General features: G+C 38.5%; 60 protein-coding genes and 2 pseudogenes (1 of these 62 running past the window's edge). 8 read left to right on the forward strand and 54 right to left on the reverse strand.

Going from position 1 to position 57671, the window contains the following annotated elements; all coding sequences use genetic code 11:
* Positions 1–22: 22 nt before the first annotated feature.
* Positions 23–406 carry a response regulator gene (locus P20652_RS09350; protein ID WP_008168737.1) on the reverse strand — a complete coding sequence of 128 codons (384 nt, stop codon included), beginning with the start codon at positions 404–406 and terminating at the stop codon, positions 23–25.
* 113 nt (positions 407–519) lie between these two features.
* Here P20652_RS09350 and P20652_RS09345 point away from each other — a divergent pair.
* A pseudogene (locus P20652_RS09345) lies at positions 520–962 on the forward strand (hypothetical protein).
* A 106-nt stretch (positions 963–1068) separates the two neighbouring features.
* Complete coding sequence (locus P20652_RS20935) at positions 1069–1314, forward strand: hypothetical protein (protein WP_006792771.1); 246 nt, start codon at positions 1069–1071, stop codon at positions 1312–1314.
* Positions 1315–1517: 203 nt separating this feature from the next.
* Here P20652_RS20935 and P20652_RS20480 read toward each other — a convergent pair whose 3' ends face one another.
* The gene (locus P20652_RS20480; RefSeq protein WP_008168741.1) at positions 1518–1664 is read right to left on the reverse strand and encodes a hypothetical protein; all 147 of its coding nucleotides are present in this window, start codon (positions 1662–1664) and stop codon (positions 1518–1520) included.
* A 95-nt stretch (positions 1665–1759) separates the two neighbouring features.
* Positions 1760–2680, reverse strand: a complete 921-nt coding sequence (locus P20652_RS09330; RefSeq protein WP_008168742.1) for a glyoxylate/hydroxypyruvate reductase A — start codon at positions 2678–2680, stop codon at positions 1760–1762.
* A gap of 168 nt (positions 2681–2848) precedes the next feature.
* Between P20652_RS09330 and P20652_RS09325 the strand changes: the two genes are divergently transcribed.
* Both P20652_RS09325 and P20652_RS09320 read left to right on the forward strand, forming a co-directional pair.
* Positions 2849–4570 carry a lysophospholipid acyltransferase family protein gene (locus P20652_RS09325; RefSeq protein ID WP_008168744.1) on the forward strand — a complete coding sequence of 574 codons (1722 nt, stop codon included), beginning with the start codon at positions 2849–2851 and terminating at the stop codon, positions 4568–4570.
* 172 nt (positions 4571–4742) lie between these two features.
* Positions 4743–5396: an OmpW family protein gene (locus P20652_RS09320; protein ID WP_008168745.1), complete on the forward strand. Its 654-nt coding sequence runs from the start codon at positions 4743–4745 to the stop codon at positions 5394–5396.
* A gap of 31 nt (positions 5397–5427) precedes the next feature.
* On the opposite strand, the gene P20652_RS09315 is transcribed toward P20652_RS09320, so the two are convergent.
* The 32 genes and pseudogenes from P20652_RS09315 to P20652_RS09170 all read right to left on the reverse strand — a co-directional run bounded on the left by P20652_RS09315 (position 5428) and on the right by P20652_RS09170 (position 35632).
* Positions 5428–5850 (reverse strand): DUF2802 domain-containing protein, encoded by a 423-nt coding sequence (locus P20652_RS09315; protein WP_008168747.1) that lies wholly within the window; start codon positions 5848–5850, stop codon positions 5428–5430.
* Between the two features lie 17 nt (positions 5851–5867).
* Positions 5868–6362, reverse strand: a complete 495-nt coding sequence (locus P20652_RS09310) for a chemotaxis protein CheW (protein ID WP_008168749.1) — start codon at positions 6360–6362, stop codon at positions 5868–5870.
* 24 nt (positions 6363–6386) lie between these two features.
* Positions 6387–7181 (reverse strand): chemotaxis protein CheW, encoded by a 795-nt coding sequence (locus P20652_RS09305; RefSeq protein WP_008168751.1) that lies wholly within the window; start codon positions 7179–7181, stop codon positions 6387–6389.
* A 3-nt stretch (positions 7182–7184) separates the two neighbouring features.
* Positions 7185–7955 carry a ParA family protein gene (locus tag P20652_RS09300; RefSeq protein ID WP_008168753.1) on the reverse strand — a complete coding sequence of 257 codons (771 nt, stop codon included), beginning with the start codon at positions 7953–7955 and terminating at the stop codon, positions 7185–7187.
* Positions 7956–7967: 12 nt separating this feature from the next.
* Positions 7968–8927 (reverse strand): flagellar motor protein MotB, encoded by a 960-nt coding sequence (locus P20652_RS09295; RefSeq protein WP_033017476.1) that lies wholly within the window; start codon positions 8925–8927, stop codon positions 7968–7970.
* A 1-nt stretch (position 8928) separates the two neighbouring features.
* Entirely contained in the window at positions 8929–9693 is a 765-nt protein-coding gene (locus P20652_RS09290) for a flagellar motor protein (protein ID WP_008168755.1), read from the reverse strand.
* Positions 9686–10852 carry a chemotaxis response regulator protein-glutamate methylesterase gene (locus tag P20652_RS09285; RefSeq protein WP_008168756.1) on the reverse strand — a complete coding sequence of 389 codons (1167 nt, stop codon included), beginning with the start codon at positions 10850–10852 and terminating at the stop codon, positions 9686–9688. Before P20652_RS09285 ends, P20652_RS09290 begins: the two co-directional genes overlap by 8 nt.
* 58 nt (positions 10853–10910) lie before the next feature.
* Complete coding sequence (locus P20652_RS09280; protein ID WP_008168757.1) at positions 10911–13121, reverse strand: chemotaxis protein CheA; 2211 nt, start codon at positions 13119–13121, stop codon at positions 10911–10913.
* A 15-nt stretch (positions 13122–13136) separates the two neighbouring features.
* The gene (locus tag P20652_RS09275; protein ID WP_008168758.1) at positions 13137–13904 is read right to left on the reverse strand and encodes a protein phosphatase CheZ; all 768 of its coding nucleotides are present in this window, start codon (positions 13902–13904) and stop codon (positions 13137–13139) included.
* Positions 13905–13921: 17 nt separating this feature from the next.
* Entirely contained in the window at positions 13922–14305 is a 384-nt protein-coding gene (gene cheY, locus P20652_RS09270; RefSeq protein ID WP_008132609.1) for a chemotaxis response regulator CheY, read from the reverse strand.
* Between the two features lie 40 nt (positions 14306–14345).
* Positions 14346–15056: an RNA polymerase sigma factor FliA gene (locus P20652_RS09265; protein WP_033017486.1), complete on the reverse strand. Its 711-nt coding sequence runs from the start codon at positions 15054–15056 to the stop codon at positions 14346–14348.
* A 26-nt stretch (positions 15057–15082) separates the two neighbouring features.
* Entirely contained in the window at positions 15083–15943 is an 861-nt protein-coding gene (locus P20652_RS09260) for a MinD/ParA family protein (protein WP_008168760.1), read from the reverse strand.
* Entirely contained in the window at positions 15936–17408 is a 1473-nt protein-coding gene (gene flhF, locus P20652_RS09255) for a flagellar biosynthesis protein FlhF (protein WP_008168761.1), read from the reverse strand. Before flhF ends, P20652_RS09260 begins: the two co-directional genes overlap by 8 nt.
* Positions 17409–17428: 20 nt before the next feature.
* Positions 17429–19537: a flagellar biosynthesis protein FlhA gene (flhA, locus tag P20652_RS09250; protein ID WP_008168763.1), complete on the reverse strand. Its 2109-nt coding sequence runs from the start codon at positions 19535–19537 to the stop codon at positions 17429–17431.
* A gap of 72 nt (positions 19538–19609) precedes the next feature.
* Positions 19610–20740: a flagellar biosynthesis protein FlhB gene (gene flhB, locus P20652_RS09245; protein ID WP_008168765.1), complete on the reverse strand. Its 1131-nt coding sequence runs from the start codon at positions 20738–20740 to the stop codon at positions 19610–19612.
* Positions 20741–20749: 9 nt separating this feature from the next.
* Positions 20750–21529, reverse strand: a complete 780-nt coding sequence (gene fliR / locus P20652_RS09240; RefSeq protein WP_008168766.1) for a flagellar biosynthetic protein FliR — start codon at positions 21527–21529, stop codon at positions 20750–20752.
* Positions 21530–21531: 2 nt separating this feature from the next.
* On the reverse strand, positions 21532–21801 hold the full coding sequence (gene fliQ / locus P20652_RS09235; protein WP_002959325.1) for a flagellar biosynthesis protein FliQ: 270 nt from the start codon (positions 21799–21801) through the stop codon (positions 21532–21534).
* Positions 21802–21841: 40 nt separating this feature from the next.
* Positions 21842–22582: a flagellar type III secretion system pore protein FliP gene (fliP, locus tag P20652_RS09230; protein WP_008168767.1), complete on the reverse strand. Its 741-nt coding sequence runs from the start codon at positions 22580–22582 to the stop codon at positions 21842–21844.
* Between the two features lie 4 nt (positions 22583–22586).
* Complete coding sequence (gene fliO / locus P20652_RS09225) at positions 22587–22970, reverse strand: flagellar biosynthetic protein FliO (RefSeq protein WP_008168768.1); 384 nt, start codon at positions 22968–22970, stop codon at positions 22587–22589.
* The gene (gene fliN / locus P20652_RS09220; protein ID WP_007585803.1) at positions 22967–23365 is read right to left on the reverse strand and encodes a flagellar motor switch protein FliN; all 399 of its coding nucleotides are present in this window, start codon (positions 23363–23365) and stop codon (positions 22967–22969) included. The genes fliO and fliN overlap by 4 nt, the downstream gene beginning before the upstream one ends.
* Positions 23366–23385: 20 nt before the next feature.
* Positions 23386–24477 carry a flagellar motor switch protein FliM gene (fliM, locus tag P20652_RS09215; RefSeq protein ID WP_008168769.1) on the reverse strand — a complete coding sequence of 364 codons (1092 nt, stop codon included), beginning with the start codon at positions 24475–24477 and terminating at the stop codon, positions 23386–23388.
* Positions 24478–24486: 9 nt separating this feature from the next.
* The gene (fliL, locus tag P20652_RS09210; RefSeq protein ID WP_008168770.1) at positions 24487–25020 is read right to left on the reverse strand and encodes a flagellar basal body-associated protein FliL; all 534 of its coding nucleotides are present in this window, start codon (positions 25018–25020) and stop codon (positions 24487–24489) included.
* 57 nt (positions 25021–25077) lie between these two features.
* Positions 25078–25641, reverse strand: a complete 564-nt coding sequence (locus P20652_RS21475) for a flagellar hook-length control protein FliK (RefSeq protein WP_008168771.1) — start codon at positions 25639–25641, stop codon at positions 25078–25080.
* 71 nt (positions 25642–25712) lie between these two features.
* A complete protein-coding gene (locus P20652_RS18090; protein WP_008168773.1) occupies positions 25713–27098 on the reverse strand; it encodes a hypothetical protein in 1386 nt (461 codons plus the stop codon).
* A gap of 89 nt (positions 27099–27187) precedes the next feature.
* Positions 27188–27636, reverse strand: a pseudogene (fliJ, locus tag P20652_RS09205) (flagellar export protein FliJ).
* Positions 27636–28970 (reverse strand): flagellar protein export ATPase FliI, encoded by a 1335-nt coding sequence (fliI, locus tag P20652_RS09200; protein WP_008168776.1) that lies wholly within the window; start codon positions 28968–28970, stop codon positions 27636–27638. Before fliI ends, fliJ begins: the two are co-directional and overlap by 1 nt.
* A gap of 18 nt (positions 28971–28988) precedes the next feature.
* Positions 28989–29795 carry a flagellar assembly protein FliH gene (fliH, locus tag P20652_RS09195; RefSeq protein WP_008168778.1) on the reverse strand — a complete coding sequence of 269 codons (807 nt, stop codon included), beginning with the start codon at positions 29793–29795 and terminating at the stop codon, positions 28989–28991.
* A 3-nt stretch (positions 29796–29798) separates the two neighbouring features.
* The gene (gene fliG / locus P20652_RS09190) at positions 29799–30839 is read right to left on the reverse strand and encodes a flagellar motor switch protein FliG (RefSeq protein ID WP_008168780.1); all 1041 of its coding nucleotides are present in this window, start codon (positions 30837–30839) and stop codon (positions 29799–29801) included.
* A complete protein-coding gene (gene fliF / locus P20652_RS09185; RefSeq protein ID WP_008168782.1) occupies positions 30832–32547 on the reverse strand; it encodes a flagellar basal-body MS-ring/collar protein FliF in 1716 nt (571 codons plus the stop codon). The genes fliG and fliF overlap by 8 nt, the downstream gene beginning before the upstream one ends.
* 20 nt (positions 32548–32567) lie before the next feature.
* A complete protein-coding gene (gene fliE / locus P20652_RS09180) occupies positions 32568–32900 on the reverse strand; it encodes a flagellar hook-basal body complex protein FliE (protein ID WP_008168784.1) in 333 nt (110 codons plus the stop codon).
* Between the two features lie 156 nt (positions 32901–33056).
* On the reverse strand, positions 33057–34523 hold the full coding sequence (locus P20652_RS09175; protein ID WP_008168786.1) for a sigma-54 dependent transcriptional regulator: 1467 nt from the start codon (positions 34521–34523) through the stop codon (positions 33057–33059).
* The gene (locus P20652_RS09170) at positions 34520–35632 is read right to left on the reverse strand and encodes a PAS domain-containing sensor histidine kinase (protein ID WP_008168789.1); all 1113 of its coding nucleotides are present in this window, start codon (positions 35630–35632) and stop codon (positions 34520–34522) included. Before P20652_RS09170 ends, P20652_RS09175 begins: the two co-directional genes overlap by 4 nt.
* Before the next feature lie 132 nt (positions 35633–35764).
* Here P20652_RS09170 and P20652_RS09165 point away from each other — a divergent pair, with 132 nt between their 5' ends.
* The gene (locus P20652_RS09165; RefSeq protein WP_008168796.1) at positions 35765–36358 is read left to right on the forward strand and encodes a DNA-3-methyladenine glycosylase I; all 594 of its coding nucleotides are present in this window, start codon (positions 35765–35767) and stop codon (positions 36356–36358) included.
* Positions 36359–36697: 339 nt separating this feature from the next.
* On the opposite strand, the gene P20652_RS09160 is transcribed toward P20652_RS09165, so the two are convergent.
* Both P20652_RS09160 and P20652_RS09155 read right to left on the reverse strand, forming a co-directional pair.
* Entirely contained in the window at positions 36698–38134 is a 1437-nt protein-coding gene (locus P20652_RS09160; protein WP_008168798.1) for a sigma-54-dependent Fis family transcriptional regulator, read from the reverse strand.
* Between the two features lie 153 nt (positions 38135–38287).
* Entirely contained in the window at positions 38288–39073 is a 786-nt protein-coding gene (locus P20652_RS09155; protein WP_008168800.1) for a flagellin, read from the reverse strand.
* 185 nt (positions 39074–39258) lie between these two features.
* Here P20652_RS09155 and pseB point away from each other — a divergent pair, with 185 nt between their 5' ends.
* The 3 genes from pseB to P20652_RS09140 are packed head-to-tail and all read left to right on the forward strand — an operon-like array spanning position 39259 to position 42281.
* A complete protein-coding gene (gene pseB / locus P20652_RS09150; RefSeq protein ID WP_008168801.1) occupies positions 39259–40260 on the forward strand; it encodes a UDP-N-acetylglucosamine 4,6-dehydratase (inverting) in 1002 nt (333 codons plus the stop codon).
* 15 nt (positions 40261–40275) lie between these two features.
* Entirely contained in the window at positions 40276–41427 is a 1152-nt protein-coding gene (gene pseC, locus P20652_RS09145; RefSeq protein ID WP_008168802.1) for a UDP-4-amino-4,6-dideoxy-N-acetyl-beta-L-altrosamine transaminase, read from the forward strand.
* Positions 41424–42281, forward strand: coding sequence for an aldo/keto reductase (locus tag P20652_RS09140; RefSeq protein ID WP_008168804.1), 858 nt, complete (start codon positions 41424–41426; stop codon positions 42279–42281). The genes pseC and P20652_RS09140 overlap by 4 nt, the downstream gene beginning before the upstream one ends.
* Here the strand turns inward: P20652_RS09140 and P20652_RS09135 are convergent.
* The 17 genes from P20652_RS09135 to P20652_RS09055 form a co-directional block, all read right to left on the reverse strand.
* Entirely contained in the window at positions 42273–43016 is a 744-nt protein-coding gene (locus tag P20652_RS09135; protein ID WP_008168806.1) for a WbqC family protein, read from the reverse strand. The two genes, P20652_RS09140 and P20652_RS09135, sit on opposite strands and share 9 nt — an antisense overlap.
* Positions 43007–43651 (reverse strand): bifunctional 2-polyprenyl-6-hydroxyphenol methylase/3-demethylubiquinol 3-O-methyltransferase UbiG, encoded by a 645-nt coding sequence (locus tag P20652_RS09130; protein ID WP_139048214.1) that lies wholly within the window; start codon positions 43649–43651, stop codon positions 43007–43009. Before P20652_RS09130 ends, P20652_RS09135 begins: the two co-directional genes overlap by 10 nt.
* Complete coding sequence (locus tag P20652_RS09125; RefSeq protein ID WP_008168809.1) at positions 43632–44567, reverse strand: DegT/DnrJ/EryC1/StrS family aminotransferase; 936 nt, start codon at positions 44565–44567, stop codon at positions 43632–43634. Before P20652_RS09125 ends, P20652_RS09130 begins: the two co-directional genes overlap by 20 nt.
* Complete coding sequence (locus tag P20652_RS09120; RefSeq protein WP_008168812.1) at positions 44558–45226, reverse strand: class I SAM-dependent methyltransferase; 669 nt, start codon at positions 45224–45226, stop codon at positions 44558–44560. Before P20652_RS09120 ends, P20652_RS09125 begins: the two co-directional genes overlap by 10 nt.
* The gene (locus P20652_RS09115) at positions 45219–46181 is read right to left on the reverse strand and encodes a hypothetical protein (protein ID WP_008168814.1); all 963 of its coding nucleotides are present in this window, start codon (positions 46179–46181) and stop codon (positions 45219–45221) included. Before P20652_RS09115 ends, P20652_RS09120 begins: the two co-directional genes overlap by 8 nt.
* Entirely contained in the window at positions 46174–47544 is a 1371-nt protein-coding gene (locus P20652_RS09110; protein WP_008168815.1) for an FAD-dependent oxidoreductase, read from the reverse strand. Before P20652_RS09110 ends, P20652_RS09115 begins: the two co-directional genes overlap by 8 nt.
* 2 nt (positions 47545–47546) lie before the next feature.
* Positions 47547–48602, reverse strand: a complete 1056-nt coding sequence (gene pseI / locus P20652_RS09105; protein ID WP_008168816.1) for a pseudaminic acid synthase — start codon at positions 48600–48602, stop codon at positions 47547–47549.
* A 17-nt stretch (positions 48603–48619) separates the two neighbouring features.
* A complete protein-coding gene (locus P20652_RS09100) occupies positions 48620–49372 on the reverse strand; it encodes a cytidylyltransferase domain-containing protein (protein WP_008168817.1) in 753 nt (250 codons plus the stop codon).
* The gene (locus P20652_RS09095; RefSeq protein ID WP_008168818.1) at positions 49372–50697 is read right to left on the reverse strand and encodes an aminotransferase class III-fold pyridoxal phosphate-dependent enzyme; all 1326 of its coding nucleotides are present in this window, start codon (positions 50695–50697) and stop codon (positions 49372–49374) included. Before P20652_RS09095 ends, P20652_RS09100 begins: the two co-directional genes overlap by 1 nt.
* Positions 50698–50979: 282 nt before the next feature.
* A complete protein-coding gene (locus tag P20652_RS09090; protein ID WP_008168819.1) occupies positions 50980–51459 on the reverse strand; it encodes a GNAT family N-acetyltransferase in 480 nt (159 codons plus the stop codon).
* 5 nt (positions 51460–51464) lie between these two features.
* On the reverse strand, positions 51465–53585 hold the full coding sequence (locus P20652_RS09085) for a 6-hydroxymethylpterin diphosphokinase MptE-like protein (protein WP_008168820.1): 2121 nt from the start codon (positions 53583–53585) through the stop codon (positions 51465–51467).
* Complete coding sequence (locus P20652_RS09080) at positions 53578–53853, reverse strand: hypothetical protein (protein WP_033017482.1); 276 nt, start codon at positions 53851–53853, stop codon at positions 53578–53580. Before P20652_RS09080 ends, P20652_RS09085 begins: the two co-directional genes overlap by 8 nt.
* A complete protein-coding gene (gene fliS, locus P20652_RS09075) occupies positions 53843–54271 on the reverse strand; it encodes a flagellar export chaperone FliS (protein ID WP_008168823.1) in 429 nt (142 codons plus the stop codon). The genes P20652_RS09080 and fliS overlap by 11 nt, the downstream gene beginning before the upstream one ends.
* 43 nt (positions 54272–54314) lie before the next feature.
* Positions 54315–55721 (reverse strand): flagellar filament capping protein FliD, encoded by a 1407-nt coding sequence (gene fliD / locus P20652_RS09070; RefSeq protein ID WP_008168824.1) that lies wholly within the window; start codon positions 55719–55721, stop codon positions 54315–54317.
* Positions 55722–55748: 27 nt separating this feature from the next.
* Positions 55749–56174, reverse strand: coding sequence for a flagellar protein FlaG (locus tag P20652_RS09065; RefSeq protein ID WP_008168825.1), 426 nt, complete (start codon positions 56172–56174; stop codon positions 55749–55751).
* Positions 56175–56260: 86 nt separating this feature from the next.
* Positions 56261–57229, reverse strand: a complete 969-nt coding sequence (locus P20652_RS09060) for a flagellin (protein WP_008168826.1) — start codon at positions 57227–57229, stop codon at positions 56261–56263.
* A gap of 165 nt (positions 57230–57394) precedes the next feature.
* On the reverse strand, positions 57395–57671 hold the end of the coding sequence (locus P20652_RS09055; protein WP_008168827.1) for a flagellin. Its footprint extends 695 nt past the window's final position; 277 of the gene's 972 nt are visible here — the last part of the coding sequence; its start codon lies beyond the right edge, outside the window; its stop codon occupies positions 57395–57397.

Below are 57671 nucleotides of genomic sequence, written 5' to 3' on the forward strand. Positions count from 1 at the left end.
AAATTTTAATGTACTTACTTTATTAAACATTTTCTAACTCTGGATAAAACTTCTTAAGCATTGCCGCTATTTTTTTAGGTGTAAATGGCTTTACTACAAACCCTTTAGCGCCTTTATCAATTGCATCCTTAACATTCTCAATACCTGAATGTGCAGATACCATAACCACATTAGTCTCTGGGCTTAATTCATTGATTTGTGCAATCAAATCTTTACCATCACCGTCTGGCAATTCAATGTCTAAAAAAATGATATTATAATTTGCAGCTTGGCACTCACTAATACATTGTGAGGCAGTAGATGCTTCCTTTACGTTATCTATCCCTAAGTGCATGAGCGTTTGGCTCAAAAAACTACGCACTGTGCTAACGTCATCTACAATTAAAATTGATAGCTGCGTATTCATCTTTATTCCTCGTATGCTATAAGCTAACTTTACGTTATCATAATAATTAGCTTAGTATATAAATTTACTCATTTAATTATAAAGACCTACGGAAAAAAGGCCAGATCTGCTTTATGTCTAAAACATCAAATAAACAATCTCTGCTAGGAAAAACTCCAGCAAGAAAAAAACAACGCAAAAAAGCAAGAGCAAAACTGCACCTCAAAAGTCCGTGCAAGCAACTAAAAGTATTGGCTCTTCAGATATCAAAAACAAAGTAGTTAAGTCTAAAAAGGGGTTATTTATAGCACTTTCTATCGTAGCCGTTATTATTTTGATTTTTCCAAAGCCAACTCTGCTCACCTATAAAAAATTAGGGATGGTAAGTGAAAGTATTTATTGGCCCGGGGTATTTGGCTACGGTGCCACTATAATTGACTCCAACTTACACCCACAGCTGGATGCGAAAGGTAAATCCCTTTATTTATGCGGTGATTTACAAATTCCGCAAAGCTGCCAGAAGTATCAAATCATAGCGAATGATGGACTATTTCCAGCTATCCGCAGTTATTTTTAGCATTAAAAAAACTAATCTGAAAATTTAAAATTACTTGGTTGAAAGGTGCGCAAAAGATCAACATAATGGCGCTCCTTTTTTCAACAACTGAACTATTGAAACAACCATGCTAAACGAGCTAGACTGGCTTTTAAACACGATACTACTTGCACTAGGTTTAGGTGCATTCTTTATTAACCATATAACATTACTGCGGGTTGCCGCAATTAGTGCTTGTGGTCTATTATTCTTATCATTTAGCTTAGATCTTATGTCGTCGAGTGTTATTTCAAATATGAGTTTAGTGTTGATAAACACCTTTTACTTGTTTAAGGTTTATACATTTGGGCAGCTTAACGTAACCCAAAGTTAACAACTTTTCCTTAGAATATATAATAGCCCAGCATTGCTGGGCTTTTTTGTTAAAAATTTAAAATATTGAAAATTACTTTGAATCAAGATGAAAATTAAAAATTCAAGGATCATACAAGCACTATTGTTAAAATAATGCTTGTATGCTGCTAAAAAGAGTGAGGAAAGAGAACACGATAACCGAAGAATACGTAGTAAGTAAGATTAGTCCGCTATTGTTAGCTCACTTTGGGTTTGTATTTTAGAAGGAATATCTTCTGCATTAGCCTGATTAAACCAAGCTGAAACACCAAGTATAATAATTGAAACAATAACTAGGCTTAGTTTAACGCCACTTTGACTCGATTTCATAACACCCTCTTTATTTTTTTATTAGTGAGAACTGTCTCCACATTAATAAAAATTACAAATGTTAACAAGCTGTTTTTAAACTAATTAGCTATCAGCTAATAACCTTTTGTTCTATCTATACGGTTATTTAGCGCCACTCCCTTATATAAACGTTCGATATTATTTACTACCTGCTCTACAACACTATTTATATCAGAAAGCGCGGCGCAATGTGGCGTAACCGTTATTTTGGGGTTTAACCAGTAAGGATGGTCTTGTGCTAATGGTTCTTGTTCAAAAACATCCAGTGTAGCACCACGTAAACTTCCGTTATTTAAGGCGTTTAATAAGTCTTGCTCAACTACATGTTGCCCTCGAGCCACATTAATTAAAACGGCATGTGCTGGTAATTTTGCTAACAACGAGTGGTTAATAATACCCGTAGTTGCATGCGTAAGTGGCAATAAGCACACGAGGTAATCAACTTCAGGAAGTAGTTTACTAAGCCCTTGCTCACCATAATAAAAATCCACATTAGCTGCATTTTTATGGCTTTTGGCCCAAGCACTTACCTTAAATCCGTTATTGATAAACTTTTGCGCACATGCTTTACCTAACTCACCAAACCCAAGGATACCAACATGTTTATAACTGTGTCCCCGTTTGGGCTTCCATATTTGTTGCGTTTGTTTGATGTCGTATTCTTTTAAACGTAATTTTTGCGCTAACACATGTGTAAGTACATACTCAGCCATATCCTCAGCAAGTTGATCGTCAACAATACGAACTACTTCAACATTTTCAGCCAGTAGTGTTAAATCGATACTGTCTACTCCGGCACCAAATGACGATACGGCTCTTAAGTTAGGCAACTGAAGCCACATAGATTCTGGCGCTTTCCATGCAAGTACAAAATCAACTTCATTTGTATTTTTGCAATCAGGCCACTGCTCTACAAGGGTATTTGGTAATAATTCTTGCATTTTTTTATTTAATTTTTCGTTATCTCGCCCAGAGATAGCTACCAATACAGACATAAGTGCATCCAAAAAATTCGAGTTTGGCTAATTATACTAGCCGATATGCCTTTGCCTAGCTCAATTAACTCTTTAAAAGTGTCACACAATTGCAAAGCAACTGTCACACCCTTTTTCTACTCTAGATGAATGGCAATATGGCAATATGGCAGTGTGAGAGAGGCTTATATGATTAGTATTGATAGAGTGATTGAAGCAAGTTTACCACAATTAGAAAACTCCCCAAAAATAAAAAGCATTGTAAAAAAAAGCTTAGAGTATTTATTACACGAACAGGAGTTTGTAGCCTTTGAAAATTCTTACCCTCACTTACAAGGCCTAGAGTTTGTTGAACAAGTTCTCGACGAGCTTAATTTTGATACACGCTACAAACCAAAGCAAATTGAGCACATACCTAACGAAGGTAAGCTTATTATAGTTGCTAACCACCCCATAGGCTCCTTAGACGCACTTGCATTAATAAAAGTACTCTGTACTGTTAGACAAGACTTAAAGGTTGTGGCTAACCGTATGCTGATGTCTGTCACACCTATGCACAAGTTATTATTACCCGTTAATAACTTATCAGGAGCCAGTAAAAAACAGGAGCTTAATAATATCCACCTTCACTTAAAAAATGAGGGTGCATTACTTATTTTTCCAGCAGGTGAAGTATCTCGCTTAAGCCCTACAGGTATAAAAGACTGTAAATGGAATACTGGTTTTTTGCGCATTGCTAAAAAAGCGAATTGTCCTATTTTACCTGTATTTATTAAGGCTAAAAATAGCCCGCTATTTTATGGTACCTCAATGATCTATAAACCATTAGCGAGTTTACTATTAGTGAAAGAAATGTTTAAACAACGCCAAAAATCTTTGGAATTTGAAATTGGTGCTTCTATCCCTCCTGCGTCCTACTTAATAGAAAATCTTAAAGATAAAGAGGTTGTAAACCTTATACGCAAACAGCTTTATAGGCTTGCTACAAAAAAAGTCTTACCGCTAAAAACACAAACCCCTATCGCTATTCCTGAATGCAGGAAGGATCTAAAAAAAGCAATTGAACAATGCCAATTACTTGGTAAAACGCAAGATGGTATGTGTATTCATCTTTATCAATACACAGGTAGCTCACCTATATTTAGAGAGTTAGGCAGACTTAGAGAAATTGCTTTTAGAGCTGTCGGCGAAGGAAGTGGAAAACGCCGCGATATAGATAAATATGACATGGATTATAAGCATCTTGTACTTTGGGACCCATCGCAATTAGAGCTAGTTGGTGCATATCGCTTAGCCTGCGCGCACAATATAATAAAGAAGCACGGCAGAAAAGGCCTCTATACAGATAGCCTATTTAGTTATACTGATGCAATGACACCATATTTAGAGCAAGGTATTGAACTTGGCCGCAGCTTTGTACAACCTAAATATTGGGGACGAAAAAGCTTAGATTACTTATGGTACGGTATTGGTGCATTTATAAAAAACTACCCACAATATCGTTATTTATTTGGTGCTGTTACAGTACCTAACACTCTACCAGAACAAGCAAAAGCCATGTTGATATACCACTACCAACATTATTATAAAAATTATAAAACACTTGCCATACCAAACAATGAATTTAGATTAAGTGATTACCAACTAAAACAATATAAAACCCTATTTACTGGTAATAATGTAAAAAATGACTTTATAGAACTAAAGCATATACTTGCTAATATTGGCGTACAAGTTCCTACATTATTTAAACAGTACACAGAGCTTTGCAACCCCGGGGGTGTAACGTTTTTAAGCTTTAGTATCGATCCCGATTTTAATAATTGTATTGACGGGCTTGTTTTAGTAGATCTTAAAAGTGTAAAAGAAAATAAAGCAAAGCGTTATTTAAATAAAGACCCCTCTATTTAAAAGGTATTTGAATGTCAATTATTAGATAGGAGTAATCAATCTAAAATTAATCTAAATCAATAAAGTACTTCACTAGGTTCAAACATTTTTGAAACTTTGATCTAGAACAGGTTTTCATTTTTGTGTCACGGTAATAATAGCCTCAATCAAAAAGTAGTTCTTGGAGAACAACATGAAAACCACAATTAGCATTGCATTATTAACTTCTTTATTAGCGCTCTCTCCTGCTGCACACGCTAACCTTAGCGTAAATGTAGGCGCTATAAACATAAACCCTGATAATAGTAGTTCTTCAATAAATGAAGCGCCCACTTTAGGCCTTAAGGGCAGCTCTGATACGCAATTAGGTATTACAGTTGATTATAAATTTAACGATCAATGGGTATTAGAACTGATTGCAGCAACCCCATTTTCTCATGATGTGAATGGGACTGGTGGTTTGGCAGGTAATAAAATTGCAAATATAAAACAATTACCACCATCACTTATTGCTCAGTATCACTTTTTAGACACCAGTTATGCTTTGAGACCTTTTGTAGGTGTAGGTATAAACTACACAATGTTTTTTGATGAACAACCATCACAAGCCCTTAAAGCAACGCTCGGAACAGACGACGTAGAAGTGAAACTAGATAATTCTTTTGGTTTTGTAGCGCAAGTAGGTGCAAACTATAAAATTAATAAAAAATGGGGATTACACGCAATGGTGTCTCTTATCGATATTGATACAGATGCCAGCGTCTATGCTAATGGGGTAAAAGCACTAACCTCAACAGTTGAACTAGACCCAATTGTTGCTATGTTTGGTGTGAAATATAATTTTTAGAGGGCGCTGTAACACCTGCAGTTAGCGGCATTCACATGTGTATAAAAAAGGCGCTAAGCGTCCTTTTTTTGTGTAATGAAAATAGTAATTCAGCTTCTGCTCTGGGTAATTCGCATTCGCGTATCACTTCATCTAGGTCTGCGCCGAGCTCTACCATTTTTACAGCACGAGAGTAAATTTTAGCATCAGGGTCGTCGTATTTCTGAGCCGCTTGCTGTTGTATTAAATCTTGGTTTTGCTGTTCAACATCAAGCACTCGTTTACCAATACTAAGTAAACCCGTTCTAAGTTCTGAAATTTCACTTCGCAAAATGTGTGTTTGCTCTGATTTATCTTTTAGCTGCTGCATTAAAGAGCTAAACTCGCTAGCTTGCTTATTTTTTGACGCAATAGTAAGCGTCAGCGATATAAGCCCTATCGCCAGCGCTGCAATTGCTATACTAAGTAACAACATAATTTGTGTGGTAAAGCTTATATATCGCTTAACTCATCCCATTCGTCATCACTAAGTAACTTGTTTAAATCAACCAAAATAAGCAACTCATTTTCACGATTACAAACACCTTGAATGAACTTAGCACTTTCTTCAGTTCCAACATTTGGTGCACTGTCTATTTCAGAACTACGCAGATAAACAACTTCAGATACGCTATCAGCTAAAATACCGATTACTTGTTCTTCAGCTTCAATAATTAATATACGAGAATTATCGGTTGCTTCAGCAGGTAACAAACCAAACCGTGCTCGAGTATCAATAACTGTTACTACGTTTCCGCGCAAGTTAATAATACCAATAACATAAGAAGGAGCGCCTGGAACTGGGGCTATTTCTGTATAACGAAGTATTTCTTGTACTTGCATTACATTTACGCCATAGGTTTCCGCTTCTAGCTTAAACGTAACCCACTGTAAAATTTCATCATTATCTGCATTTTTATTTGCTGACAGTAATTTATCTTGATTCATACTATTACCCCGTAATGGTCATTACTACTGACGGCTATCTAAGCCTTTCTCTAATAATGTATTTAAGTTGTCTACATCTATTAAAGCACACATTTTATCTTTAATAACTCCAGCAAGCCATGGACGCTTACTTTGGTTTGTGCGCCATTTTACATCTTCTTTTCGCAATGTAATGTTATTTATTAACTTTTCAGCCAACAAACCCCACTGACTATCGCCCAGAGTAATCAAATACTGGTAGTTTAATGATGCTTCTAACTTCTCATCATATTTTTCTGGCATTACCCAACGCGCAGTATCTACAACATTGAGATTCTCATCTCTATTAAGCATAACGCCTTTAAACCACTTTGGCTTACCAAATAAATGATTTATTTCACCTAACTGGTGTATACCACCCAATGCTTTTAATGGTACAGCCAATGTTAAACCTGCAACCTCAAAAAATAATGCCTGAAATTCACCATCAAAATAATCGGCTTGACTGCCACTGTTTAATAATTGTTCTGGCTCTTTTAATATTTTAGCTTGCGGCTCTAAAACACCTTCAGCGACTATTTTCGGACTAACTGCTACAAAATCAATTTCCTCTATTAAAGGTTCAACATCAGCAATAATAAGATCTTGATTGAATATTTGTTCGACTACTTCAAGTTGTTTATCAGGCTTTAAATAAATATGTTCTTTTTGTGAGTCATCAGGCATTTGCTCGAGTAGTTTTGCAACTGGCTCTAAATTATTAGCAGGCTCGTCCTCGCATAGTAAAGCCCCTAGATACTGTTTCATTACTTTTTCATTAGCAAATAATTGCTTGCTCATTAATTAACCTTGTTCTATTAAATATTCTAGCAATGTTTTATATGCATAAACACCACGTGAGCGAGGACAAAACTCTATAGGTACCTTTTGTGCAAGACTTGCATCTCTGAATTTAGTATCTACTGGAATTACACCTGGCCAAACTTTATCTGTATACGTACTTTGCAGTGTTTTATATGCTGATAACGATGCTTTAGTTCGTTTATCATACATTGTAGGAATTATAGTATATTTATACTCTTTCGCTTGAGAGGTTTGCATTAATTCCATAGTGCGCATCATTCTATCAAGTCCTTTAAGTGCTAAAAACTCTGTCTGCACTGGGACTAAGATTCGCTCACTTGCTGCAAGCGCGTTAACCATCAATACTCCTAATACCGGAGGGCAATCTAGAATGGCATAATCGTAATATTCACTAATCTTTGCAAGTGCTCTTTTTAGTATTAACCCCATCCCTGTTTTATTACCCATGCTTCTATCAAGCGTAGCTATCGCCATCGTAGCAGGTAGAATATCAAGATTATTAATAGTTGATGGACACAAAGCTTGGAGTATTTCTTCACTTTGCATACTCGTACCTCGGGCAAAAATATCGTATACACTAACCTCTAGCTCTTCCGAATCAATGCCAAAATAGTAAGTAAGTGATGCATGAGGGTCCGTATCTATAAGCAACACGCGCTTGCCTTGCAAAGCTAAAATACCAGCGAGGCTGACCGCAGTAGTTGTTTTACCAACACCACCTTTTTGATTTGCAACAGTCCAAATCTTCACATTACATCCTAATTACTGTTCATTGCGCGTTGTTATGCGAATACCACCATGGGGTAGACGGATTATTTTTATTGTATCGTCATCTGAAGGCAGTTCAATTTCAGGTTCTACTATTAGAGGCTCATTAGCTTGTTCATCATCTTTAACGTATTCTTTTGGTGCTAAGCCATATTTAGAAAGTGCAATAACAACTTTACGATTCTCTGCTCGTCCTTTTACAGTGTCGTTTCTTGCAAACGGCGAGTATTGGCCATAACCTTCGATCGCCATTCTTGCAGAATTAATACCTAATGCTTCCAGCTCTACTAAAATGGACGTTGCTCTAGCGACCGATAATTCCCAATTAGAACGAAACATTTCGTTGCGAATCGTTTCATCATCAGTATAGCCACGTACTCTTATATAGTTATCTACTGGAGCAATAATATCTTTAACAATTTTGACAACTTGCTTGGCCTTGGAGTGTGCAACTGAACTGCCACTTGAAAATAACATACCTGAGCTTAGCTCTATAATTAGCCAATCTTGATTAAGCTCTAAATTTGCTTCCCCATTACGTATTTCATCAATAAGTGCTGATTGTAGCTTGGTTAGTAAACTATCGAGAGGTTTACCTAAATATTTTTGTTGTATGTTACTTGTATCACTTTGACCGTCGAGTAGCTCAGGGCCTTGTTCTTCTTTTAAAATACTTTCGCCATAAAGGACTTCTTGTTCTGGGCTTACTCTATCAGTCAATATTCCATTGCCATTGACGCCTTCCCCTTGCTGGGAGTAATGACGAGCAGATTTATCAAAAACGTGTTCAAGGGAATCTGACAATATTTGAAATCGTTCTTCTTTATTTATCGCGATTGCATAAAGCACCACAAAAAAAGCAAACATAATGGTCATATAATCTGCATACGATACCAGCCAACGTTCTGTATGTTGGCTTTTAGGAGCAGAGTGACGAAGCCGTCGGCGTAACATGTTATTCATCCACTAAATTAGGACGCTCTACACGATAGGCTTCAAGCTTTAATTCTATATTTACTGGGCTTTCACCAACACTTATTGCAATCACACCTTCGGCAAACATTTCATGGTAAAGCATTTTTTGCTCTACACGCTGTCTTAACTTATTTGCCATAGGTAAAAACAGTAAATTAGCTAAACCAACACCATAAATGGTTGCTATAAATGCCGTTGCCACGCCAGCACCAAGCATTTGCGGATCGGTAATAAACGACATTGCCTGTATTAAACCAAGCACCGCCCCTAAAATACCAATGGTAGGGCTGTAGCCTCCCATTGCTTCATAAACACGTGCTGCTTCAAGTAAACGTTCTCGCTCTAGCAGTAAATCTATTTCAAGAGTGTCACGTAACTTTTGCTCTGAGCAACCATCAACAAGTAAACTTAAACCTTTAGCTGCATAAACATCTGGGTGAGCTAAGGCTTCATTTTCAAGCGCCAAGTAACCTTCTTGACGCGCTTTATGAGACCATCGCTTAACTTGCTCTATTGCCTCATCAATATCGTATTGTGGCGCAACAAAGACCCAAGAGCTTATATTTAGCATTTTCTTAAAGGTATTTGCTGATGTCTGCAACATAACAGCGCCAAGCGTACCGCCCAATACAATAATAAGTGCAGGGCCATTAAATAAAGCAGAAACAACGCCCCCCTCTAAAGAGTAACCTAAGCCTATTGCGCCAAGTGCTACAAATAATCCAAATATTGAGAGTTTATCCACAACCTATCTCTCTCTTTATACGTGCAGCAACATCATTAAGCGCCAAGCTTTCACTTGAAAGCCCTGCATTGGCAATTGCTTGAGGCATCCCGTAAACTACGCAACTTTTTTCGTCTTGTGCCCAAATAGTTGCACCGCTTTGCTTTAACATTCTAGCGCCATCACGGCCATCAGCACCCATTCCCGTTAACACAATAGCAAGCACGTCACCTTGATAGGCTTTTGCAGCACTTGCAAAAGTAACATCTACGCTTGGTTTGTAACTTATTCGCTCGCTATGATCTTCAAATACGCGCAGGGTTCTATTCGCCCCACGCCCTTCTACCATCATTTGCTGTCCGCCAGGTGCTAGATAAGCTGTTCCTGGTTGTAAGCGATCTCCTTGTTGTGCCTCCTTTACTTTTATTTGGCATAGGCCATTTAAACGGGCAGCAAATGCGGGTGTAAAAGCCGCTGGCATATGTTGAATAAGCAAAATAGGATGAGGAAAATTAGCTGGTAGTTTAGTTAATATAGTCTGCAGTGCAACAGGACCACCTGTAGAAGTGCCAATAGCCACAAGCTGATATTGCTTTCCACTTGCTCGCATTGAGGCAATATTTGAACTTGCCGGTACTATAGGCGCTGCTCTTTGAAAGCTTTTATCCGGTTGTTTTACAGAAGGTGTTAGTGTACTTGTTCTTTGCGAAAGTGAACTTGTTCTCGATTTAGCCGATACTAATGGCTTAGGGGATGTTGCAGCTAAAAACGTTCGCGGTAAACCTCTTCGTCCAATATCTTTCACTTTATTTTGTAAAAGCTTTATTGCATCTTCGTTATTGCGAGCGATGTCTTCAAACTTTTTCGGTAAAAAATCCATTGCTCCAGCATCTAGCGCATCAAACGTTGCTGTTGCGCCATCACGTGTAAGTGATGAAAACATTAAGATAGGAGTTGGATTGCTCGCCATTATCTCTTTAACTGCGCTAATACCATCAAGCACAGGCATTTCGACATCCATAGTGATCATATCTGGACGTAGCTGAGCTGCTTTTTCAACAGCTTCTCTGCCATTCACAGCAAAGCCTATAACTTGTATGTCGCTATCTTGCTCAAGAATTTCGCTTACCCTGCGGCGAAAAAAGCTTGAATCATCAACAACTAAAACTTTAACGGCCATTTAGCTCTCTTATTAAATTTATGCGTAGGTATATATTAAATATATACCTACTTTATTATCAGCCTGCGTAATGTTTTAACATGTTTGGAACGTCTAAAATCAGTGCAATACCACCATCTGAAGTAATTGTAGCGCCTGCCATGCCTGGGGTACCTTGTAGTAACGCATCAAGTGGTTTAATTACAACTTCTTCTTGACCAATTAATGAGTCAACAACAAATCCAATTTGCTGAGTACCAATTTGCACAATAACTACATGGCCTTTTGCTTTTCGCTGTGAACGATCTGAGCCTTTAACTAGCCAGTGCTCGAGGTAGAATAACGGTATTGCCTTTTTACGCACAATAATTGTTAATTGCCCATCAACCACATTTGTCTTCGTTAAATCTAAGTTGAATATTTCACTAACACCGGCAAGTGGTAACGCAAATGTTTGTGCGCCAACAATGACCATTAAAGTTGGTAATATAGCCAAAGTAAGTGGTACTTTTATCTCTAAAATAGTACCTACGCCTAACTCAGATTGAATACTTACAGAGCCGTTTAATTGGGTGATTTTAGTTTTCACCACATCCATTCCAACACCACGACCTGAAATATCAGATATCTCTTCTTTTGTAGAAAAGCCAGGTGCAAAAATCAGATTATAGGCTTCAGTGTCAGAAAGTCGACTCGCTTGGTCGTGATCGAGCACACCTTTACTAATTGCTATTTTTTTCAGTTTTTCAGCATCCATACCAGCGCCATCATCTTTAATGGTCAACAAAATATGGTCGCCTTCCTGAGACGCTGATAAAGTAACATTACCTGTTCTAGGTTTACCTGCAGCCTCACGAACAGCTGGCATTTCAATACCGTGGTCAACTGAGTTTCGCACTAAATGCACAAGTGGATCGGCAAGTGCTTCCACTAAGTTTTTATCTAAATCGGTTTCTTCACCTATAAGTTGTAAGTCAATGTCTTTGTTTAAGCTGCGTGCTAAATCGCGTACTACGCGAGGGAAACGACCAAATACCTTTTTAATTGGTTGCATTCGCGTTTGCATAACCGCACCTTGAATATCAGCGGTCACTACATCTAAGTTAGAGATTGCTTTACCCATCGCTTCACTGTCTGAGTTGGTCGCTAAACTAACTAAACGGTTTCGCACAAGTACTAACTCACCAACCATATTCATAATTTGGTCAAGTCGCTTTGTATCTACACGAACGGTTGTTTCCGCTGCAGGAGGGGTTGCTTTTTTAGGTGTTACAGGCGCAGCTTTAACAATCGGCTTTTCTACCGGTTGAGAAACAGGTGCTTTTGCAGGTTCTGGTTTTTTTACAGGCACACTAGCTTTAGCTGCTGGTTTAGCTGGAACATTGGGCTGTTTCACAGCTGGAACACTTTCTATTGATTTAGGAGCTGTACCCTTGCCGTGGAGCTCATCAAGCAGCGCTTCAAATTCATCATCACTTATATCATCAGATGAACCTACAGCTTTAGATGATGTTGTCTCTACTTGTTCTACTGGGATGTTAACTGATTTGCTTTGTGCTACTGGCTCAGGCGTTTTAGACGAAACCGCACCAAAACTACCAACACCATGTAACTCATCTAGTAAGTTGTCAAATTCATCATCGGTTATATCACCACTAAATTCATTAGTACTTACGGATATATCAGCATCAGATGCCTGACCTTTACCGTGTAGTTCATCAAGTAAATTTTCAAATTCGTCCTCAGTGATTTCATCAATTTGGGCATCACTAACTGAAGGCGTTCCACTAAATAGCTCATCAAATGCGAATGGGTCTTCTTCATCTACTACTGGAGTATCAACAATTTCATTTTGAGGCTGTTCAGTGTCGTTTTCCAACGTACCAGCTAACTCAGCTTCAGTTGGTGGCAAACCTAGTATATGTAAAGTTTCTAGTAATTGAGGATCTGCAGGCTCAGGCTTGTCTCTGTTTTGAATCGTCGCGAACATCTCATTAATGGTGTCGAGTGCTTGTAAAATAACATCCATTAATTCAGAATTAACTGTTCGAACACCTTGGCGAAGTAAGTCAAACACGTTCTCAGCACCATGGCAAGCATCAACAAGTTCTGTCATTGCTAAAAAGCCTGCACCACCTTTTACAGTATGGAAGCCTCTAAATATAGCATTTAATAGCTCGGTATCATCTGGATTATTTTCCAGCTCAACTAACTGTTCAGATAAAAGCTCTAGGATTTCTCCTGCCTCTACAAGAAAGTCTTGTAAAATATCTTCATCGACTTCAAACATGCAGTTACTCTCCTCTTAGAAGCCCAAACTTGATAAAAGATCATCGACTTCATCTTGATCAGATACAACATCATTACGCGATTCTTTATCAATAATAGGGCCTTCAGGACCTGCTAAAGTTTGTGTGGCAACTGGTTCTTTCGTTTTTTGTTGTTCTACTTTATTAGCTGAGCTATCGTCTTGTTCAGCAAACGCCGTTAAAAGATGAAGTAGACTTTCTTCTACTTCTCTAACAAGTTCTATAACACGACGAATAACTTGCCCTGTTAAGTCTTGATAATCTTGGGCCATTAATACATTTGTCATTAAGCTTTGAAGTTCATCAGTTTTATGATGAGAACTATTCATAAACTTATCGATACTATGGCAAAGTTGTTTAAATTCACCTAGCTCAATCTCTCGACTCATTAGACGATCCCACGTCGGTTTTATATGGGATATTTCATCAGCCAATTGTTGAGCGATAGGCAGACTAGCCTCAACTGCATCCATTGTCTTATTTGCGGCGTTTTCTGTCATTTCTATAACATAATTAAGCCGTTTTTTAGCATCTGGAATAGCGTCGTTGGTTAAGTCCGTTAAACGAGCATCAAGCGCAAAGCCTTTAAGTGATTCATGCAATTGACGAGTCAGCTTTCCAACTTCAGCAAATAATTCAGACTGCTCTTTGGACGCGGTCTCTAAAATTAACTGATTAGCTTTGTCTTGCTCGTCATTCTCTAAATAAACGACAAGCTGACGAGCTTGTTCTAACGTAATCTGAGGCGCAGCAAGTGCTGACATAAGCCTCTCCCCCATCATTAGCCTAAGCGTTCAAAAACTTTTTCTAATTTAGTTTTTAGTGTTCCAGCTGTAAATGGCTTAACAATATAGCCATTAACACCTGCTTGCGCTGCGGCTATTATTTGTTCTTTTTTAGCTTCTGCCGTTACCATCAATACAGGGATATGCTTTAGTTTATCGTCAGCCCTTATTGCTCTTAGCAGATCGATACCTTGCATACCTGGCATATTCCAGTCTGTTACTACAAAATCAAAAACTTGATTCTGTAGCATAGGCAATGCTGTCGATCCATCATCGGCTTCTTGAACATTAGTGAAACCTAAATCACGTAATAAATTTTTTATAATCCGTCTCATCGTTGAAAAATCGTCAACAACAAGTATTTTCATGTTTTTATCCAAAACATCCCCCAGTGAGGTCTTAACCTTTGTTTACTTACTACTAATTTATCCAGTCATTGATTTTAGCTTTAAGCTTAATCATCGCCTGACCATGTATTTGACTTACACGCGATTCACTTACATCGAGTATATGCCCTATTTCTTTTAAATTCATTTCATCGTTATAATACAAAGAAAGTACCATTGCATCACGCTCTGGTAATGACTTTATTGCACTTAGCAAAGACTCATTAAACCTTTCATTTTTAACATTATTAAAAGGTTTGTCTAGCGCTAAATCTTGACCGACTGGAGTAATAACATCTTCATCAACTCCTAAGTCTTCAATACCAAGTATTTTACTTGCATTAACATCGTTTAAAATATGATGGTACTCATTTAACGAAATTTCAAGTTTTTCAGCAACTTCTATATCTGTTGGTTCTCGGTTTAAACTTTTTTCTAACAAAGTAATCGTTTCAGCAACTAGACGACTTTTACGATGTACTGAGCGAGGAGCCCAATCACCACGGCGCATTTCATCAAGCATAGCGCCGCGAATACGAATACCTGCAAAGGTCTCAAAGCTCGCACCTTTAGTTGCGTCAAAGTTTTTTGACGCCTCTATTAAACCTATCATTCCTGATTGGATTAAATCATCGAGCTGAACACTAGGTGGTAGTCGGGCTATTAGATGACAAGCCACTTTCTTTACAAGTGACGCGTGCTTTTCAACAATCTCATTAAGATTTTGTGTTGATTGATATCCCATAGCTCTATTCACCAATGTTGTCATAATCAGCCGTTTACTAGTTTCTCAATGAAAAACTCCAAATGACCAGACGGTTGATTGGGTATTGGCCATTTAACAGCCTTTGTTGCCAGCATTTTAAACGCAAGAGCTGCTGGCGAACTTGGAAATAGCTCAACAATCACTTTTTGACGACGTGTTGCTTTACGCATATTTTCGTCATAAGGAACTGTTGCCACTAGCTCCATTGATACATCTAAAAAACGGTCTGTAACCTTAGATAGTTTTGCAAATAACTCGGTACCTTCACGCATACTGCGGACCATATTGGCAACAATTTTAAATTTATAAACGCCGTGTTCTCGACTTAATACCTTGATAAGTGCATAAGCGTCTGTAATTGACGTTGGCTCGTCACATACAACAACCATCACATCTTGTGCCGCCCTTGAAAAGCTTAGCACCATATCTGAAATACCTGCAGCAGTATCAACAATTAAAATATCAAATTCTGTATTTAACTCGCTAAAAGCACGAATCAGACCAGCATGCTCAGATGGAGACAGTTCAACCATGCTTTGTGAGCCCGATGTTGCAGGCACAATTTTAATACCTGCAGGGCCTTCCACTAAAATTTCATCAAGTTCACATTCACCAGATAATACGTGAGATAAATTACGCTCAACACGTAAGCCAAGCATCACATCACAGTTTGCTAAACCTAAGTCGGCATCAAGGACTAATACTCGATTGCCTTGTTGGCCAAGTGCTATCGCAGTATTTAAAGAAACATTTGTTTTCCCTACTCCACCTTTACCACCGGTCACAGCGATAACTTTTACGCCGTTGTTATTGTTTTGACTCATTTTGCGCAGGCCGCTTGCTTGATCTAATACTGTGTTAATCATACATCCCTACTGTGCTTGACGCCACTGCTTGGTGCCTTGAATGTTGTGCTTTTGTTCTTTTTAAATATAGTTGCTCAGCCTTTTTAACTAGTTTTTCAGCATTTGCAACACGAATATCTTCTGGTACTCGTTGACCGTTAGTAAGATACCCTATTGGAAGGCGATTTTGAATCGCAATACTAATAATCTCACCTAAACTTAAAGATTCATCTAATTTAGTAAAAATACAACCACTTAGCTGTACTTTCTTAAAATGTCTTACCGTTTCTTGTAATACATTTATTTGCGCCGTTGCACTCAATACAAGATAACTACGAATATCTACACGCTGATTTCGCATTAACGTGTTTAATTGCTCAGTTAAACGCAGGTCTCTTTGACTCATACCCGCTGTATCAATTAATACTAGACGTTTATTTCGTAAATGATATAAAACTTCAGCTAATTCATTAGCATCTTTTACTTGTTTAACACCACAGCCAATAATACGACCGTAAGTGGCTAGCTGCTCATAGGCACCAATTCTGTATGTATCGGTTGTTATTAGCGCAACTTTATCAGCACCATATTTTTGTGCACCTAAAGCCGCAAGCTTTGCCACAGTTGTTGTTTTACCAACACCTGTTGGGCCCACTAACGCATAGACACCACCTTGGCGAAGTATTTCATTATTGGTTGTTTGCATTTGGTCTTCGACCATAGCTAGTAGGGCCTTCCAGCCTTGTTGGCGAGATACATCATCAGGTACAAAGCATGCCATTTGTTCGGCAACATCTTTATCAATACCCATGCCAACTAAACGGTCAATCATGCATGCACGAGTTGGATCGCGACGTGCCATATCCTGCTGCATTAATCCTGAAACTTGGTGCTCTAGTAACTGACGAATTGCGTTCATTTCTTCACGCATTGTTGTCATTTCTTCGCTTTCATTTGTTTTTGTTTGTTGGCGAGGCGCAGCAGAGCTATCTAAATCGTCGAAATCACGTTCTAAGTCATCAAACCCCAAGCTATCGGCTTGAGTTTGCGGACGAGCTGGGGTTTTGTTTTGAGGAGCAAACATATTTTTAGTACGCTGCTGAATAGCTGGCTCTTGATAGTTTTCAGTAGTATCAATACCTGATTGTGAAAACATAGATGCAAGCTCAGCAGAACGAGGACGAGGCGACTGACGCTCTAATAAAGCTTGTAGGCTATCTGCTACTTTTGCCTGTGGCTCTGTTTTAGGACGCTGTGGTTCAGGCTTTACAAAGTTATGCTGTGTTGAATGAGTGCGCGCAACGGACTCAGTATGAGGCTGCAATACCGCTTTTGGGGCTGCTTTGTCGTAATCAACTGCCGCTACAATTTCAACACCGTTAGCTAGCTTTTTATTCGACATAATAACCGCATCAACACCTAACTCATCTTTAACTTCTTTAAGTACTGTGCGCATATCTTTAGCAAAAAAACGTTTTATTTTCATGATTCAACCCCTTTAAAATCTTATTGTTGGCCTACAGAGCTGACAATCTTGATCTGTCTTTCGTCTGGTACCTCTTGATAAGACATCACTCTCAATCCTGGAATGGTGTACTTAACAAAACGAGATAACACAGTGCGTAACATTCCCGACGTTAGCAATATCGAAGGTTCACCGGCCATTTCTTGGTTTTGATGCGCTTCATTTAGTGACAGTTGAAGCCGCTCTGCAAGTCCTGGCTCAATACCGGCACCTTCATCGCCTGCATTTTGCAATGACTGATGCAACATTTGTTCCAACTCAGGCGCCAAGGTTATGACAGGGATTTCTGACGACATACCCACCGCATCTTGAACAATTAATCTACGCAGAGAAATACGCACTGCAGCCGTTAATACATCAGGGTCTTGGCTACGCGGGCCATACTCGACAAGGGTTTGAACAATTGAGCGCATATCGCGTATTGCAACACCTTCGTTTAGTAAGTTTTGTAATACTTTAACGATTGAAGTTAAAGGAAGTACGTCTGGTACTAGTCCTTCAACTAAGCGAGGGTGACTTTTAGCAAGCATATCAAGCAGGTTTTGAACTTCTTCATGCCCTAATAGCAACGCTGCACTGTTAGTTAATAACTGGCTAATATGAGTGGCAACTACCGTTGCTGAATCTACTACGGTATAACCTAGTGATTGAGCTTCATCTTTTTGATCCGGCTTGATCCATACTGCATCCAGTCCAAATGCTGGATCTTTAGTTTCAACGCCTTTAATTGGACCAAATACTTGTCCTGGGTTAATTGCTAGCTCATCACCATGCTTAAGTTCGCCCTCACCAGTTGAAACGCCCATTAGCGTTATTCTGTAAGCATTAGGATCAAGCTCTAAATTATCGCGAATATGAACAGGAGGAACTAAAAAGCCAAGTTCTTGAGAAAGCTTTTTACGAACGCCTTTAATGCGATTAAGTAGCTCTCCACCTTGAGATTGATCTACCAACGGAATTAATCTGTAGCCTACTTCTAAGCCAATAACATCAACTTGCTGAACGTCATCCCAACCGAGTTCTTTTTGCTCCTGCTTATTAGCTACATTTGTTCCAGCTGCACCATTTGCAGCAACTTCAGCTTCAACTGCCGCTGCTTTTATTTTACTTTGCTGTGTGTAGTAAGCTAGATAACCCAATAACGCACCTAAACTTAAAAAAGCAAAATGCGGCATACCCGGTACTAAACCCATAATGATCAAAATACCTGATGCAATAAAGAGCGATTTTTCATTACCGAGTTGCTTCTTAAATTGGTCGCCCATGTTGAGCGACTCATTTTGACGAGTTACAACAATTGCGGTACCAATTGAAAGTAGTAATGAAGGCAGCTGCGCAACTAAGCCATCACCAATGGTAAGTAATGTATATACTTCCATTGCGTTGCTAAAACTCAAATCGTGCTGAATCATACCTACAAATAAACCACCAACAATATTGATGATTAATATAACAATACCTGCAATGGCATCGCCTTTTACAAATTTACTCGCACCATCCATTGAGCCGTAAAAATCGGCTTCGCGAGTTACTTCCTCACGGCGGTCACGCGCTTGCTCAGCACTGATAAAACCCGCATTTAAATCGGCGTCAATTGCCATTTGTTTACCCGGCATTGCATCAAGAGTGAAACGTGCAGATACCTCAGATATACGCCCAGCACCTTTAGTAATTACCACAAAGTTAATAATAATCAGGATTAAAAATACGACCAAACCAACAGCGTAGTTACCACCAATAACCACGGAGCCAAACGCTTCAATTACTTTACCGGCAGAATCCCCACCGTTATGACCTTCAAGTAATACAACTCGAGTGCTGGCAACGTTAAGCGCTAAGCGCATAATCGTCGCGATGAGTATTACAGAGGGGAATATACCAAACTCCACCGGTTTCATCGTGTAAACTGTCACGAGTAAAACCACTAATGCGAGGGCAATATTAAACGAAAAAAGGATATCGAGTAAAAATGGCGGTAACGGTAAAATAACCATTCCCAAGGCAGCAAGCACAAGCAAAGGGGTGCCTACCCCTTTGGCATAGTCTTTTTTATCTCTGTTAAGTTGTTGTAATACCGCTTTAAAACTCATAATTCTACAATTTCAAAAAATTGACACTACATAGAATTAGCAATAACTATTCCAAGTTACTAAGTTAACAGTTTAATACTTATAGGCATCAGGGATGGGAAGTTTATTATTAAGCTTAGTTGGACGTTTACCGCGCCCTTTATTAAAGCGCTTAAGCTGAAATACATACGCTAAAACTTGCGCTACAGCAGTAAATAACTGATCGGGTATTTGCTCCCCTACTTCAGCTGTATGGTAAAGCGCTCGGGTCAACATAGGAGATTCTAAAATAGGTACTTCATTCCCTATTGCTACTTTACGAATTTGCATAGCCATTTCATCAACACCTTTAGCAATTACAATAGGCGCACCTGCGCGTTCGGTATCGTATTTTAATGCTACTGAGTAGTGAGTTGGGTTGGTAACAATAACATCAGCGTCAGGAACATCTTGCATCATGCGCTTTTGCGACATTTGTCTTTGTGTTTGCCTAATCCGGGCTTTTATTTGTGGGTCACCTTCAGAGTTTTTATACTCATCTTTAACTTCTTGCAGAGTCATTTTTAATTGTTTATGGTGGGTATAACTTTGATATGGTGCATCAATTGCGGCAATAATTATTAATGTGCAAGAAAGCGCCAAAAACATCCAAGCCAAAATATCTAGTGCATGAATAATATTACCTGGGGCTGGCTCTATACTTAAGTGCAGTATTTCATCAAAAAAAGTGTTAATTAAAAATACAGCAAACCCTGCAACAACAGAAAACTTCAAAATAGCTTTAATTAATTCAACAGCTGCTTGTGGGCCAAACATTCGCTTAAAACCTTTAAAAGGTGACATTTTACTTGGTTTTGGAGCTGCAGCTTGCCAACTAAAATTAAATCCCCCTAAAAGCGTGTTTCCTATTAAACCTGCAAATAAAATAATAAATACAAACATCGCCATAGGAAAAACTAAAGTGTCGGATACGCTAGCCCACACAGAAAACATCTTAGTCGTATCGTAGGTTTCATTTCGATTAAGGCTTAACATTCTTACCATTATATTATACAGCCCCTTACCAATCTCAGGGCCGTACATCAAAAGTGAAATAGCTGAGAAAATAAGTACAAACATGGTGCCTAATTCTTTTGAACGTGCAACTTGACCTTTTTTCTTAGATTCATCAACTTTTTTGCCCGTGGGCTCTTCTGTTTTTTCTTGACCTGAATCTTCAGCCATGACTTTCTCCTAAGGGGAACAACCAACTAGAGTACACATTAGTTCAACCATTTTTAACCATTGAAACTCAAACTGAATAATAAAGTTACCAAGTGTTGCCCAAATAATAATAAGTCCCGCGACCAAGGTAAACGGAAAACCAATAGAGAAAATATTTAATTGCGGTGCTGCACGCGTCATAATACCAAACGACATATTAATAACGAGCATAGCGGTAAGCGGTGCAAGTGAGAGTACCAGTGCTGTAGTAAACATCCAGCCGCCCCAGGTCACTATGTCCCAGTAATGATCTACAGACCACCAAGTGCCATCAATAGGTAGCACTTGAAAACTATGCACCACCATTTGAATCATCATTAAATGACCGTTAAAAGCAAAAAATAACAGGGTAGCCAAAATAAGGAAAAACTGGCCCACAGCAGGCACACTCGCACCATTAGAGGGGTCAATAACAGAAGCAAAACCTAAACCTGTTTGCATCGCGAGTATTTGCCCTGCTAACACAAAAGTATTTAGTAAAAGTATAGATGAAAAACCAATGGCAACACCAATCAACATTTGTTGAATAACGACTAAAATCATCTCAAACGAAAATAAATTAGTGAATGTAGCGGGCGGAAGGACTGGCACAACAACAAAAGTTACAACAACCGATAAACCCATTTTTATACGTGTAGGAACATTTTTAGCCCCCAAACCAGCCATAATCATAATCATTGAGCTGATGCGTACCAGCGGCAACAAAAAATCGCTCAACCATTGAATAACGACAGCAAAGGGGTATTCCACGCTTAACCTGCAATTTCAGGAATAAGTAATACTAAGCGAGTAAAAAAGTCCATTAGCTCTTGAGTAAGCCAATGCCCACCCACAATAAGCGCACTAATGGTAATTAATAAACGAGGTAAAAAGCTCAATGTTTGTTCGTTGATTGATGTTGCCGCCTGAAACACAGCCACAACTAAACCAATAATTAAGCCTGGTACTACAATTGCAGACACCAGCTTAATAACTAAAAAAAGCGCGTCACTTAGGATATCAACAAAAATTTCCGGTTCCATGTTGTACTCCTATTGTTGAATCACATTGATGCTTTGCATACTAAGTCCCTAAACCAAAGCTTTTCGCTAGAGTACCCATCACTAAGCTCCAACCGTCTACAAGTACAAATAACATAATTTTAAACGGTAAGGACACTATCATGGGGGAAAGCATCATCATACCCATCGCCATTAATACCGAGGCGACTACTAAATCTACGATTAAAAATGGAATAAAAAACATAAAGCCTATTATAAATGCGGTTTGTAGTTCACTAGTTACAAATGCAGGGATCAACACTATTAATGGTGTGTCTTCTGGCGAATTTAGCTGATCATAACCAGCAATCTTAGCAAACGTTTCTAAGTCTTTGAGACGCACTTGAGAAAGCATAAAGGCTTTCATTGGCTCTTTAGCAAGCTCTAAAGCTTGTACTGAAGTAACCTGCTCATTTAAGTAAGGTTCAATAGCTTGCTCGTTTACCTGCTGATAAATAGGCGACATTATAAAAATACTTAAAAAAAGCGACATGCCTAATAAGACTTGGTTGGACGGTGTTTGCTGTAAACCAATTGCTTGGCGCAAAATGGCGAGTACAACAATAATTCGTGTAAAAGAGGTCATCATAATTATGGCAGCCGGTATAAAACTCAGCGCCGTCATAATTGCTAAAACTTGTAACGTTACTGAGTAGTCCTGTGTGCCATCAGCGTTTGTTGTAATAGTAAGCGCATCAATTCCTTCTGCACTTACATTTGGTACAAACACCATGGCAAAAATAATAAGCAGCCACTTTATCATAGGTTTAATTCTTTTTATTTGGGGTTGATTGCGGGTTTAAGAGTTTACCAAATCGTTTAGCGAGTTCAGGCAGTTCTTTTTCACTTAGTGGGGTTTCTAACTTGTGTAAGTAATTAATACTATGAGGAGTTACACCAAGTAAATGCTGAGCATTGTCTATCTCAACAACCATTAAACGCTCGCGAGAACCTAAAGGTAGGCTTCTGACTACTTTAAATTCATCGCTGTTTGCTAAATTTGGATTAAGCTTTTTAACAAAAAATGCCAGCACTATAATTAGCACTAGCACCATCACAAGCGACAGCACCATAGAGAGTATATCCCCAGTCGGTGTTGCTACATCTGCTTTTGAAAAAACGGAACTCGTTAAAGCAACTAATAAGCTCATCGTAGTTTTTTGATCCGCTCTACTTGGCTTATCACGTCTGTTAAGCGAATACCAAACTTGTCGTTTACCACAACCACTTCACCATGGGCTATCAAAGTACCGTTAACTAGCACGTCCAACGGCTCGCCCGCAACACGGTCAAGCTCAACAACAGAGCCTTGGTTGAGTTGCAATAAGTTACGAATATTAATTTTAGAGCGCCCTACTTCCATTGAAATAGTAACGGGGATATCTAAAATAGTGTCTAGCTTTCGTTTTTCATCGCCACTCATTTCGTGTTTTGAATCACTTAACTCATCGAGCTCTGCAACATGCGCTTCGCTACTATCATCTGGAGCTTCGGCTTCTGCTAATGCTGCTGCCCATTCGTCCATTGTGTCTTGATCATCGCTCATACTTTTAACCTTTTAATCAATTACCAGTCTAAGTCTACACCGTCAGAGAGGTGTAAATCATCTTCTAGTTCTGCTAATTCTGCATCTGAGTCAATTTTCTTGCCGCCTTTGGTAAATACATGCAGCTCAGATTTAACTGAATCAGGTCGTTTAATTTTTTCACTAATTTGAAGCGCAACATTATCGCGAGAGCGACCCATCTTGGCTCTAAATGTAGGGAGTTCTTCAACAAATACGGTTATATGTTCAGGCATTTCAACCGGAATAATATCACCGGCTTTGAGTTCCATAATCTGTCTTAAAGTTAAATCGACTTCAAGTAACTGAGTCGACATATCAACCTCTACATCCATTATTTCGTCTCGAAGTGCTTTGCTCCAACGTAAATCGGTATCCTCAGTATCAGACTGAACACCCGCATCTAACAGTTCTCGAATTGGCTCAAGCATAGAGTAAGGTAGTGCAATATGAAAATCACCACCGCCACCATCAAGCTCAATATGGAAAGAACTAATAACCACAACCTCGGTCGGGCTTACAATATTAGCCATAGCTGGGTTTACTTCAGAATCGAGATATTCAAACGATACATCCATAACCGGTGCCCATGCTTCTTTATAATCTTCAAAGATAATTTTAAGGAGCATTTGCACAATACGACGTTCTGTAGGCGTAAATTCTCGGCCTTCTATTTTTGCATGATAACGCCCGTCGCCACCAAAAAAGTTATCTACCAAAATAAACACAAGTCGTGCTTCCATGGTAATCAGGCCTGTACCTTTTAAAGGTCTAAAACGCACCATATTTAAGCTAGTTGGAACAAATAGAGTATGAATATACTCACCAAATTTAATCATTTGCACGCCGTTAATAGACACCTCTGCGGTGCGGCGCATCATATTAAATAGGCTAATTCGCATATGACGAGCAAAGCGTTCATTAACAATTTCAAGTGTCGGCATACGACCACGTACGATCCGATCTTGCGAAGAAAAATCGTACTGAAGCGTACTTCCCCCGCCATCTTCACCGTCGTTTATATCTTCCTCGTCAACGTCATCAACACCATGCAATAGCGCATCAATTTCGTCTTGGGATAATAAATCGCTCACGCTAACCCCTTATTGCATCACAAAGCCGGTAAACAATACCCGCTCAATTACTTTGCTACCTTCAACATCCATTAAAGCTTTTTGTACCTTTTCAAGTGCAGAAAAACGAAGTGTTTCTTTACCCGCACTCGTACTTAACTCATCGGCAGTTGTAGTAGAAAAAACGCTCAAAAGTGTACCTTCTATAAGCGGAATATGTTTTTTAGCTGTTTCTTCATTTACTTCACCACGAACTAATAACTGTACTTTAATTTGTACAATTCTGTCGCGACTTGAACCGGGAACATTAAATACAAATGGGCGTGGCATCGCAACATATAAAGCACTGCCTATTTCAGCCGATGAACCAGAGGCTGTAGGAGCAGCATCAGTGGACACCGTAGTCTCTTCATCTAAGGTTTCAACTGGCGCATCCGAACCTGATATAAAAAAGTAACCCGCAGCACCGCCACCTATAATGAGAAGTGCAGCCGCAACAATTATTATTAGTTTCTTTTTACTTTTACCGGTTTCTTCGATTTCTAAACTTGTTTCTTCAGCCATCATGATTCCTTTAATCGCAAAGGTACTTGCTTGTTTTAGTTATTATAATAGCAGCACTTAGGCATAGTAATCTATTGATGATGAAGTTTGTTGTCGAGAACTTTGTGCAGTGTTATTTGCTTGCTCGTCGTTTTCATCATTAACTGACTTATTATTAGCCAAATTACCTTGGGTTCCACTCTCACTTTGCTCGGCAGTTTCACCACCTGATTGCCCATAAGAAATAGTACTTTCACCAAGCTCTAGCCCTTGTTGCGCTAACATTTCACGTAAGCGCGGCATTGATTGCTCAAGTGCTTCTTTGGCTTGCTGGTTTTGTACTACAAAGTTTATATGAGCTTGTTCTGCATCGCTGCGAATACGTATTTGCATACTGCCCATTTCGGGAGGATCTAGGCGAATTTCTGCCTCTTTATTATTAATGCTCAGCATTGAGCTAACGCGCTCTTGCAGTAATTTAGCTGCATCACTTTTAACAATATTAATTGCCTGCATTACACCAGGATCAATACTTACTTGCTTAACTTGCGATGTACTTTGTAATTGTTGAGTTTGTATTATTTGGGTATCGAATAAGCTCTGCTCGTAACTTAATGAGTCGTATTGGCTTAATGTGCTCACTTGCTGAGTATTTAAAGCAGCTGTAATTTGCGTAAATACTTGTGCTACGCGTGCAGGAGTTTGTTCTGCCGTTATTTTTTAAGCCCCTCTTTTTGTAATTCTTCAAGTGAATTTAATAAATCATCACCCTTAGTTGAGGCTGTTGTGGCTTTATTTAAATCAGCTCCTTCGCTTGTCGATGTCTTTAAACTTAACTTTTGGGGATTATATACTGTATTAGGAGTCTCTGACGCTACAAACGTTTTTGAGTCTGCCTTAGCGGTATCGGCAAGTCCTATTTCAATTTGAGCTTTTAACTCATTAACTGTTTGCTTAAGCACTGCCAACTGCTCGCCTTTAGGCTGCTCTGTTTTAATATAAGCGTTTAATTGCGTTAATAAACTTTGTTTTTCAGTTGTATTAAGTGAATTTATTTCTGCGCTAAAAGAGTGTTTTGTTATCGTGCTTTGCGTTTTTTCGTTATCAGTAATAAATTGCGCAAGCATTTGCTTAAGATTTGAAGTGTTACTAGTTGCGTTACTTGTTGAATCAGTATTTTCTGATACCTTAACTTGCGCATTAAGTTGTGAGCGCTGCTCAGGCGTTAAACTAGCAATAACATTATTAGCTTTAATTAAGCTCGCATCTTTAGTCATTAACGCATCTATTGCTGCATTATTATCATCTTCAGTTGCAGTTAAAGAAGACTGAGTAACGCCCGCTTTGTCGCTGAGTGTTGGCAAAACTATATTATCTTTATCAGCAGACTTATTTTGTCCTAGTTGCTCTTTATAACTCATTGGAGAAAATTCAGGTTTATCGAATATAGGACCAATGCTGTCATCGGGCTTTTTAATTGTAGGATTTAATGGCCCTTCAATAGCGTCGGCAGCACTAGTTTTAGGATGCTTGCCTACATTTAATGGTAACGAGTTCAAAGACAATGAGCTTAAGTTATCGCTTTTTGAATCCGTTGATTTAGCCGTTTTAAAGTCTACATTAGTGGCAATTGGATTTTGCACTGCACTGGCTGTATTCGCTTCTTCAGCCGATACTTCATCACTTGTTTTAGAAGATAAAACTACTGCGGTGGTTTCTAGCTCTGCATTTTCTGATTCTAAACTGTTAGTCGCATCGAACGGCTTATTAACTGAAGTGCTCATTGCTTGTGCTGAATTAATTTGATCAAGCATCTCAACAGACACAAAAGTAACTTCGTCCGTTGTTACTTCATCTAGCGCTACGCTCAGATTTTCATTTTCTTCTGGCTGTTTATGCTTAGGTATGGCAATCGAATTTTCCGCATCGGGATTTTTATTGCCTTTAAGCAAAGGCTCCATAGAGTTATGCGCTTCGTTTAGCTGACTTAAAAATTCCTCGCCTAAATCCCCCTCACTATTAGCTAAGCTATTGTCTTTAAAAGCTAACAGTGAATCTTTTTCAGAAGAAACTAAAAACGAAATGTTATTCATCGCCATAAATCACCTAATACCATTACGGCAATATGCCACCGCATACCGCCAAAAGTTGAATTTCACTGAGTAACAAAGCAATTAACGTGCCTAACTTATAACGCTTTACGACGTTAGAAAAAACTGATTAGCTGAAAATTCATCTAACTATTTTTTGCTCGTTTTTTGCCATTAACGCATTTGCTTTGAGTTTTTGATTTTCGATTAGTTTAGCAACTGCTTTAGCTTTAATTTGCTGTTTAAGCCATAAAGTTTTACGTTGAGTAACAACTTGCTTAGCGGTATTTACTGTACTTGCTTGTTGGCGAATTGCCTCTTCAATTTTAGCTATAAAAGCATGGTACTGCCCAAACCCCGCACTAGATAAACCCGACTTACCTTTTAGATGTAACTGCTGAGAGTATTCAAGTCTAAAATTGTTTAAACCTTGCAGCTTTTGTTGATTCGATTGCAAGTTTTGATTGGCTTGTAAGTAACTCATGCGCAAATTTTCTTCTTTATCATTTTCAATTTTGAGCAGTAAATCGAGTTTGTTTTTAGCCATTATGCTTGTCCTAGTAACTGAGCAAGACCTTGCAGACCATCATCGTAACTAATGACATCTCGCATACCTTGTTGTAAGAATGCATTCACTCTTGGCATCATATTTATAGCTTGGTCGAGTACTTGATCGGTCCCTTTTTGATAAGCACCTAAAGTAATCATATCTTTGTTTTGTTGATACATTGAATAAACTTGCTTAAGCACTCGGGCTTGTTGCATATGCGGCTCAGAAACAACTTGAGGCATAACACGCGAAATCGACTTTTCTATATCTATAGCGGGATAGTGCCCGCTGTCGGCTAAATCACGCGATAGTACAATGTGGCCATCTAAAATAGCTCGCGCTGCATCAGCAATAGGGTCTTGCATATCATCGCCTTCACTCAACACCGTAAAAAAGGCAGTAATTGAACCTTGCCCTTCACCGCCATTACCAGCACGCTCCACCAGCGCAGGTAGTTTAGCAAACACCGAAGGCGGATATCCCTTTGTAGCAGGAGGCTCGCCTACAGCAAGTGCAATTTCACGTTGCGCCATTGCGTAACGCGTTACAGAATCGAGTAATAATAATACGTTTAAACCCTGATCTCTAAAATACTCTGCAATAGTTACGGCGCTCTCACAGCCTTTTAAACGCATAAGCGGTGATGAATCAGCAGGTGCTGCAACAACAACAGAGCGTTTACGCCCTTCTACACCGAGTATTTCTTCAATAAATTCTTTTACTTCGCGGCCACGCTCACCCACTAAGCCAACAACAATGACATCCGCTTCACTTCCTCGGGTCATCATACCCAGCAGTACTGATTTACCCACACCTGAGCCTGCAAACAAGCCCATTCGCTGGCCTTGCCCCACTGTAATTACCGAGTTAATAGCTCGCACACCTACATCCATAGGCTTAGTGATTGGTCTTCTTGAAAGCGGGTTTATAGTATTTTGTGCAAACTTTAAATAATGCTCAGCATTAATTTTACCCAGGCCATCTAGCGGCCGGCCTAAACCATCAACCACCCGCCCCAATAAGCTCATGCCTACAGGTAAACCTAAGTTGTTAACCTGAGGAATAACACGCGCACCGGGTAATACACCAGAGATGTGGTCGTTAGGCATTAAGTATAAAGTTTGATCGTTAAAACCGACTATTTCAGCGTCTACAAAGCCGTTCATGGTTTCTATTTTACATTGACTACCAACGGGTGCACGTAAACCTCTAGCCTCAAGGGTCAGGCCAACAACACGCGTTAAAATACCTGCCACAGCAGGCGCTGGGGTTTTAATATGTTGTTGATATTGAGATAAGCGTTCGCTTAAAGGTGCACGTTGAGTTGACATAACACGCCAATAAAATAGTTAGATACCACTATTATGCAAAAAACTATCCAACGTTTCTTTGACACGTGTTTTAAGGGTCATGTCGAGTGACGATTGCGCTGTTTTAACTTCACAGCCACCGCGTTCAAGAGTGGGTTCTGCCATTAATTGCCAGTTATTATCAATAATGGTTTGTTCGCCGTAGCTCTCTTTTATGAGTTCTAAATCTTCGGGGTTTAAATGGATTCGTACTTTTTCTTGTTCAGCATTTAGTGAATTAATACTTTGCTTTAACGTATGTAAAATCACATCAGGCGATGTTTTTACTTCTTGATAAATAACAGCTTCAGCTAACATACTTGCAAGTTGCACTAACTGTTTTTCAGCTTGTTCATCCACCTTATCTAGCGGTGCATTTAAGCCCTCTAAAATGGCTTTTAAACTCGTTAACTGCTCTTCAATTAATGGTTTTACATCATCAAGACCTTTTGTCTTACCTTGCTCTAAGCCTTCTTTATAGCCTGCTTCTTTACCTTCACCAACGCCTTTTTCAAAGCCATCTATGTAGCCCTGTTCATGACCTTGCTTAAGGCCTTCTTCGTAAGCATCTTGTCTAATGCGTTCAAGCTCAACCATGGTAAGCGTAGGAAGCTCAGGTTCTTGCGGCTCATCAATAGGCATTTCTTCGGCTAATTCTTTTTTGTACAGCTCACTAAGCGGTGTGCCGTAAGCTGTAGAGCGATTGCCAAAGCTCCTCTCATCAGGTGCTACATCTGGAATAGCCCAATTTTTTAATAATTCATCAGCTTCATCAGCCCGAAGTGTGCGTCCTTTGAGTTTACTCATAGTTTACAGGAACTCCTCGCCGCCGCCGCCGCCGAGCTGAATTTCACCCGAGTCAGATAAACGACGCGCTGTTGATAAAATCTCTTTTTGCGCTGCTTCTACTTCGCTTATACGGACCGGTGCCATAGCTTCTAAATCATCAGCAAGCATTTCGGCTGCACGCTTAGACATATTGCCCAATATCTTGTCTTTAAGGGCATCGTCGGTGCCCTTAATTGCTTTCATTAAAACGTCTTGTTGTACTTCTCGTAGAATTGCTTGAATACCACGGTCATCAACATCCATTAAGTTTTCAAACACAAACATTAAGTCTTGAATTTGCTGCGACATCTCTTCGTCATGTTCACGAATCGAGTCCATTAATTGCCCTTCTACGTTGGTATCTAGGTAGTTCATAATATCTGCAGCAGCTTTTAAGCCACCCATTTTAGCCGCTTGCGCACCGGCTTGGCCGGCAAATTGTTTTTCCATGATTTCGTTTAGCTCTTGCAGTGCTGCTGGCTGAACTTCTTCAAGGTTAGCAATACGCATAGTTAAATCTAAGCGAACTTTTTCAGGGAACTGGGCAATAATTTCAGCTGACTGCTCTGGCTCTAAGTACGATAATACAATGGTTTGAATTTGTGGATGCTCATTACGAATAATATTCGCTACCTGCTTAGAGTCCATCCATTTTAATGAATCCAAGCCTTTAGCGCCTGAGCCCATAACAATTTGGTCAATAAGGCTAGCAGCTTTGTCTTCACCAAGCGCTGCGGTAAGCGCCTTTTTAATAAAGTCTTCCGACTGAAAACCAATCGTACTAAAGCTTTGAATTTGTTCTATAAATAAGTTATGCACAGCGCTTATTTTAGCTTGTGATAAGTCCTGTAATCCAGCCATCGCCATACCCACTTTTTGTACCTGTTTAGGCTCTAAGTGTTTAAGTATTTGCGCGGCATCTTCTTCTGATAAACTCAAAAGCAATATAGCGGCTTTATCTACTCCATCGAGCTTATCAACATCAAAAGCTGGTGGGAGTTGTTTTTGTTCTTGATCAGTCATCTTCTGTTAACCACGCTTTCACTACTTGTGATGATAGTTCTGGTTCGTTAGCTACAAGGGCACGAATTGCTTTGAGTAAATCTTCGTCGCCATGTAAATCCGGTAACTGCAGTGTACCATCACTTGAGAAACCAATCGAAGCAGAATCAAAGTCTTTATTTAGCATATCAAGTGTATTATCGCCAATATCTACGCCTGAGCTTAATGCATCTTCATCGTATTCTTCTAGTGTATCGTCTGGGTAAATCAAACGTTTAAGCATTGGTTTTACTACAGCCATTATCAATACAATGATAACTAAGGCTCCCAATACAAGTCGGGCTATTTTCATAAACCAGTCTTGTTCCCAAAGTGGCACTTCTATTGCTAAATTTGTTGCTTCGCGAACAAACGGCACAGTCACTACTTCAAGTGCATCGCCTCTTTGCATATCAAAACCCACACCACCTTGCAGTAAACGACGAATATTTGACAATGCCTCTACCGAACGGGGAGTCATGGTTGTTTCGCCGTTTTCTCCCACTTTAGGGACGTAGTCAACAGCAACTGATACGCTTATTCTTCGGATAACACCACTTTGCTGGCGCTTGTGGGAAATTGTTGTATCGAGTTCATAATTACGTGTGGCTTCTTTATGGCTGCGTGTTGGCGAGGTTGCTGTACCTGCACCACCTTGCCCCGCAACCTCAGGTATATTAGAGTTCAGCGGTGGCTGATTTGTAAGCGCACCAGGTATACCGACAGCTAGGCCACCAATGTTATTTTCTTCAAATGTGGTTTCACTTCTAACCGCTGGTAAATCTGGGTTATAACGTTTTTGAGTTTCCTCAATCGAGCTAAAGTCCATGCTTAAATCAACTTGAGCTGTATAGTTTGCAAGCCCAACAACCGGTATTAAAATACTGTCTATTTTTTCAAGGTACTCTTGTTCACGTTTACGCTCTAAATCGTATTCTTTACGTGAACGTGCTGCTAATGAGCTTTGCGAACCTGAATTTAAAAGCCGACCATTCTGATCGGTAACCGTCACTCGCGCAGGCTCTAGGCCTTGCACCGCTGAGGCAATCATATCAACAACAGAGTCTACTTCTTCTCGGTTAAGTGAGCGGCCTCGTTTGAGTGTTAATACCACGGTAGCTGATGGTTTTTTCTCTCTGCGGGCAAATACGTTTTCTTTAGGAATAGCTAACAATACTTTAGCGCGAGTAATGTTGTTAAGCTCTTCAATTGTGCGTGCTAGTTGTTGCTCACGACCATGCTTTAAGCGTTCACGCTCTAAGCGCTGGCTTACACCAAAGCCCATATCTTGCATAATAATATCAGTGCCTGATGTAGGCCCTTGATCTAACCCTTCGCGGGTCATTAACAATTTAATATTTTGGTATTCACTTTCATCAACCGATACAACGTTGCCATCGAGTTGATATTCAATTTTTTGCGCATCCAAAAAGTCGAGCGTTTGAATAAGCTCTTCAGTTTGCATTTTGCCCAGTGGGCGCATATCTGGCTGACGAGCCCAAATAATAATAAAAATCGCGATAGCTAAACAAATCGCTAATGCTATTACCAGTGTTACTTGGCGCAATACATCAACACCACTTAAAGCACTTAAGTAGCCTGACTTTTGTTCTTGTTGATCATCACCACCACTTTGGTCGATACCGCCGCCAGCAAGTGCTAGGTCTGTAGATTGGTTAGATTGCGCCACAATAATTCTCCACTACCTAATTAAACAGGCATGTTCATGATTTCTTTATAAGCTTCAACAAGTTTATTACGAACCTGTACTGTAGCCTCAAAAGCAACTGACGATTTTTGAGAAGCAATCATCGCCTCAGCAAGCGATACACTTCGATCACCCATTTCAACCGCTTTTACTTTTTGACCTGCATCTTGCTGTAGACCGTGCACTGTATTTAGTGCATCACTTAGCATGTCGCCAAACTGGGAAGTAGAAGTAGGCTGAACTTGAGTCGGCAATTTATTTATTTGATTATTACGGCCGGCTTCTAAAGCCATTGATTGCATTTCTTGAAATACAGCACTGTTTTGAATTTTCATAATTTATCTCTGACACGCAGTGAACTCTTACAAGTAATAAAGCACAAAACATGCCAAATAATTAATTGTTAAAATACATGCAGTTAGCTTTAAATTATGTGAGTCAGAGTTTTGACAACCCTAAGTTCGCAGCGCAAACTTAGGGTTTATAGGAGGTTATGCAGGAAGTGAAATACCTAAATCGCGCATTTGCGCTAGTTTATAACGTAAAGTTCGTGGGCTTATGCCCAACGTTTCGGCAACGTCTTTACGCTTACCTTGGCAACGTGCAAGGGTTTCTAAAATAATGCGATGCTCTTTATCTTTAAGCTCATCTTTATAGCTACCGGTATCTGCTGCTAGTAAACCTTGTTTAGGCTCATCCTCGGCATGCAATTTTTCATCGTAGTATGCCGAGCTTAGCGTGCTTTTATCAACGCCTTTATCTGCGTGAGCTAATTCTGTTGGCGATACTGTTTGCGCTGGTGCCAATGAAGGCTCCATAACAAAGTTATTAGCTACTAAGTTTTCAATAAAAATAGCATGCTCGTTTATTGTATCGCCACTTCGCAGTATAAGCGCACGCTGTATAACGTTATCAAGCTCGCGCACATTTCCAGGCCACGCGTGGGCCAGTAACTTTTGCTCGGCAGCTTTATCTAAATACGCCATGGGCTCTTTACTTTTACTGATATGGCGCTCAATTAAATGCTTAGCCAATACAATAATATCGCCAGGGCGTTGGCACAATGGTCGCCACATAAGTGGAAAAACATTAAGCCTGTAATATAAATCTTCTCTAAATTGGTTTTCAGACACGGCTTCTTTTAAATCACGATTACTGGTTGCCAAAATACGTACATCGAGCTGAATTGTTTTACGACCCCCTAAGCGCTCTACTTCACGCTCTTGCAGTACGCGTAACAGCTTTGCTTGTAGCCCTAAGTCCATCTCTGTAATTTCATCAAGTAAAATAGTGCCGCCTTGTGCTTGCTCAAACTTACCCGGACATGCTTGAATCGCGCCTGTAAAAGCCCCTTTTTCGTAACCAAATAAAGTGGCTTCGAGCATATTTTCAGGAATAGCCGCGCAGTTAATCGCCACAAATGGCTCATTACAACGACTCGACTTATCATGAATATAACGAGCGAGTACTTCCTTACCTGAACCACTTGGGCCAAGTACCATTACACTTGCATCAGAGCGTGCTACTTTACTCGCAAGCTCCAATAATTGAATACTAGTTGGGTCGGCAACAATAGGTCCGTCGGTTTCTTTTGCTTTTTCAGGCAAATAACGGCTCACCATATTTAACAGCACTTCAGGTGCAAATGGTTTAGCCATGTAGTCAATTGCACCTAGGCGCATGGCTTCTACTGCATCGTCAATTGTGGCGTACGCCGTCATCATTAATACAGGTAAATCAGGGTGGTTTAATTTAATACTGCGTAGTAAATCAAGTCCACTCATTGCACCCATTTGCACGTCGCTTACAACAAGCGAAAATTGATCTTTTTTAAGCAATATCATTGCTTGCTCAGCACTGTTCGCTGCAACACATTCAATACCCGACATTTCAAGGGTATCTATTAAGGCTTCACGAAGCCCAGCGTCATCTTCGACAACTAAAATAGTGTTACTCATAATGAACCTTCTAGTTTAGATGTTGCCTTAATAGGCAGTAACAAGCTAAAGCAGGCACCACCATGCGTATTATTAGTCACATCAACACGGCCTTGGTGCGCACTAGCCACCGAACTTACTACCGCAAGCCCTAAACCTGTGCCCTGACTTTTGGTAGTAAAAAATGGTTCAAAAATTTTATCGCTTTGGCTTAAATCAACACCTGGGCCATTGTCGCTTACACTAATACGAACCATATCTAAATCTTTTAAATCTCTTTGTGCGCTAATTTTTACTTTTGCACCGCCGCCAATAACTTGAATACTATTGTGCACAAGATTTTGAATAGCACTGGCCAATGCCGTTTTATTACCGACTATTTGTATATCTGGCTCTGGTAAGCTTACATCCAGTTCACTTTCATTAAGTGCGACCATCGCATCAGCGCCCGCTTTAACTTCTGTTAAAAGCTGCTGCATTGAAACTTGCTCAACAACTTGCTGATCGCCACTTTTAGCAAATAACAGCATGTCGTTTACTTGAGTTTCTAAATCTTTTAAACGCGACATTAACTTTGTTTGAAAGTTATCGCGAGATGCTTCGGGTAAGCGCTTAGACCCTAAATTAGCGGCGTAAAGCATAGCGGCTGAGAGCGGTGTACGAACTTGATGCGCCAGTGACGCAACCATTTTACCCAGCGCGCTTAATCGCTGCATATGTGCAACACGTTTTTGTAAGCGGCGAGTTTCGGTTAAATCCGTCATTAAAATAAGTTGCCCAGGCTCTGGTGCTAAAGCGGTAATATCAAGCTTTATTAGGCGCCCGTCTTTTAAAGACACTTCGTGGCCATCATCTTGATGCGGCCTAAAAGAGCGCTGAATAACATTAAACCAGCGTTCGCCTTCAAGTGGCTCGCCAAGCATATCAATCGCTATTTGATTCGCTTTTGCAATCAACCCTTTGCCATCAAGTACAACCACTCCTGCTGGCATGGTATCAACCAAATGCGAAAGCCAACTTGCTTGCTTGCGCAGATCGCTTAATTCACCAATGTACTCCTCTTGAAGTAAACATGGGTTATACTGATTTGCAGAAAAAAACTGTGGTTTAAGCACGCTAGCAAGGGCCATAATCAAATCTCGAATTGATGTAGATATATGTCTAAATGCACGATTTATACCAAAATTTATTTACATACTTATCATTAAGTTACATCAATAATTTGAGCGACATAAAAATGACGCACACAAAAAGGAATAATAATGAGTGAGCAAATAAAGTGCCGTTGCCCGTGGCTCGACACCACTAAACCCGACTACGTTATTTACCATGATGAAGAATGGGGTGTGCCTCTTTATGATGATACAAAACTGTTTGAATTTATCACGCTTGAATCCGCGCAAGCCGGCTTAAGCTGGTACACAATTTTAAAAAAACGCAGCGGTTACAAAAAAGCATTTGCTAATTTTGATGTAGATAAAGTGGCACAATTCACACAAGATGACGTTGAGAGACTAATGCTTGATGAAGGGATTGTGCGCAATCGCTTAAAAATTGCGGCAACCGTCAACAACGCAAAGCGCTTTATAGAAATACAAAAAGAATTTGGTAGCTTTAGTAACTACCAATGGCAGTTTGTGGATAATAAACCGATTATAAGTAATTTAAATAACGTTGAGGACTACCCAGCAATTACAGAGGCATCAACTGCATTTGCGAAAGATTTAAAAAAACGGGGATTTAAGTTTTTAGGCCCTACAACGGTTTACGCTCATATGCAGGCCTGCGGTATGGTTAACGATCACAGTAATGATTGTTTTAGAAAAGAAGAAATTATTGAGGCTTTTAGTGGGTAAGTGATTTATAGCTATAAAAGTGATTTGTTTACAAAGAGGTTAAGAGACGCTTCGCTTTAGAGAAGTAACGCGTAGGTTGACTATGGCTTCTCATTTACCCTCGTTTTTTCTATTTGTGAAATAACGTTTTATTTAAATGATTAAAAGTCTTGTTTTTCACGCGAGCAAGTCTAGCGTCTACAACAAAAGTAAAAACCGTGTAGGTGCGAATTTACTTCGCGCTCTTGCTAATATTTTTGAAGTAAAGTGCGGTATAAAACCGCACCTACAAAACGAGGGGTTATTTATCTACTGTGTTTGGCCAATTTATAACTAAACACTGACAGCTGCTTTTAAACCTTAATCTCTTGAGAGATTATACTTTTTCATTTTCTCAACGAGTGTGGTTCTGCGAACACCCAATATCTCTGCAGCGCGAGCTACAACGTAATCATAACGCTCTAACGCTTGGGTTATTAAGCTTATTTCGAGCTCGGCTAAATAATCTTTAAGTTCAATACCATCATCTGGCAATAGCCCACTACCCGTTTGGCTAAACTCAGCGTCAGGCTCACTCTCATAATCGCTAAAACCGGTGCTAAATATGTCGTTAAAGGCGTCTTTTTCCATTAACTCTTCAGGGTATTCTGGCTCGTAGGCTTCAACTTCAATGTAACGATATTTGTTAGGTAAATCGGGAATATCAACCACTTTTTCAGGGAACATAATAACCATACGTTCCACTAAGTTAGCAAGCTCACGAATATTACCAGGCCAAGCATGTTCTTTTAAGCTCTCAACTGCGCGCTCGGTAAACTTAGCGGTAGAACCTGTTTGGTCGTTAACACGGCGCATTAACTCTTTTAAAAGCAGCGGAATATCATCAGCACGTTCACTCAGCGATGGGTTTTCGATAGGAAATACATTTAAGCGGTAATATAAATCTTCCCTAAAACTCCCCTCTTCAATCATTGTTTCTAGGTTACGATGCGTGGCCGCAATAACGCGTACATCAGCCTGAATAGCCTTTGTACCACCAACACGCTCGTAGCTGCGTTCTTGCAATACTCGCAGCAACTTAACTTGCATTTGTAGTGGCATATCGCCTATTTCATCTAAAAATAGCGTTCCACCTTGAGCTAGTTCAAACCGCCCTTTACGCGCCGATATAGCACCAGTAAACGCGCCTTTTTCGTGGCCAAATAGTTCACTTTCGAGCAGTTCTGCCGGTATAGCACCACAGTTAACTGGTACAAACGGTCCATTAATACGCTTTGAAAGCAAGTGTACATTACGGGCAACCACTTCTTTACCTGTGCCTGATTCGCCTAAAATTAAAACATTAGCGTCGGTTTTTGCCACTTGTTCAATTAAAAAGCGAACATCTTTTACGGCCTCTGTTTCACCAACAAGTCCGTCAAAAGTTTTATGTGGTTTAGAATGCTTATGCTCATTTGGCAACATGCGCTGATACTGCTGGCAATCGTGAAGTAACTGCGTTGTCACTTCGTGATTAAATGGCTCGCAAATAAGCCCCACCACATTAGCTATACTTAATAGTGGTTTTAGCGTCTCGCCAATTAATAAAAACGGTAATGTTGGATAGCGTTTAATTAAGCTTTCGTGGTCAAGTGATTGCAACGCTCCTAAAATAATCATGCATTCTTGCTGCTGATATTTTTTGCACTCTTGCTCAAAGCTTTCTTCGCTTAATAGCTCAGAAGCTTCACCAATAAAGCTAAGTGAAGCATTTAATCCTATTGCGCGGTTGTTATTATTATCTAAAATCAAGATCATATTTAGCGAGCCGTACTTTCACTAATTTGTATAATTAGTTAAATTGTAAGCCAGTTCAGCATGGATGCAAGCGATAGCGGCAGTTTTTTGACATAAACGCCAAAAAACAGACGGATTGGTTAACTTAATAATACTTAATGATTAATTATTAAGTTAGAGTAAACTCAAAATAGACTCAGCAGATTGATTAGCTTGTCCACGAAGAGCAATAGATGCATTCGTCAAAATATCGTTTGAGACTTGTTGTGAAATTGCTTGCGCATAATCGGTATCTTGAATTCGACTTTTACTTGCAGCAATATTTTCCTGCTGCGTCCCTGAACCTTTAATGGTACTTGCCAACGTATTTTGAAATGAACCTAGTTCAGCACGCTGAGCATTAATTTCGTCGCTCGCTTGATTACTAATATCAATAGCAGCTTGTGCGCCTGCTTGAGTTGAAATATCAATCGTTACAATCGCAGCAGCAAAGCTACCGTCGGAAGGTGTAGTTTTTTGTGTTGTATTGGCATCTGGCCCCACTTGAAACGACACTGACTGACCATCGAACAAAGGCTTACCGCCAAAAGACGCGTTTTCAAACGTCTCTGTAATTTGACTTTGTAACTGCACCACTTCTTCTTGCAGTGCAAAACGGTCGCTATCAGTCAGCGCACCATTACCTGCTTGAATAGATAACTCTTGAATGCGCGAGACCGCATCATTCACACCACTCAAATTAGCTTCACTCACTTGAGAATATGAAATTCCGTCATACGCATTATTAACAGCTTGGCTAAAGCCATTTTGTTGTGAAGTAAGTCTATCAATAATTTGCAATGCGGCAGTATCATCTGCTGCGGTATTTACTTTTTTACCTGTTGCTAACTGCTCTGCAAGTTTGTTAGTTGTTTGCTGAGTTTGGTTTAAAAAACTAGGTGATGCTATTTGAGTTTTCATGACGTCCTCCTAATTACCTACTGATTAAATTATAGCTTAATTTGCCAAATTTTGTGCTTTGTACCATGGTTAGACTAAATTAACTTGGCACTTTGCTTGCTTAGTGGTTAAAGTATTGAGATGTGTATTAAAAAATCACAATTGCGTGTCATATAACGCCAATAATAAATAATTTGGGTAGCACTATGTTCGATAACAAAACTATTTTAATCACCGGTGGTACCGGTTCATTCGGAAAAAAATACGTAAAAACACTGCTTGAGCGTTACAATCCAAAAAAGATCATTATTTTTTCGCGAGATGAACTTAAGCAATTTGAAATGCAACAAGAGTTTGACCAACCTTGTATGCGTTATTTTATTGGCGATGTAAGAGATAAAGACAGATTAATACGTGCCATGCGCGGGGTGAACTACGTTATTCACGCAGCTGCTTTGAAGCAGGTTCCAGCCGCTGAATACAACCCTATGGAATGTATCAAAACAAATATTAATGGCGCTGAAAACGTGATTGATGCAGCCCTTGATAACGATGTAGAAAAGGTAATCGCTTTGTCTACTGATAAGGCTGCAAACCCAATTAATTTGTATGGTGCCACTAAATTGGCGTCAGATAAGCTTTTTGTAGCCGCTAATAATATTGCTGGCGGCAACCGCACTACTTTTTCTGTTGTACGCTACGGCAATGTGGTTTGTTCTCGAGGTTCTGTTGTGCCAGTTTTTCAAAAGTTTATTGATGAGGGGCGCGATCATATTCCAATTACTCATGAAGAGATGACGCGTTTTTGGATCAACCTACAACAAGGTGTAGATTTTGTTCTAACTAATTTTGAACGTATGTTAGGCGGTGAAATTTTCGTTCCTAAAATCCCTTCAATCCGCATTATAGATCTTGCAAAAGCCATGGCCCCTGACTTACCGCTAAAAATAATTGGTATTCGCCCTGGTGAAAAACTTCATGAGGTTATGTGCCCTGCTGATTTATGTTTTGAAACCTACGAGTACAACGACCACTTTGTTATTGCTCCTGGTATTAAGTTCAGTAGTCGCAGTAATGACTTTACCGTTAACGCGATTGGCGAAAAAGGCAAAAAAGTAGAGCAAGGATTTGAATATAATTCTCTTCATAACACGCATTACATGACGATTGATGAGATTAAAGAATTTAACACTCAGGCATTAAGTTAAAGCTGAATAAAATAAATGATTCCATACGGTAAACAACTAATAAGCCAAGCAGATATTGATAGCGTTGTGGCTGTTTTACAGTCTGACTGGCTAACTCAAGGGCCTAAAACACCTGCTTTTGAAGCTGCTATTGCAAACTACTGTAATGCTCAATACGGTATTGCTGTTAATAGCGCGACTTCTGCTCTACATATTGCATGTTTAGCATTAAATGTAAGTGAAGGCGACACTGTTTGGACGTCGCCAATTTCATTCGTAGCCTCAGCCAATTGTGCGCTTTACTGTGGGGCTGCAGTGGACTTTGTAGATATTGACTTAGCAACTGGCAATATGTCAGTGTCTGTCCTTGCTGATAAGCTTGTTAGTGCAAAACAAAATAATTGCTTACCTAAAGTCGTTATTCCTGTTCACTTGGCAGGTCAATCGTGTGATATGGAAGCTATTTACGATTTATCAAAGCAGTATGGTTTTAAAATCATTGAAGATGCATCACATGCTATTGGCGCACAATATAATGGCAATAAAGTAGGTTGCTGTGAATTTTCAGATATCACTGTATTTAGTTTTCACCCGGTAAAAATAATTACCTCTGCCGAAGGCGGTATGGCGGTTACCAATAATAAACCGTTGGCAAAAAAATTACAGCGCTTAAGAAGTCATGGGATCACTAATGATCCAAATGAAATGACTGAGCCAAGCCATGGTCCTTGGTATTACCAGCAAGTAGAGCTTGGCTTTAATTACCGAATGACAGAACTACAAGCTGCACTTGGCCTCAGCCAACTTGATAAACTTGATGAATTTGTTACTACCAGAAACGCACTCGCTATTTCATATTCTAATGCGTTTGAAACTATGCCTCTATCGCATCTAACACAACTCACAAAATGTTATTCAAGCTACCATTTATACGTAGTTAAACTTGCTGACGGCCACAGCCACCTTCATAGGCATATTATTGAGCAATTGAGAAGTAAGGGCATTATTAGTCACCTTCACTATATTCCAATACACACTCAACCTTTTTATAAAAAAATGGGCTTTAAAGACTGCGACTTCCCCAACGCAATGAAATATTATAAAACAGCATTTACTATCCCTTTGCATCCTCAACTTACAGAGCAAGAGCAAAGCTATATTATTGATGAGATTGGTAAATTACTGTGAAGCTAGCACTAGGTACTGTTCAGTTTGGTGTTGACTACGGAATAAGCAACACACTTGGCAAAACACACCAGAAAGAAATAAAAAAAATACTTAACCTTGCCAAAAGCGAAAATATAACGACCATTGATACTGCTTCAGCCTATGGTAATGCTGAAAAAGAATTAGGCCAGTGCCCACTAAGTTCATTCAATATAGTTAGTAAAATTCCTCCTATATCTAATTTAACCAATGTTGATGATTTTATAACAAAAACTGTTAAACAGTCTCTTTGCGACTTAAATTGTGACGCTTTATATGGATTACTACTTCATCGCTTTGAAGATTTTAGTCAATTCCCTGTTGCACTTGACTGCTTAAAGCAAATTAAAGCAGATAATAAAGTAAAAAAAGTGGGAGTATCTTTATATTCCCCAGAGCAGCTTAATAATGATGTATTAGCATTTGCAGATCTAATTCAGTTACCACTTAATATTCTTGATCAACGCTTCGTTCAATCAAATTCATTAAAACAACTAAAAGCTGCAGATATAGAGATTCATACTCGTTCAGCCTTTCTTCAGGGATTATTGCTAATGCAAAGTGGCACTTTCCCAGATTATTTTAAACCTATTGCTCCTTTATTAGAAAAGCTTACCACGCTGAGTAATCACTTAAATGTCTCAAAGTTATCGCTAGCATTAAATTACGTGGTTAATATTAATGAAGTAGACAAAGTGGTTGTAGGCGTCAACAACGAACAACAACTTAATGAAATTTTAAGCTGCTTAACTTCAAGCTTATCCAATATTGATTTATCTGAGTTTAGCCTACTTGATGAGCGTTTTATTAATCCAGCACTTTGGCAATCAAACTAATAGAGATTGATAGTGAGTATGTGCTCTCGTGCATGTATCAATTAATTTAACTGTTTCAACAGGCCCCACGTTAAATAAGCAGTCAATCACACTCAAATGAGATATAAATTCCCCCTTAACTTGTGGGTATTTAGGGTGGATAAAGTTTTGATAAAAAACATCAATGCCATTTTTAACTAATGCCCCGCCTGGGGTCTCTTTTTCAATGTAAGCTTGCGCGCCGACTGGTGATAAATAAGTATCACATTCTAACTCATTACAAATAGATACTAGCCGAGCATCTTTAACACCAGAAACGTCTTTAAGCTGAGAAGCTATAAATGTTGGTGTGGTTATATTCATGAACCCCATCAATACTCTAATGATTTTAATATTCATTTGAGCCAAGCAAGTAATACTCTCATCTTTATAAATGGAATCTAATAGTGGAAATAACGAACTAAAAAACGGCGCTTTTGCGTAGCTTTCAGCAATGCTTTTAAGATGCTTTCTTCGCCAAGGATTTGCACTAACAAATTGAGTATTTTCAATTGTTGCTGTCATCCTTCCTTTAGGGGTACTTACCGGACAAGTCAGCATAAGTTCTTGCTTACCCGATTTAATTTTATTTCTAACATGCCAATCACTTTTTTCAAGCTTTACGTTATCTAAAAAAACGAATTTATCGGCGCTATTAATTAACCCAAAATAACCTAACCAGGGTAAGTAAGTAGGCTGCATCATACTCAGTAACATGTTATTTCGCTTTTACTTAATTGCATTGTAAATTCATAAGGGTAACCACCTGGCTTAGTAACGTAGTCATGCTTTAAGGAAACAAAAGGTGTCATTGTCGTTTTGCATAATTCAAATAATTCTAAGGGTGATACATAAAAAAGAGCTTCATTTTTGAATTCTACAAATGTCGATAACGCATTAAAAATAACCGACTGCTCACAGTGCTGAATACTTTTTTGTAAGGTAAGCGTTAAGAAGCCTATGTTATCTGTCATTTTATTATTGAACACACCGCTAATAAGCACATGGTCATAGCCTTGTGCTATCTCATCCTCGTATATATCAAACTCTTTGAACTGAGCTTTTGTATCAGAGCTAAACTTGGCATTTGCGGCGTCTATAAACTCTGGCACAAAGTCATAACCTAAATACTCACCGGTAAAACCATTTTTTCTTAGATACAAAAGCATATCACCCAGCCCACAGCCTAAGTCAATAACTCGGCTACTTGATGAAATCATATTCAGAAATATCGCAAATCTTACATTTTGTGATTCTTTTGATACGTGCTGTACTGATTTGTGGCTGTCACCATACTCTTTATACAGAGACTGATAATACGACTTTAAAGTATTACTTGTCTTGGTAGTCATTTATAAACATTACCATATTGGTTAATTGCTCTTGAGGTGTTTCGGGACGGACAAATAAATTTATAATTTGATCATCAATCAATGACGCATTTGGATAATGTCCATTGGTTTGTAATTCACCTAACGATTTATAATGCTTAGTAAAGATCATGCCATTCTCTTTTGCTTTAGCTAGAAAGTGAGTTCTATTTTTTATGAGTAAAGGGTAGCGCCAATAGGTTACTTCAGTATCAAAACGTGCTTTTACAAAAAGCGAGTTAGTAATGTAATTTTGCAGATAATCTACATTCTTTTTTCGCACTTGCATTTGCTTTTTTAAATTTAAAAAGCAGTCATTTAATTTTTCTATTTGTTTTACGTCACTAAATTGAGCCATTTTATTCTCATTTAAAAACATCTTAGCGCGTTCAAATAAACACTTTGAGCTAGTTAAAACAGCTCCACCATATTGATTATCAATAGGTTTATCATACCCAAAACTTAAAATAGAGAAGTCGCCAAAGCTACCTAACGGTTTACCTTTGTATGTACTGCCATACGACAAACATGCATCTTCTATAAGTGTAATGTTATTGTGTTTTGCAAACTTTGCTATTTCATCAATTTTACAATAGTGTCCGTAACCATGAACAGCCACTATTACTGATACAGAATCATTAAAAACAGCTTCTATATTAGTGACCTCCATAGACAAAGAGCACAACGAAACATCAGCCAAAATAACGTTGTAACCTGCCATTTGAATAGCAAACAAAACAATCGGGCAACAGCTTGCAGGCATTATTACTGAGCTACCCTTTGGAGCCTGTGAGGCGTTGAGTGCTGTTATTAGCGCAAAGCTTCCAGAGCTCGTCAATAATGCATGCTGGCGGTCAAATGCAGTAGCAATAAGGCTCTGTAATTGAGTTAAACCCATAATCTCAAATCCTTGCGATAACGGGATAAAGGAAAGCCTTCTGGTTGAGTAAGTATTTCTACTTTCTTAACACAATGCTGTAAATCGGTTTTTAATTGCTCAAAAGAAAAAAAGCGCCACTGAGAATAACGATGTATCAACGGAATCGTTTTTTCATATTCCAGATCACTTGCACTTTTTATATCATGCTCAAAGTGTTTATCGAGTATATCGCCAATCAAAATTATACCTCCGGGCTTGCATACTCGTATCATTTCTTTAATCACATCAAGTGCATATTGATAGCTTGGGAAGTAATGAAAAATACTGTAACTGAGTACTCTTTCAAACTCATTGTTGTCAAATTGCAGAGCATTCGCTTGTGATTGATAAAAAACGGCTTGGGGGAGTAATTTTTTTGCTTCATTTATCATTGCTTGAGAGTAATCAACACCTGCATACTGGGAGCATTTGTGTAATTTTGATAATAGTAAGCCGTTACCACACCCTACGTCTAAAATACTATTACCTTGCGCTGAAAACATGAGTTTTTGCTCAACATCATCGATGAGCGCCTGCCAAAGTGTATCGTCAAAGGGGCGCCCAACCTGTGCTTTAAAATCACTGTTTATACGAGCAATTTCATCCCACTCTGCTTGTTTAGAATTAAACTCACTCATTTGATACCTTTATAATTTCTTGTGCGAATTGCTCGGTTGAATCGAGGTAATATGATGATAACATTGCGGCTCTTTGCGCCAGAATACCGGTGTGTAAAAACCGCTCAATGTCTAATGTTAAGCTTTCTAACGTTGCATTTTCAGCAAAACCCAAATCAAAAGTTAAATGTGCTCTGGCAAGTTCCAAAGTGTCTGTATATTGTTCTCTCGTTTGCGAGATAGCACAGTTAGGTATAAGGCAAAAACCGGCTTCATACTTTGTTAATCCCCCGCCATTAATGATTAAATCGGCTTGTTTGTAAACAGCAGACATATCATCAACGAACTCTAAAGCTTGGTAAGTATTATTTTTTAAACTAATAAAAGGGGCTTTTTGATCTAATAAAATAATTTTTTTACCTACCAATATCTTATCTAAGGCATTTACAACATGCGTAGCAACATCAAATCGATCATTACCGCCAATAAAAACCAAAATAGTATTAATACTATTTTGAAAGTGCCCCTGTGAGCGACTTCGCCTTAATGATAATAACTCCTGGGCAAATGAAAAGTAACGCAGACCTAATCTATGTTTGGTTGTTGAGCGACAAAACGCCTCTGCGTTAAATCTAAAATTCACAGTAAGATCTATAAAATTGTAATTGTATTGATCAAAGTCGTCGATGATACATAGCTTCAACCCTATTTTTTTTAACTCAAATAATTGCTCACAGGTAAACTGATAGCTATCAGCAAGCACTGTCATATTTGACTCAAAAATAAAGTCACTGCCTGCTACGGTGAACCCAAAATTATTAATTCGCTGGGTAGAAAATTGGTCAAAGTCGCCAAAAAAAACAATCTTACTATAAGGCTGTAATGCAAAAGTCGCCCTTGCAACATTTAAACACCTTGATAAATGCCCAAAGCCTGTTTTTATAGTTCCGTTGCAATAGAAAATAAAATTAGCCAAAAGTGCAATACTCTTTTAATTCTTTATGAGCAAGAACAAGCACATCAGATAACAACCAGCAACGACCACTAAACCTACCCGACACAATAATATTTTTAAAAGAATTTATTAATGTTTCATAATTACGCTGTGTTGTAGTACAAAAATCATGTGTAGGTACTGGAAAAGTATTGTCAATTATTTGTACACATCCACTTTTCATTTTGGTATCAGACGTTAAAACTCCCATATTTTTTAGATCAATAACACCCTGCTCTAATGTGTATGTAGGATCTGCTTTGTACCTTAATACCTCTGCCGATACTTGATACTTATCGCTATGCCTTAAATTGTTATACAGTGTAACCCTAAAAATATCCGAACATGGGTCCCAGTTCCAAAGATAATGCGATTCTTTATTTAAAGGCTGCTTATCAAACGTAAAATGTAAGATATTTGCAGTCCTAAATATAGGTTTATAATTCGCGATCGGTAAATTAGCGGCTTTTAGTGCAAATACAGGCGGCGCACTCCAAAATAACAAGTCGCACTTAATACGTGAGCCATCATTAAGGCTAAACGCAGTAACTAAATCATCTTGATATTCAATATCTACCACTTGACTATTACAGCGAATTTCAACTCCTAAAGATTCAGCTTTTGCCTGTAATTGATCAATCCAAGTTTGCGCGCCTTTAGAACTATTTGGGTAGTAATAATTTGGAAGGTATGAACCTTGCTCTGCAAGTAATGCTTCAAATTCAGCGGCACTATGATAGCCAAGTTTTTTATCAAACTCTGGATGTTGCTTCAACACGCGAGTCAAAGATGCATTGAATGCTTTTATTCTTGTAGCACCAAAATAATTAATGCTGGTATTTTTAGCTAAATCAGTAAATGCTACATCGCCACCATAAAGCTTATTAATAACCGGTTTTGCAAGGTACTGATAGAACACTACACCTAAAGTTTCACATAGATATTGCTCAATGTTATTGGCCTCAGACCCTGATGTGAGTGACATAAACTCACCAATACCCTGTTTATAAAGTGCTGAATCTAATTTTCTTGCATCAATTGTTTGTGTTTCTAAATCCCACTTACCTGCAAAGTAATTCCCTGTTTTAAGGTGTTTAAATGTATGCCAATTTTTAGAAAAGTGAGGGTGGTTGAATAATATCTCGTCTATTTCAGCAACACCGGTGCTAGCTGGAATATGTGTGCCTTGGTCGTAAAAATTACCAGCATCGTCAGTGACTGAGTTCAACAAGCCACCTAACGATTCAGACTGCTCAATTAATACAACGCGATCGTAATGCTTGCGCAACAAAATGCTTGCCGTTATACCACAAATCCCACCACCGACCACTGCACATGTTTTCATAGCTAGCCTCTTAACTTATTCGTCAACGCAAAACTAACTCTATCACCCAGCTCTACATCGCTTGTTAAACACAGTCCTAGTACATCATCAAAATGCTTGGTGTGTAAGCCAAAGCCTGGCCTAACCGATTTGATATCGTGTTTTGTAATAACATGACCCTTAGGCAAATCCTTAGCAAAATAGAGTGAGCGCCTAGCTAACATATTTTTTTTCGCTGAATCTGTTATGTCATAGCTCACTGTACCTATCGCTTTTTCGGCGTCTCTTACTGACCTAACCAGTGATGAAAATTCGTCTTTATCTAATGAGAAAAAGGCGTCTACTGAGTCGTCAGATTTATCAATAATAAAATGCTTTTCAATTATTTTTGCACCCAATGTAACACTTACTATCGGTGAAATAATCCCTTGTGTATGATCAGACAAACCAGCAATACATTTAAATCGTTTAGCTATATCGGAAATTGTTGCTAAGTTGCATTCTTCTAATGGGGTCGGATAAGCTGTTGTACACTTTAAAATTGCAATGCTATCACACCCATTATTGCGCAATGTACTAACCGCAAGTTCAATGTCATCTAACTCAGCAATCCCTGTTGAAAGAATCACAGGTTTACCTGTTGCAGCAACATATTTCAAAAGGGGAATATCTGTTATTTCCGGCGAGGCTATTTTATATACTGGTGTATTTAATGATTCGAGTAAATCAACGGAAGATTCATCAAATGGGGAAGAGAATATATCAATTTCGCACCGCTTGGCCTCTTCGAACAGCGCCTGATGCCACTCCCAAGGTGTAAACGCTTTTTGATAAAGTGAGTGCAAAGACACATGTTCTTGCCAAGGGTTGTCACTAGGCAAACAAAAATCTGGTTTTGAACAATTTAGTGTAATTGTGTCTGGCGTATAAGTTTGTAGCTTTACAGCATCTGCCCCAGCTAACTTAGCTTCAGCGATTAATTTTTTCGCTTTATTTATGTCTCCACCATGATTAGCAGACATTTCAGCTATGATGTAACACGGACTATTTTCATCGATTGTTTTATTGTTAATTTTCATAATAAGTCCAAAGCTAATTATTGTTGTTCATTTTGTAATGAAATAGCTAACCCTTCGTTACGAATAACTTTGTTATTAATCTGTTTAATATGAGGATGAGCATCAAGTATATTTTTTATGTTTTGATAGTTAATGTTAACAGTATCATTAGTAAAACGTGCTAACTCTTTAATAACCTGCCAATCTTCAGGTGTATCTAATGTAAACCGATAGCTGCTGTCATCTGTCGTGTTTTGCATTTCATAGGTAGAAAATTGATTTAGTTTATTTTCGTAAAAATGTAACGTCACGTGTTCACGTTCAGACTCTCTAAGTTCAGCCGTATCTAAAGAGGACAGTAAGCTCGATTTAAAAACCTCACAATCAACGCCTTCGGCAAATTGTTCACTCAAAAAAGCATAATCAACCTGTTTTTCAAAGTATGTCTGCAATAATAAATCACAAACGCCAGCATCTACAAAAGGTGAATCGCCTGTTATTCTCACAATATGGTCTGATGGGTATGCCTGGCTTGCTTGCTGAAAACGCGCTAAAACATTCTCCTCTGAACCTCTAAACACGTTGATATTATGGCGTTTGGCTAACTTAACCAACTCATCATTTTCTACGTTAAAAGAAGTAAGAAGAACAATACTATCTATGTACCTAGATTGTTTTAAACGCATAACAATGTGCAAAATAACGGGGATCCCATTTAATTCTTTTAACACTTTGCCTGGTAATCTTGACGATCCCATTCTCGCTTGAATAAAGGCGGCAACTGATTTCATTAATTTAACCTTTGAAAGCCACTGTGGCATACCGGACCATTGATTAGGCTTTCTATATCTGCATTACTGTCTAGCGACTGCTGAAGAAAACAAAAAACATCTCTTATTGCATCAATATATTTATCGCAAAGCTCATCGGTATGGGCGATCGAAAGGTAAATAACATTACTCGCTAAAAATCCTCTTTTAAGCATTTCTTGGGTAAATAGTGTTTTTAATGCCAATGCATGATCACCTGGAAATATAAATATAGGGACACTATCAATACCTATAATTTTTAGGTTAAAGCCTGTTTGAGTGACCACTTCTTCAATACGAGATTTTAGTCTTGCGCCAGTTTCATTTAAGCGTTTGGGAATATTATCTCTTTGAAATATTTCTAATGTTTTTAACGCAGCTGTAAAGCCAACTCGTTCGGTCCAATAAGAACTACTAATGAAGGATTGCTGCGCTGCATCCATCACTTCAGAACGACCTATTATAGCCCCTATTGGATGGCCGTTACCCAGTGCCTTTCCTAGTACACAAATATCTGGCTCTATCGACGTTAAAAGATGAGACGCCCCTGTGTTAAGTCTAAACCCTGAGGATATTTCATCAAAAATTACAACGATGTTATGTTTAACAGCTAAATCTTTCACAGTTTGTAAAAAGGCAACATCCGGCAATCCATGACGAAAAACTTCCATCATAACAACGCCAAGGTTATCACCGTGAGCATCTATGATTGCCTTAAAGCCATCAATATCACCTTCCTTAAATGGCACCACAGTATTTTGTAATTGCTTAGGTACACCAGCAGGCCTTAAACCAGGTAATAACTGCTCATCTAAATTTCCAGCGTCAGTTATATTTGTTGCTAAGTACCAATCATGCCAACCATGGTAGCCGCAAAAGGCAACAACATCTTTTTTACTATAGGCACGAGCAATTCGCACTGCTAACGCACACGATTCGCCGCCAGTACGAGTAAAGCGGACCGCTCCCGCCCAAGGGTGTATTTCAATAAGTTTTTCTGCTAATTCAACTTCTTCATGGCAATTCAAACTACTCATACTTCCGTTAGAAATCGAACTTATTACCGCATCGTTAATTTCATCATTAGCATAACCTAAAGAACTAGTACCAATTCCCATAATAGAGAAGTCATAGTAATGATTATCATCTAAATCCCAAACTTCACAGCCTTTAGACTTTTTATAATACGCAGGCCATTGATCGGGTAAAAACATTTCGGCACGCTTTGAAAGTAATTGATTTCCACCTGGAATAATTTTTTTGGCTTTTTGCCACAGTTCAGCACCCGAATTGCTTTTTGATGACATGTTTTTTCCTTAGAAATAATAAGTTTAAATTATTTATACCAATTCGCTTAATTAGGTGATCTATTTTTAGGGTGGAAAAACGTGTTGATAGCTAGGCAAAAAAATTCGCTATTAAATTGTTCTAAATAAGAATTTTTAACAAAGGTAACAACACGTTTAGCCCCGCAAAATGATTAAGTATTATTGCGGATTGGTATTTTTAACCATTATAATGAAATTTCGCTTACGCTCTAATAACTTATCGGCAATTTTAAGAAAAGGCTTAGGAAGAATAGATATTTTTTACAGAAGTGATTTTTTCATAAACAAACCATGGTCAGTTTGCTTGCTAATTTCAAAACCCAATTTATTATAAGCAGAAATTGCGGGGATATTACCCTTATCGACACCCAGTATGATTTTTTCTATATGAAAGTTTTTAGCTAAGTAATCTGCACTTGTAGAAATAACCTCAGCTGCAACACCTTTACCACGCCACTTAGCCTCTCCTAATAAAATCCCCATCGTTGCAGTTTTATTAACTAAATCTATAGGCTCATACTTTATATTGCCGATATGCTCACCATCAGCAAAAATACCCAACAAAATAGCTGCTGGGTCTTCATTTTTAGTTTTTATGTAATCTTTCAATTCGTCTAAAGATGACGATGTATAGCAAATAAACTCTTTAGCTTTACTATCGTCAAACCAGCTGAGATATCTATTTGAAGCATGAGCCTCAGTTAAGTGTGTAAGAACAAATCGTTTACTCTTAATCTGCATATCTACTAGCTCACCGATGGCTTTGAGTAGTCGAAGCTGTAATCGCTTAACTCATCCCAACGATCTCTGTATTGCTGTGGAGCGTCAGCAATAAAATCTCGCCAGAGTGTTTTAGCTTTTTCGTAGTAAGGCACAATCGTTTTCTCGTCGCCAAAGTTATAAAGTAGTGAAATAAGCACAGATGTAACATAAAGTGATTCACCTTCAAGCAACAAGAACAAGTGTGTGTATCGAGGATGGTTTTTAAATGAAAACAAATATCTTAAGCTTTCGAGTAACTGCTTCAAAGCCTCTTTTCTATTTAAAGTTGGTTTTTCCAGAATATCAGCCATTGTATTACACAACTGCTCAAATTCATCAAAATCCAAATAATCAGTTAAACAAACATTTTCATCTAAACCTGAAAATGGCTGTTCTTTTATATGTTTAATGACTTCATTTTTAGAGAAGTTAAATTCTTCTAGTAAAATATCCTGTGATCTCAACGGCATGCTGCCTTTTACAGCCGAACCATCACTACAATTATAACAACTAATGTTAGCGTCTAATTTAGACTCTAAAAAACGCTCCATTTGCACTTTGCCTGTATGCATAAAGTGATCAGTAATTATATCTCCACCAAAATTACCAGGCACAATAAGCTCTCCACCCATTTTCAGTGGTGCATGAATTGTTTTGCCTTCACCAGAGTAGTAATAACTTCCTTTTGAATGATGATGATTAGGATCTTTATAACCATTATCAGTACCAAACAAATAAATATTTTTAAACTCCATACTGCCAAAGAAACTAAGTGCAGTATTACCAACTAATGGGTTGCTATAGCCAATCGTTGTCGTAATACGATTGTTTTTTAAAAACTCTGAAATATGAAATAAAGAGGTACCCGCTTCATTACCTTTCAAAGCCACTCCACACCAACCAAACAAATCAAGTACATTAGGGTACATTACATTTAGAACAAGTAAGTTTATTTTTTGGCGTGTCTTTTCTGGAATAAATGCAGTTAAAAAGTCTTCTGTTGCTTTTGTTCTTTCAAGTGCGACATGAAAATCTGGTGTTATACCTTGCTTTAATAATGATGTAGTCGCTGAATTACACGCAACGATAATAACCTTATCTTTTAGCTTTTTAATCGTATCAATATCGTTATCTAATGAAGGGCCATTCGCTACAATAAAAATAGGATACTGATTGTATTTATCAACAATTTTTTGCGAAGGTTTAAAAAGATTAATGTTTTTTTCTGAGTTATTAACAGTATGGGCTATACTCAATAATGCATCATCAAAAAACCCCCAGCCCATAAAGAATTGATGAAAGTTATCTTTAAATTCAGCAATGAGCTTATTTACTGACTCAGAAGGATAATGTTGAAAAAATAATGCACTTGCTACGCTAAAAGCACCAATATCGTTTGCTCTATTGTACAAGGCTTCATACATTTCTTGTTCTGGCACACCAATAGAAAAATATAGATAGCTGCCAGATTCATCTACTTTATTGAGGAAGCTAGCCCAGTCAAGCGTGAATAAACTCGCAAAAAAATAGTCTTCATTAGGTTCAAAAATACTAATATAGGCGGCATTAAAGTTATCAAAAAAACTCTCCAAATAATAACCTAAACCTACACCAAAAATAATTGCACTGGGTACATATTCAGCGAGCCCGTTAGATTTGTCTAAATCACGCTGGGCTTCGTTATAAATTGAACCAATATCAGCCATCAAATCTATATGAATGAAGTTTGTTTCATTTTTTATGAACTCTAACTGAGTATGATCGACCTTTCCTAATATTGGGTTTTCTAACATACTTTTAATTTGTTCACTAGATTGGAAGTGTGGGTCCTCACTATAAATAGGAACACCAGTGTCATAATCAACAAAATTAGCTGAGCCATTTGGGTTTAGGAATAAATTAAATTTACTGCTTGGCTGATGTGAACTAAATTTCTCAGCAATATCAGGGAAATACTTTTTAAACGCTACAATATTATTTTCAAAAATAACATTCGCTTTTTCTACAAAAGCGTCTTCATTTTGTTGTTTTTTGGAAATCGAATTCAGGGTTACTTCAATCTCGTTTATGGACTTTTGAGCTTCGCGCAGATCATTTTTAGACATGTGTATATTTCTTAAGGTTTTTTTGATTTTTATTGAACTGGGTAATATTTTTATGAACCTGTTTTTTACTAAAATCGACTTTATTAACTATGAAACGATGCCTTTCAACAATAGACTGTAAATGAACAATATTTTCATTTAAAAGAGCTTTGTCCATGCTCTGTATGTTTTCTAGTAATTGTTTATCTAATTTTGTTGCGAGTTCTAAATCTTCACTATTAATTGCGCCCTCTAACAGTTCGATTAACAATTCAAGCTTATCCTGCATGTGCGTTAATACCATTTTCAGACAAAGTTTTTTCTCTTACCTCGTATGGAATTTCATCCCATGCTGATTTTATCTCTTTTAATAAGTTAGAAACCTCAGTGACGATTTCAGGATCGTTTTTTATACTAGCATCTAAGAGACGATCAACCATATAGCTATATAACGAATATAAGTTATCTGAAACATCACCACCAGCGTCAAAATCAAGACAGCCGCGTAAAGCACTAATAATTGCTGATGCTCTTGAAATGTGTTCACTCTTAGCTTCTAGATGCTTTTTCTCAATGGCAACTTTTGCTAAAACCATCTTTTCTATCGCACCAGACATCAACATTTGAATAATTTCATATCTATCAGCACCAGCAACTTGGGTTTTAAGTGCTTCTTTTTGATAGTTTTTTACTTTAGCATTATACATAATTCACCTATTCTATATGAGTACTTATTCGATTCTTAAATGTTTAGTTATCTGAACGAGTAAACCCTGGAAGACTTGCCAATTGTGCGCTTAAGTAGGTTTGAGTTGATTGCATTTGAGCAAGTAACACATCTAAACCAGCATACTGTTCACGCAGCCTTGCCTCCAAAGATTCCATCCGGTACTGATGATTTTCAACATCATCCTCTAATTCCGATATTTGCCCATTCAAGCTATCTTCACGCTGCTTCATGATGCCATCGGAATCTATGTAGTTATTAAGCAACGTTTCAAACTTTGTGGCTATACCATTCTCACCAGCAAAAGCCTTGCCAATATCATCAAAATTATTATCTAATGAATCATTCAAACTTCGAACTAAAGATGACTTTTCTAAGTAACCCTCTTTGTTAACGCCAATGCCTATATCGAAAATACTCTCAAATGGTCCTGCATCTGTTAAATTGGTAGACAATGCATTAACGAGCTGTGAACTCAAAGAACGAATAGTAGAATCGCTATTTAGTGGTTTACCCACGCGCGATTGAAACCCTAATTGACCAATAACGTTGTTATAATTTGTAATTAATTCATCAACTAACGTTGTTGCGCTATCTCGGTCAAAATCAACTGAGAGCTTAGCTATTTCACCATCAACGCTTGCGCGTTTAGCGGTAATAGTCATGTCTTGTACGGCATCTTTGAATGTATTTGTATCATTAGTTATAGTGATACCGTCAACTTTTATTACGGCATCATTTGCGGTGTTTTCTGCAGCTATACCAATACCGCCAGCACCACCGGCATTTGCTACAGTGGATACACTATCAAGTTCAGCGTTATCATTAGTAATAACAAGATCGTTTCCAGTGCCTGTTACTGTAGAAGTCAAAACTAGCTTTGCTTCTGTACCCGTGTTAATAATATTTGCTGTAACACCAAAATTACTATCAGAGCTATTTATCGCATCACGTAAATCAGAAAGAGTAGCGCCTGCATCCAAGGTTAAATCGAAAGTTTTATCTGTGCCTGCTGAAAAAGATAACGTACCACCTGAAGCGCTTACAACATCTTCATTAGTAGCAAATAACCCATCTTCAGATAATGCTCTACTACCTTGAGCAATTGCAACCACCTCTATTTTAAAATCACCTGGTGTTATATCTGAGGTAGGTGTAACAGAGATAAGATCTCCATCATCACTTGTTGGCTGGGTTATATTAGCAACTCGTTTGTTGAAATTATCTGGATCAGCTAATTTTTCAATTGTATCCTGTAACTGCGATAAAGCAGATTTAACTTCACCAATTGCAGATAACTCGACCTGAAGCGCCTCATCCTTCGCCGCAAAGGCATTCATTTTAGGTACATTTTCTGCGTCAACTGAAGCCGAAATAATACTTTCCAAATCAAGACCTGAACCAATACCCGCAGATGTAATAAGAGGCATAATATAATCCTAAATAGCTGAAACGGCTTAAACTGTTTTATTAAACAGTAAACCTTTATTAGTTAGTTTATCGGCAAATTCATCTAAAGCTTTAGCTATTTCCCTAAACTCTTCGGTAGGGATTTCTCTTATTATTTCATCGTTACTTTTATCAAGTACTTTAATAATAGGAAGATCTCCACCATCATCAAACTCAAATTTTAAGTTAGTTGATGTTAACGGGATATACTCATTTAGCCTTTCTAAATTTTCTTTTACTTCGACAAACAAATCTTTATCTTTTTTGCTTTCTTGATCTTCAAGATTTTGAGCATTTTTTAAATCAACAGCTTCTCTTGCTGTTAAACCCGTGCCCTTTTCAATTTTTTCTTCTTTTACTGCATCTTTAATAATAGATGTATTTACAACACTAAGCCCATCTATCGTTTTTTGTGTAGAGTTTAAATCAATCATCTCGGCTACCCTCGAAACATATAATAAGACTATAAGCCACATTTAAACTATTTGCTTAGTCTAAAGTGGCTCATAGTTCAAATCAATTAACCTAAAAGCGATAGCGCTGCTTGTGGACGCTGATTTGCTTGGCTTAAAATTGTTTGACTAGCCTGTTGTAAGATCTGCATCTTAGTTAAGTTAGCTGTTTCTTGCGCAAAATCAGTATCTTGAATTCGTGATTTAGCAGCTGATAAGTTTTCAGATATATTTGATTGGTTACGAATCGTTGATTGGAAACGGTTTTGAACCGCACCTAGCTCGGCACGTTTTTTATCAACTACAGCGATAAGAGAATCCATGCCTGCAAATATTACTTGTGCATTTGCTTGGCTAGATACACTAATAGCTGTCGCTCTAAATGATGCTGCGAAAGTATCCGTAGTGAGAGCAGCACCACCAATGTCTGATGCACCTTCAGCAAGACCTGATAAGCGGTTTCCAGTTACAGCACTTGCCACTACAGCAATACCTGACATTGTAAAGCCACCATTTGCAGATACACTGTTAACTGCAGCAGTAGCACCTACATTTTGCATACTAAAACCAATAGTTTGAACAGCGTCCGCACCAACTTGAAATTGAGCATCATAACTACCGTCTAACAGATTTTGGCCACCGAATGTTGTATCTTCTGCAACACGGTTTACTTCTGATGATAGTGAACGAATCTCTTCTTGAATCGCTAAACGATCTTCATCAGTATTCGAGCCATTTGATGCTTGTTGAGCAAGTGTACGGATACGTTGAAACATTGACGTTACTTCGTCAAGTGCACCCTCAGCAGTTTGTGCGAGTGAAATACCATCGTTAGCATTTCGATTACCCTGATCCAAACCATTAACTTGTGATGTTAAACGGTTTGAAATCTGCATACCTGCAGCATCATCTTTTGCACTGTTTATACGCATACCTGATGATAAACGCTGAAATGATGTATCTAATGCATTACTTGATTTGCTTAATTGTCTTTGTGCGTTCAAAGAACTCACATTACTGTTTACATATAAAGCCATGATAGCCTCCGCTTCAAAGTTCGATGGATTACAACGGGATACCCCTACCCTGTTATAATCCGAGTATTTAGAGTACTGGATTTTTAGTCCTCTAAGTCATTTATCGCCCATTAAAGCAAAAGCTTTAGCTTTATTTGTATTTAATTTTTACTAACCTTAACTTTATTAACCCTGAAGTAAACTAAGTGCCGCCTGAGGGCGCTGATTCGCCTGCCCTAAAATAGTTTGACTTGCCTGTTGTAAAATCTGGTTTTTAGTTAAGTTAGCAGTTTCCATAGCAAAATCAGCATCTTTGATACGCGATTTAGCAGCAGATAAGTTTTCAGAAATATTTGCTTGGTTACGAATCGTTGACTGGAAGCGGTTTTGTACTGCACCTAATTCTGAACGTTTCTTATCAACAACAGCAATCATTGCATCCATACCAGCGAAAACTAATTGT

Source organism: Pseudoalteromonas sp. BSi20652, assembly GCF_000239855.1.
Taxonomy (GTDB): domain Bacteria; phylum Pseudomonadota; class Gammaproteobacteria; order Enterobacterales; family Alteromonadaceae; genus Pseudoalteromonas.

Bases quoted from the DNA above. Each gene is read 5' to 3' on its own strand.
- P20652_RS09350 (WP_008168737.1), bottom strand. From the start codon at position 406: ATGAATACGCAGCTATCAATTTTAATTGTAGATGACGTTAGCACAGTG.
- P20652_RS20935 (WP_006792771.1), top strand. From the start codon at position 1,069: ATGCTAAACGAGCTAGACTGGCTTTTAAACACGATACTACTTGCACTA.
- P20652_RS20480 (WP_008168741.1), bottom strand. From the start codon at position 1,664: ATGAAATCGAGTCAAAGTGGCGTTAAACTAAGCCTAGTTATTGTTTCA.
- P20652_RS09330 (WP_008168742.1), bottom strand. From the start codon at position 2,680: ATGTCTGTATTGGTAGCTATCTCTGGGCGAGATAACGAAAAATTAAAT.
- P20652_RS09325 (WP_008168744.1), top strand. From the start codon at position 2,849: ATGATTAGTATTGATAGAGTGATTGAAGCAAGTTTACCACAATTAGAA.
- P20652_RS09320 (WP_008168745.1), top strand. From the start codon at position 4,743: ATGAAAACCACAATTAGCATTGCATTATTAACTTCTTTATTAGCGCTC.
- P20652_RS09315 (WP_008168747.1), bottom strand. From the start codon at position 5,850: ATGTTGTTACTTAGTATAGCAATTGCAGCGCTGGCGATAGGGCTTATA.
- P20652_RS09310 (WP_008168749.1), bottom strand. From the start codon at position 6,362: ATGAATCAAGATAAATTACTGTCAGCAAATAAAAATGCAGATAATGAT.
- P20652_RS09305 (WP_008168751.1), bottom strand. From the start codon at position 7,181: ATGAGCAAGCAATTATTTGCTAATGAAAAAGTAATGAAACAGTATCTA.
- P20652_RS09295 (WP_033017476.1), bottom strand. From the start codon at position 8,927: ATGTTACGCCGACGGCTTCGTCACTCTGCTCCTAAAAGCCAACATACA.
- P20652_RS09285 (WP_008168756.1), bottom strand. From the start codon at position 10,852: ATGGCCGTTAAAGTTTTAGTTGTTGATGATTCAAGCTTTTTTCGCCGC.
- P20652_RS09280 (WP_008168757.1), bottom strand. From the start codon at position 13,121: ATGTTTGAAGTCGATGAAGATATTTTACAAGACTTTCTTGTAGAGGCA.
- P20652_RS09275 (WP_008168758.1), bottom strand. From the start codon at position 13,904: ATGTCAGCACTTGCTGCGCCTCAGATTACGTTAGAACAAGCTCGTCAG.
- P20652_RS09265 (WP_033017486.1), bottom strand. From the start codon at position 15,056: ATGGGATATCAATCAACACAAAATCTTAATGAGATTGTTGAAAAGCAC.
- P20652_RS09260 (WP_008168760.1), bottom strand. From the start codon at position 15,943: ATGATTAACACAGTATTAGATCAAGCAAGCGGCCTGCGCAAAATGAGT.
- flhF (WP_008168761.1), bottom strand. From the start codon at position 17,408: ATGAAAATAAAACGTTTTTTTGCTAAAGATATGCGCACAGTACTTAAA.
- flhA (WP_008168763.1), bottom strand. From the start codon at position 19,537: ATGAGTTTTAAAGCGGTATTACAACAACTTAACAGAGATAAAAAAGAC.
- flhB (WP_008168765.1), bottom strand. From the start codon at position 20,740: ATGGCTGAAGATTCAGGTCAAGAAAAAACAGAAGAGCCCACGGGCAAA.
- fliQ (WP_002959325.1), bottom strand. From the start codon at position 21,801: ATGGAACCGGAAATTTTTGTTGATATCCTAAGTGACGCGCTTTTTTTA.
- fliP (WP_008168767.1), bottom strand. From the start codon at position 22,582: ATGATAAAGTGGCTGCTTATTATTTTTGCCATGGTGTTTGTACCAAAT.
- fliO (WP_008168768.1), bottom strand. From the start codon at position 22,970: ATGAGCTTATTAGTTGCTTTAACGAGTTCCGTTTTTTCAAAAGCAGAT.
- fliN (WP_007585803.1), bottom strand. From the start codon at position 23,365: ATGAGCGATGATCAAGACACAATGGACGAATGGGCAGCAGCATTAGCA.
- fliL (WP_008168770.1), bottom strand. From the start codon at position 25,020: ATGGCTGAAGAAACAAGTTTAGAAATCGAAGAAACCGGTAAAAGTAAA.
- P20652_RS18090 (WP_008168773.1), bottom strand. From the start codon at position 27,098: ATGGCGATGAATAACATTTCGTTTTTAGTTTCTTCTGAAAAAGATTCA.
- fliI (WP_008168776.1), bottom strand. From the start codon at position 28,970: ATGTCAACTCAACGTGCACCTTTAAGCGAACGCTTATCTCAATATCAA.
- fliH (WP_008168778.1), bottom strand. From the start codon at position 29,795: ATGAGTAAACTCAAAGGACGCACACTTCGGGCTGATGAAGCTGATGAA.
- fliG (WP_008168780.1), bottom strand. From the start codon at position 30,839: ATGACTGATCAAGAACAAAAACAACTCCCACCAGCTTTTGATGTTGAT.
- fliE (WP_008168784.1), bottom strand. From the start codon at position 32,900: ATGAAAATTCAAAACAGTGCTGTATTTCAAGAAATGCAATCAATGGCT.
- P20652_RS09175 (WP_008168786.1), bottom strand. From the start codon at position 34,523: ATGAGTAACACTATTTTAGTTGTCGAAGATGACGCTGGGCTTCGTGAA.
- P20652_RS09170 (WP_008168789.1), bottom strand. From the start codon at position 35,632: ATGGCCCTTGCTAGCGTGCTTAAACCACAGTTTTTTTCTGCAAATCAG.
- P20652_RS09165 (WP_008168796.1), top strand. From the start codon at position 35,765: ATGAGTGAGCAAATAAAGTGCCGTTGCCCGTGGCTCGACACCACTAAA.
- P20652_RS09160 (WP_008168798.1), bottom strand. From the start codon at position 38,134: ATGATCTTGATTTTAGATAATAATAACAACCGCGCAATAGGATTAAAT.
- P20652_RS09155 (WP_008168800.1), bottom strand. From the start codon at position 39,073: ATGAAAACTCAAATAGCATCACCTAGTTTTTTAAACCAAACTCAGCAA.
- pseB (WP_008168801.1), top strand. From the start codon at position 39,259: ATGTTCGATAACAAAACTATTTTAATCACCGGTGGTACCGGTTCATTC.
- pseC (WP_008168802.1), top strand. From the start codon at position 40,276: ATGATTCCATACGGTAAACAACTAATAAGCCAAGCAGATATTGATAGC.
- P20652_RS09135 (WP_008168806.1), bottom strand. From the start codon at position 43,016: ATGTTACTGAGTATGATGCAGCCTACTTACTTACCCTGGTTAGGTTAT.
- P20652_RS09130 (WP_139048214.1), bottom strand. From the start codon at position 43,651: ATGACTACCAAGACAAGTAATACTTTAAAGTCGTATTATCAGTCTCTG.
- P20652_RS09125 (WP_008168809.1), bottom strand. From the start codon at position 44,567: ATGGGTTTAACTCAATTACAGAGCCTTATTGCTACTGCATTTGACCGC.
- P20652_RS09120 (WP_008168812.1), bottom strand. From the start codon at position 45,226: ATGAGTGAGTTTAATTCTAAACAAGCAGAGTGGGATGAAATTGCTCGT.
- P20652_RS09110 (WP_008168815.1), bottom strand. From the start codon at position 47,544: ATGAAAACATGTGCAGTGGTCGGTGGTGGGATTTGTGGTATAACGGCA.
- pseI (WP_008168816.1), bottom strand. From the start codon at position 48,602: ATGAAAATTAACAATAAAACAATCGATGAAAATAGTCCGTGTTACATC.
- P20652_RS09100 (WP_008168817.1), bottom strand. From the start codon at position 49,372: ATGAAATCAGTTGCCGCCTTTATTCAAGCGAGAATGGGATCGTCAAGA.
- P20652_RS09095 (WP_008168818.1), bottom strand. From the start codon at position 50,697: ATGTCATCAAAAAGCAATTCGGGTGCTGAACTGTGGCAAAAAGCCAAA.
- P20652_RS09090 (WP_008168819.1), bottom strand. From the start codon at position 51,459: ATGCAGATTAAGAGTAAACGATTTGTTCTTACACACTTAACTGAGGCT.
- P20652_RS09085 (WP_008168820.1), bottom strand. From the start codon at position 53,585: ATGTCTAAAAATGATCTGCGCGAAGCTCAAAAGTCCATAAACGAGATT.
- P20652_RS09080 (WP_033017482.1), bottom strand. From the start codon at position 53,853: ATGCAGGATAAGCTTGAATTGTTAATCGAACTGTTAGAGGGCGCAATT.
- fliS (WP_008168823.1), bottom strand. From the start codon at position 54,271: ATGTATAATGCTAAAGTAAAAAACTATCAAAAAGAAGCACTTAAAACC.
- fliD (WP_008168824.1), bottom strand. From the start codon at position 55,721: ATGCCTCTTATTACATCTGCGGGTATTGGTTCAGGTCTTGATTTGGAA.
- P20652_RS09065 (WP_008168825.1), bottom strand. From the start codon at position 56,174: ATGATTGATTTAAACTCTACACAAAAAACGATAGATGGGCTTAGTGTT.
- P20652_RS09060 (WP_008168826.1), bottom strand. From the start codon at position 57,229: ATGGCTTTATATGTAAACAGTAATGTGAGTTCTTTGAACGCACAAAGA.